The sequence below is a fragment of the Nonomuraea sp. NPDC049725 genome (genome assembly GCF_040674795.1).
Lineage (GTDB): Bacteria > Actinomycetota > Actinomycetes > Streptosporangiales > Streptosporangiaceae > Nonomuraea > Nonomuraea ceibae.
The window spans coordinates 1-55,338 of the sequence record NZ_JBFANJ010000028.1 but is presented as its reverse complement, the minus strand read 5'-3'; the positions used below and the strand labels follow the sequence as shown (position 1 = coordinate 55,338).

At 74.5% G+C, this 55,338-nt stretch carries 54 protein-coding genes and 1 pseudogene (1 of these 55 only partly in view); 44 read left to right on the top strand and 11 right to left on the bottom strand.

All coding sequences use genetic code 11. From position 1 onward, the window contains the following. The 5 genes in view from AB0J53_RS42920 to AB0J53_RS42900 are tightly spaced (at most 38 nt apart) and all read left to right on the top strand, a layout consistent with a single transcriptional unit that may run on beyond the window. Positions 1-1,990, top strand: partial view of a type 2 lanthipeptide synthetase LanM family protein gene (locus AB0J53_RS42920; protein ID WP_364183534.1) — the 3' portion only. The gene continues 848 nt to the left of window position 1, outside the view; only the last 1,990 of its 2,838 coding nucleotides appear in the window; its start codon lies off the left edge, out of view; the stop codon is at positions 1,988-1,990. Between the two features lie 5 nt (positions 1,991-1,995). Continuing rightward, complete coding sequence (locus AB0J53_RS42915; protein WP_364183582.1) at positions 1,996-3,858, top strand: ATP-binding cassette domain-containing protein; 1,863 nt, start codon at positions 1,996-1,998, stop codon at positions 3,856-3,858. Continuing rightward, positions 3,855-5,195 carry an FAD-binding oxidoreductase gene (locus AB0J53_RS42910; RefSeq protein ID WP_364183531.1) on the top strand — a complete coding sequence of 447 codons (1,341 nt, stop codon included), beginning with the start codon at positions 3,855-3,857 and terminating at the stop codon, positions 5,193-5,195. Before AB0J53_RS42915 ends, AB0J53_RS42910 begins: the two co-directional genes overlap by 4 nt. 38 nt (positions 5,196-5,233) lie before the next feature. Next, complete coding sequence (locus tag AB0J53_RS42905) at positions 5,234-5,839, top strand: TetR/AcrR family transcriptional regulator (protein WP_364183528.1); 606 nt, start codon at positions 5,234-5,236, stop codon at positions 5,837-5,839. Further along, positions 5,836-6,501 carry a VC0807 family protein gene (locus AB0J53_RS42900; protein ID WP_364183525.1) on the top strand — a complete coding sequence of 222 codons (666 nt, stop codon included), beginning with the start codon at positions 5,836-5,838 and terminating at the stop codon, positions 6,499-6,501. Before AB0J53_RS42905 ends, AB0J53_RS42900 begins: the two co-directional genes overlap by 4 nt. Here the strand turns inward: AB0J53_RS42900 and AB0J53_RS42895 are convergent. Then, complete coding sequence (locus AB0J53_RS42895) at positions 6,485-7,483, bottom strand: zinc-dependent alcohol dehydrogenase family protein (protein ID WP_364183522.1); 999 nt, start codon at positions 7,481-7,483, stop codon at positions 6,485-6,487. The two genes, AB0J53_RS42900 and AB0J53_RS42895, sit on opposite strands and share 17 nt — an antisense overlap. Before the next feature lie 96 nt (positions 7,484-7,579). Here AB0J53_RS42895 and AB0J53_RS42890 point away from each other — a divergent pair, with 96 nt between their 5' ends. The 3 genes from AB0J53_RS42890 to AB0J53_RS42880 all read left to right on the top strand — a co-directional run bounded on the left by AB0J53_RS42890 (position 7,580) and on the right by AB0J53_RS42880 (position 9,424). Beyond that, positions 7,580-7,906 (top strand): helix-turn-helix transcriptional regulator, encoded by a 327-nt coding sequence (locus AB0J53_RS42890; RefSeq protein ID WP_219508653.1) that lies wholly within the window; start codon positions 7,580-7,582, stop codon positions 7,904-7,906. A gap of 33 nt (positions 7,907-7,939) precedes the next feature. Further along, positions 7,940-8,665, top strand: a complete 726-nt coding sequence (locus AB0J53_RS42885; RefSeq protein ID WP_364183519.1) for a phytanoyl-CoA dioxygenase family protein — start codon at positions 7,940-7,942, stop codon at positions 8,663-8,665. A 150-nt stretch (positions 8,666-8,815) separates the two neighbouring features. Next, a complete protein-coding gene (locus tag AB0J53_RS42880) occupies positions 8,816-9,424 on the top strand; it encodes a carboxymuconolactone decarboxylase family protein (RefSeq protein WP_364183579.1) in 609 nt (202 codons plus the stop codon). Here the strand turns inward: AB0J53_RS42880 and AB0J53_RS42875 are convergent, their stop codons facing one another. Further along, a complete protein-coding gene (locus tag AB0J53_RS42875; protein ID WP_364183516.1) occupies positions 9,425-9,823 on the bottom strand; it encodes a nuclear transport factor 2 family protein in 399 nt (132 codons plus the stop codon). A gap of 186 nt (positions 9,824-10,009) precedes the next feature. Between AB0J53_RS42875 and AB0J53_RS42870 the strand changes: the two genes are divergently transcribed. After that, entirely contained in the window at positions 10,010-10,555 is a 546-nt protein-coding gene (locus AB0J53_RS42870) for a peroxidase-related enzyme (protein ID WP_364183513.1), read from the top strand. Then, on the top strand, positions 10,548-12,077 hold the full coding sequence (locus tag AB0J53_RS42865; RefSeq protein ID WP_364183510.1) for an NAD(P)-binding domain-containing protein: 1,530 nt from the start codon (positions 10,548-10,550) through the stop codon (positions 12,075-12,077). Before AB0J53_RS42870 ends, AB0J53_RS42865 begins: the two co-directional genes overlap by 8 nt. A 10-nt stretch (positions 12,078-12,087) precedes the next feature. Here AB0J53_RS42865 and AB0J53_RS42860 read toward each other — a convergent pair whose 3' ends face one another. Continuing rightward, entirely contained in the window at positions 12,088-13,224 is a 1,137-nt protein-coding gene (locus AB0J53_RS42860) for a glutamate--cysteine ligase (protein WP_364183508.1), read from the bottom strand. 123 nt (positions 13,225-13,347) lie between these two features. After that, the gene (locus AB0J53_RS42855; RefSeq protein ID WP_364183506.1) at positions 13,348-13,881 is read right to left on the bottom strand and encodes a helix-turn-helix domain-containing protein; all 534 of its coding nucleotides are present in this window, start codon (positions 13,879-13,881) and stop codon (positions 13,348-13,350) included. Between the two features lie 38 nt (positions 13,882-13,919). Between AB0J53_RS42855 and AB0J53_RS42850 the strand changes: the two genes are divergently transcribed. From AB0J53_RS42850 to AB0J53_RS42840, 3 genes are all read left to right on the top strand, one after another. Then, on the top strand, positions 13,920-15,191 hold the full coding sequence (locus AB0J53_RS42850; RefSeq protein WP_364183504.1) for an alpha/beta hydrolase: 1,272 nt from the start codon (positions 13,920-13,922) through the stop codon (positions 15,189-15,191). Positions 15,192-15,288: 97 nt separating this feature from the next. Then, positions 15,289-15,777, top strand: coding sequence for a MarR family winged helix-turn-helix transcriptional regulator (locus tag AB0J53_RS42845; RefSeq protein WP_364183501.1), 489 nt, complete (start codon positions 15,289-15,291; stop codon positions 15,775-15,777). 72 nt (positions 15,778-15,849) lie between these two features. Then, positions 15,850-17,283: an MFS transporter gene (locus tag AB0J53_RS42840; protein WP_364183498.1), complete on the top strand. Its 1,434-nt coding sequence runs from the start codon at positions 15,850-15,852 to the stop codon at positions 17,281-17,283. Here AB0J53_RS42840 and AB0J53_RS42835 read toward each other — a convergent pair. After that, a complete protein-coding gene (locus tag AB0J53_RS42835) occupies positions 17,280-18,590 on the bottom strand; it encodes an FAD-binding oxidoreductase (protein ID WP_364183495.1) in 1,311 nt (436 codons plus the stop codon). The two genes, AB0J53_RS42840 and AB0J53_RS42835, sit on opposite strands and share 4 nt — an antisense overlap. An 81-nt stretch (positions 18,591-18,671) precedes the next feature. Between AB0J53_RS42835 and AB0J53_RS42830 the strand changes: the two genes are divergently transcribed. Then, positions 18,672-19,628 (top strand): YafY family protein, encoded by a 957-nt coding sequence (locus AB0J53_RS42830; protein WP_364183492.1) that lies wholly within the window; start codon positions 18,672-18,674, stop codon positions 19,626-19,628. A 33-nt stretch (positions 19,629-19,661) separates the two neighbouring features. Here AB0J53_RS42830 and AB0J53_RS42825 read toward each other — a convergent pair whose 3' ends face one another. Further along, positions 19,662-20,594, bottom strand: coding sequence for an MBL fold metallo-hydrolase (locus tag AB0J53_RS42825; RefSeq protein WP_364183489.1), 933 nt, complete (start codon positions 20,592-20,594; stop codon positions 19,662-19,664). Positions 20,595-20,693: 99 nt separating this feature from the next. Between AB0J53_RS42825 and AB0J53_RS42820 the strand changes: the two genes are divergently transcribed. Continuing rightward, on the top strand, positions 20,694-21,644 hold the full coding sequence (locus AB0J53_RS42820) for a helix-turn-helix domain-containing protein (protein WP_364183486.1): 951 nt from the start codon (positions 20,694-20,696) through the stop codon (positions 21,642-21,644). A 21-nt stretch (positions 21,645-21,665) separates the two neighbouring features. On the opposite strand, the gene AB0J53_RS42815 is transcribed toward AB0J53_RS42820, so the two are convergent. Next, on the bottom strand, positions 21,666-22,619 hold the full coding sequence (locus tag AB0J53_RS42815) for a helix-turn-helix domain-containing protein (protein ID WP_364183483.1): 954 nt from the start codon (positions 22,617-22,619) through the stop codon (positions 21,666-21,668). 57 nt (positions 22,620-22,676) lie between these two features. On the opposite strand from AB0J53_RS42815, the gene AB0J53_RS42810 reads away from it, so the two are divergent. Continuing rightward, entirely contained in the window at positions 22,677-23,654 is a 978-nt protein-coding gene (locus AB0J53_RS42810; RefSeq protein WP_364183481.1) for an NADP-dependent oxidoreductase, read from the top strand. Between the two features lie 13 nt (positions 23,655-23,667). Here AB0J53_RS42810 and AB0J53_RS42805 read toward each other — a convergent pair whose 3' ends face one another. Continuing rightward, positions 23,668-24,231 (bottom strand): SPFH domain-containing protein, encoded by a 564-nt coding sequence (locus AB0J53_RS42805; protein ID WP_364183478.1) that lies wholly within the window; start codon positions 24,229-24,231, stop codon positions 23,668-23,670. 384 nt (positions 24,232-24,615) lie between these two features. On the opposite strand from AB0J53_RS42805, the gene AB0J53_RS42800 reads away from it, so the two are divergent. The 3 genes from AB0J53_RS42800 to AB0J53_RS42790 are packed head-to-tail and all read left to right on the top strand — an operon-like array spanning position 24,616 to position 27,196. Further along, positions 24,616-25,416, top strand: a complete 801-nt coding sequence (locus AB0J53_RS42800) for a hypothetical protein (protein ID WP_364183475.1) — start codon at positions 24,616-24,618, stop codon at positions 25,414-25,416. Beyond that, positions 25,413-26,537: a histidine kinase gene (locus tag AB0J53_RS42795; protein ID WP_364183472.1), complete on the top strand. Its 1,125-nt coding sequence runs from the start codon at positions 25,413-25,415 to the stop codon at positions 26,535-26,537. Before AB0J53_RS42800 ends, AB0J53_RS42795 begins: the two co-directional genes overlap by 4 nt. Then, complete coding sequence (locus AB0J53_RS42790) at positions 26,534-27,196, top strand: response regulator transcription factor (protein WP_364183469.1); 663 nt, start codon at positions 26,534-26,536, stop codon at positions 27,194-27,196. Before AB0J53_RS42795 ends, AB0J53_RS42790 begins: the two co-directional genes overlap by 4 nt. Here the strand turns inward: AB0J53_RS42790 and AB0J53_RS42785 are convergent. After that, complete coding sequence (locus tag AB0J53_RS42785) at positions 27,187-27,645, bottom strand: DUF3592 domain-containing protein (RefSeq protein ID WP_364183467.1); 459 nt, start codon at positions 27,643-27,645, stop codon at positions 27,187-27,189. The genes AB0J53_RS42790 and AB0J53_RS42785 overlap by 10 nt on opposite strands. Positions 27,646-27,740: 95 nt before the next feature. On the opposite strand from AB0J53_RS42785, the gene AB0J53_RS42780 reads away from it, so the two are divergent. Next, positions 27,741-30,764 (top strand): BTAD domain-containing putative transcriptional regulator, encoded by a 3,024-nt coding sequence (locus AB0J53_RS42780; RefSeq protein WP_364183465.1) that lies wholly within the window; start codon positions 27,741-27,743, stop codon positions 30,762-30,764. A 74-nt stretch (positions 30,765-30,838) separates the two neighbouring features. Beyond that, positions 30,839-31,774 carry an NAD(P)-dependent oxidoreductase gene (locus AB0J53_RS42775; RefSeq protein WP_364183462.1) on the top strand — a complete coding sequence of 312 codons (936 nt, stop codon included), beginning with the start codon at positions 30,839-30,841 and terminating at the stop codon, positions 31,772-31,774. A 19-nt stretch (positions 31,775-31,793) separates the two neighbouring features. Here AB0J53_RS42775 and AB0J53_RS42770 read toward each other — a convergent pair whose 3' ends face one another. Further along, positions 31,794-34,412 (bottom strand): LuxR family transcriptional regulator, encoded by a 2,619-nt coding sequence (locus AB0J53_RS42770; protein ID WP_364183459.1) that lies wholly within the window; start codon positions 34,410-34,412, stop codon positions 31,794-31,796. A 144-nt stretch (positions 34,413-34,556) separates the two neighbouring features. Between AB0J53_RS42770 and AB0J53_RS42765 the strand changes: the two genes are divergently transcribed. The 10 genes from AB0J53_RS42765 (at position 34,557) to AB0J53_RS42720 (ending at position 43,163) form a co-directional block, all read left to right on the top strand. After that, positions 34,557-35,039, top strand: a complete 483-nt coding sequence (locus AB0J53_RS42765) for a GNAT family N-acetyltransferase (protein WP_364183456.1) — start codon at positions 34,557-34,559, stop codon at positions 35,037-35,039. A 70-nt stretch (positions 35,040-35,109) separates the two neighbouring features. Continuing rightward, positions 35,110-35,328 (top strand): hypothetical protein, encoded by a 219-nt coding sequence (locus AB0J53_RS42760; protein ID WP_364183453.1) that lies wholly within the window; start codon positions 35,110-35,112, stop codon positions 35,326-35,328. After that, positions 35,328-35,666, top strand: a complete 339-nt coding sequence (locus tag AB0J53_RS42755) for a metalloregulator ArsR/SmtB family transcription factor (RefSeq protein WP_364183450.1) — start codon at positions 35,328-35,330, stop codon at positions 35,664-35,666. The genes AB0J53_RS42760 and AB0J53_RS42755 overlap by 1 nt, the downstream gene beginning before the upstream one ends. Before the next feature lie 152 nt (positions 35,667-35,818). Continuing rightward, complete coding sequence (locus AB0J53_RS42750) at positions 35,819-37,069, top strand: 6-phospho-beta-glucosidase (RefSeq protein ID WP_364183447.1); 1,251 nt, start codon at positions 35,819-35,821, stop codon at positions 37,067-37,069. Next, complete coding sequence (locus tag AB0J53_RS42745) at positions 37,063-38,019, top strand: BadF/BadG/BcrA/BcrD ATPase family protein (RefSeq protein WP_364183444.1); 957 nt, start codon at positions 37,063-37,065, stop codon at positions 38,017-38,019. Before AB0J53_RS42750 ends, AB0J53_RS42745 begins: the two co-directional genes overlap by 7 nt. 90 nt (positions 38,020-38,109) lie before the next feature. Beyond that, positions 38,110-39,537: an N-acetylglucosamine/diacetylchitobiose ABC transporter substrate-binding protein gene (gene ngcE / locus AB0J53_RS42740; protein WP_364183441.1), complete on the top strand. Its 1,428-nt coding sequence runs from the start codon at positions 38,110-38,112 to the stop codon at positions 39,535-39,537. Between the two features lie 3 nt (positions 39,538-39,540). Further along, complete coding sequence (locus tag AB0J53_RS42735; RefSeq protein WP_364183438.1) at positions 39,541-40,422, top strand: sugar ABC transporter permease; 882 nt, start codon at positions 39,541-39,543, stop codon at positions 40,420-40,422. Between the two features lies 1 nt (position 40,423). Then, positions 40,424-41,260 carry a carbohydrate ABC transporter permease gene (locus tag AB0J53_RS42730; protein ID WP_219518094.1) on the top strand — a complete coding sequence of 279 codons (837 nt, stop codon included), beginning with the start codon at positions 40,424-40,426 and terminating at the stop codon, positions 41,258-41,260. A 2-nt stretch (positions 41,261-41,262) separates the two neighbouring features. Continuing rightward, positions 41,263-42,399, top strand: a complete 1,137-nt coding sequence (locus AB0J53_RS42725; RefSeq protein ID WP_219518093.1) for an ROK family protein — start codon at positions 41,263-41,265, stop codon at positions 42,397-42,399. Positions 42,400-42,410: 11 nt separating this feature from the next. Beyond that, positions 42,411-43,163 (top strand): PIG-L family deacetylase, encoded by a 753-nt coding sequence (locus tag AB0J53_RS42720; RefSeq protein ID WP_219518091.1) that lies wholly within the window; start codon positions 42,411-42,413, stop codon positions 43,161-43,163. A 57-nt stretch (positions 43,164-43,220) separates the two neighbouring features. Here AB0J53_RS42720 and AB0J53_RS42715 read toward each other — a convergent pair whose 3' ends face one another. Next, positions 43,221-43,655 (bottom strand): hypothetical protein, encoded by a 435-nt coding sequence (locus AB0J53_RS42715; RefSeq protein ID WP_364183433.1) that lies wholly within the window; start codon positions 43,653-43,655, stop codon positions 43,221-43,223. Between the two features lie 83 nt (positions 43,656-43,738). On the opposite strand from AB0J53_RS42715, the gene AB0J53_RS42710 reads away from it, so the two are divergent. The 13 genes and pseudogenes from AB0J53_RS42710 to AB0J53_RS42650 all read left to right on the top strand — a co-directional run. Beyond that, positions 43,739-44,248: a helix-turn-helix domain-containing protein gene (locus AB0J53_RS42710; protein ID WP_219518087.1), complete on the top strand. Its 510-nt coding sequence runs from the start codon at positions 43,739-43,741 to the stop codon at positions 44,246-44,248. Positions 44,249-44,284: 36 nt separating this feature from the next. Beyond that, on the top strand, positions 44,285-44,410 hold the full coding sequence (locus tag AB0J53_RS42705; protein ID WP_281427500.1) for a hypothetical protein: 126 nt from the start codon (positions 44,285-44,287) through the stop codon (positions 44,408-44,410). Positions 44,411-44,479: 69 nt separating this feature from the next. Then, positions 44,480-46,177 (top strand): tetratricopeptide repeat protein, encoded by a 1,698-nt coding sequence (locus tag AB0J53_RS42700; RefSeq protein ID WP_364183430.1) that lies wholly within the window; start codon positions 44,480-44,482, stop codon positions 46,175-46,177. 245 nt (positions 46,178-46,422) lie between these two features. Beyond that, a complete protein-coding gene (locus AB0J53_RS42695; RefSeq protein WP_364183427.1) occupies positions 46,423-47,670 on the top strand; it encodes an aminotransferase class I/II-fold pyridoxal phosphate-dependent enzyme in 1,248 nt (415 codons plus the stop codon). Then, positions 47,667-48,803 carry an MFS transporter gene (locus tag AB0J53_RS42690; RefSeq protein ID WP_364183424.1) on the top strand — a complete coding sequence of 379 codons (1,137 nt, stop codon included), beginning with the start codon at positions 47,667-47,669 and terminating at the stop codon, positions 48,801-48,803. Before AB0J53_RS42695 ends, AB0J53_RS42690 begins: the two co-directional genes overlap by 4 nt. 10 nt (positions 48,804-48,813) lie before the next feature. Further along, positions 48,814-49,773: a sulfotransferase gene (locus AB0J53_RS42685; RefSeq protein ID WP_219518083.1), complete on the top strand. Its 960-nt coding sequence runs from the start codon at positions 48,814-48,816 to the stop codon at positions 49,771-49,773. Further along, positions 49,757-50,578, top strand: a complete 822-nt coding sequence (locus AB0J53_RS42680; protein WP_364183420.1) for an SDR family oxidoreductase — start codon at positions 49,757-49,759, stop codon at positions 50,576-50,578. The genes AB0J53_RS42685 and AB0J53_RS42680 overlap by 17 nt, the downstream gene beginning before the upstream one ends. Positions 50,579-50,591: 13 nt before the next feature. Continuing rightward, positions 50,592-51,428 (top strand): class I SAM-dependent methyltransferase, encoded by an 837-nt coding sequence (locus AB0J53_RS42675; RefSeq protein WP_219518079.1) that lies wholly within the window; start codon positions 50,592-50,594, stop codon positions 51,426-51,428. After that, positions 51,425-52,294 carry a family 3 encapsulin nanocompartment shell protein gene (locus AB0J53_RS42670; protein ID WP_219518076.1) on the top strand — a complete coding sequence of 290 codons (870 nt, stop codon included), beginning with the start codon at positions 51,425-51,427 and terminating at the stop codon, positions 52,292-52,294. The genes AB0J53_RS42675 and AB0J53_RS42670 overlap by 4 nt, the downstream gene beginning before the upstream one ends. Then, positions 52,295-53,533: an FAD-dependent oxidoreductase gene (locus AB0J53_RS42665; protein ID WP_364183417.1), complete on the top strand. Its 1,239-nt coding sequence runs from the start codon at positions 52,295-52,297 to the stop codon at positions 53,531-53,533. Continuing rightward, a complete protein-coding gene (locus AB0J53_RS42660; protein ID WP_357593836.1) occupies positions 53,530-54,219 on the top strand; it encodes an aspartate/glutamate racemase family protein in 690 nt (229 codons plus the stop codon). Before AB0J53_RS42665 ends, AB0J53_RS42660 begins: the two co-directional genes overlap by 4 nt. 143 nt (positions 54,220-54,362) lie before the next feature. Next, positions 54,363-54,923: a nitroreductase family protein gene (locus tag AB0J53_RS42655; RefSeq protein WP_364183413.1), complete on the top strand. Its 561-nt coding sequence runs from the start codon at positions 54,363-54,365 to the stop codon at positions 54,921-54,923. A 127-nt stretch (positions 54,924-55,050) separates the two neighbouring features. Next, positions 55,051-55,338, top strand: a pseudogene (locus tag AB0J53_RS42650) (GNAT family N-acetyltransferase); the annotation flags it as partial.

The following is a 55,338-nucleotide window of genomic DNA, read 5'->3' as shown; positions in this document are numbered from 1 at the left end:
GGCCGTCGAGCTGGTCAACGCCTCCGTCATGCGCACCGGGCTGCTCCCCGGGCGCGGCGTCGCGCTGGGCTGGCGGGGCGTCGACATGTCGGCGGCCGGGGCGCTGCCCGGCCAGCAGCCGGAGGTCGAGCTGCCGGTCGTGCTCGACGCCGGCACCGACAGCCCGAGAATGGGCACCGAACGGGTGGAGCTGCCCCCGGCGGCCAACCACCCCAGCCCCGAGCCGGTCCTCGGCCACTACTGGGACGCCATCATCGCCGGGTTCGACGAGCTCGACGAACGCCTCGCCGAGCTGGACCGGTCGGCCAAGCTGGAGCCGCTGCTGGCGGGCTTCGCCGACTGCCCGGTCCGCGCCGTGCTGCGCTCCACCGAGTCCTACGCCGAGCTGGCCCGCATGCTCTGGCATCCCGTCGCGCTGCACGACGAGGCGCCCGCCCGGGCCAGGGCCGCCGCGCTGCTGGCCAGGATGTCCGAGAACGTGCCCGGCGCCCCCGGCGACGCCGCCGTCATCGCCGCCGAGGTGGACGAGCTGTGCCAGGGCGACATCCCGCTGTTCGACACCACGCCCCGGGTGGGCGTGCTGCGCGGCCCCGGAGGCAGCCGGTGCGGGCCCGAGCTCGACCTGGTGGCCGACGCCGTGGCCCGCTGGCGGGCGCGTGACCACGCGCTGGACCGCCGGGTGGCGCAGGCGGCCCTGGTCAGCGCGTACCTGAACGAGGGCTGGATGCCGGAGGACAAGCGGCTGTCGCCCGGCCTGCTCCTCACCGACCGGCTGGAGCCCAGGCGGCGCGCGGCGGCGGCCGGCATCATGCGGGGCGTGCTGGACGCCGCCGTGCGCGGGCCCGACGGCACCGTCACCTGGATCACGCCCGTGCTCAACCCCACCGGCTGGGCGGTGCAGCCGCTGTCGGCCGACCTGTACGGCGGCGCGCACGGCGTGGCCGTCCTGCTGGCCGCCTACGTGGGCGAGGCCGCCGCCGGCCGGGCCGAGCCCGTCGACGAGCTGCCCGGCCTGCTGGCGGCTGTCCTGCGCACCGTACGCCTGACCGAGGACCGCGACGCCGCCCAGCGGCGCGCGGACATGCGGCTGCGGCCGGAACCGCCCGGCGCGTACCTCGGCATCACCTCGCAGGTGTGGGGCTGGCTGCTGCTGCGCGCGCTCGGCGCGGCCGGGGAGGAGGCGCCGGACCGCGCCCGCGCGCTGGCCGAGCTGCTGCCGGAGGCGATCGACGCCGACGACGGCTACGACCTGCTGTCCGGCATGTCCGGGGCGATCGTCCCCCTGCTGCGGCTGGCCGAGCAGACCGGGGAGCCGCGCTGGACCGCGCTGGCCGCGTCCATCGGCGAACGCCTCGCCGCCCTGGCCGAGCACCGGACCGGCGGGGCGTGCTGGCCGGGTGCGCGCTTCCCGCAGGGCCTCGGCGGGCTGGCCCACGGCGCCACCGGCATCGGCTGGGCGCTGTCCCGGCTGGCGGACACCCCCGCCGCCCCCGCCGGGACGCGCGAGCTCGCCGACGCCGCGTTCGCCTACGAGGACACCCTGTACGACCCGGACCAGCGCGGCTGGGTGGACCTGCGCGGCGACGGGTTCACCGCCGCCGCCTGGTGCCACGGCGCGGGCGGCGTCGGCATCGTCGCCGCCGACCGGCTCGCCCGCGAGGGCGGCGCCCGCTGGCGCGACCGGCTGACCCGCGCCGCCGCCTCCTGCTGGGCCGACGGCACCGGCTGGAACCACACGCTCTGCCACGGCGACCTCGGCTCCTGGGAAGTGATCGAACACGCGCGGGCCGCCGGGGTCGCGCCGGTGGACCGGGCCGTCCTGGACGCCCACATCCTGGGCAGCCTGGAGGTCAACGGCCCGGTCAGCGGCCTGGCCAGGGACGCCTTCGCGCCGGGCCTGCTGCCCGGACTCGGCGGCGTCGCCTACCAGCTCCTGCGCATGCACCCGGACTGCGCGCTGCCGTCCGTCCTGCTGCCGGACCCGGCGTGAGCGGCATGACGGCGGACGCGCAGGACGAGCTCGTCACCCCCTACTGGCACCTCGACAGCCCGGACGGGCCCCGGCACACCCTGCGCCGCCTGCCGGCGCTCGTCGCGCCCGTGCTGCGGCTCGTCTGGGAGTGCGGGCGCCGTCCCGCGCTCGCCGTCCTGGCCCTCCAGCTCGCGATCGGCGCGGCGACGGCGGGCGGCCTGCTGGCGACCACCGCCGTGCTGGACGAGCTGCTGGCCGCAGGGGCGGCCCCGGAACGCATCCTGGCCGCGCTGCCCGACCTCGTCCTCGTCGCCGTGATCGTGGCGCTGCGCGGAGCCGCCGTGGCGGGCGTCGAGCTGGCCAGGGCGCGGCTCGAACCGGCGCTGCGCCGGGCCGCGCAGGAGCGGCTGTTCGCCGCGGCGCTCGGCGTGCAACTGGCCGACCTCGACGACGTGGACTTCTTCGACGGCCTGCACCGGGCCCGCGACCGCGGGCTGTTCCACCTCGACCGCTCCGCGGGCAACCTCGTCGACCTGCTCGGCGCCGCCTGCGGGGTGACGGCCGCCGCCGCCGGGCTCGCCGTGCTGCACCCGCTGCTGGTGCCGCTGCTCGTGGCCGGGGTGATCCCGGAGGCGTGGGCGGTGCTCAGGGCCGCCAGGCGCGGCTACGCGGGCATGCGCGCGATGGTCACGCTGAACCGCCGCGTGGACCTGCTCACCTCCCTGGCCACCGAACGCGAGCCGGCGGGCGAGCTGCGCGCCTGCCAGGCCGAGCCGTCCGTGCTCGCCGAGTACCGGCAGGTGGCGGGCGTGCTGAAGGCGGAGGAGACGCGGGTCGGGCTGGCCATGGCGCGGGCCACCGCCGCCGGCCGCGCCGCCGCCGGGCTGGCCCTGGCCGGCGTGCTGGCCGCGCTCGGGCTGATGCTGCACGCCGGCTGGATCGCCACCGCCGCCGCCGGCACCGCCGTGATCGCCGTCAGGGTGGCCGCCGGGGCGCTGCGCCAGCTCACCCAGGCCGCCAACCAGCTGTTCGAGCAGTCCCTGTACGTGGCCGACTACCACGACTTCCTGGCCGACGCCGAAGCCAGGAGGCGGCCCGAGGGCGGTGTGCCCGCGCCCCGCTCACCCGCGCGCATCACCCTGCGCGACGTCGGCTTCACCTACCCGGGCGGCGCCGGGCCCGCGCTGAGCGGCATCGACCTGACCGTCCACGCCGGCCGGACGATCGCGCTCGTCGGCGAGAACGGCTCGGGCAAGACCACGCTGGCCAGGCTGCTGGCCGGGCTGTACCGGCCCACCACCGGGACCATGTGCTGGGACGGGCTCGACTGCGCCGGGCTGGACCCGCGCTCGCTGGCCGACCGGGTCGTGCTGGTGCCGCAGCACCCGGTCCGCTGGCCGCACGACGCCAGGACCAACGTCCGCATGGGCCGCCACGACCGCCCCGACCCGGGCGACCACGCCCTGCGCGAGGCCGCCTCGCTCGCTGCCGCCGACGACGTGATCGCCGGGCTGCCCTCGGGCTGGCGGACGCTGCTGTCCAAGCAGTTCCGGGGCGGTCACGAGCTGTCGGCCGGGCAGTGGCAGCGCCTGGCCGTCGCCCGGGGGCTGTTCCGCGACGGGCCGCTGCTGATCTGGGACGAGCCGACCGCGCCGCTGGACGCCAAGGCGGAGTACGCCGTCTACGAGACGCTCCGGCGGATCGCCGGCGAGCGCACGGTCGTGCTGATCACGCACCGGCTGACCAGCGTGCGGCACGCCGACCGCGTCTACCTGCTGCACCAGGGCCGCATCGCCGAGCAGGGCACCCACGAGGAGCTGCTGGCGCTGCGAGGCCGCTACGCCGAGCTGTACGCGCTCCAGACCGGCAAGCCGGCCCGCCGATGACCGCGCCGCGGCTCATCCACCCCGGCGAGCCCGGTTACCAGGCCCGCCGCAAGCCGTTCCTGGGCACGCTCGACGAGGCGCTGCCCGCCGCCGTGGCCTGCTGCGGCTCCGAGGCCGACGTGATCGGCGCGCTGGAGCTCGCGCGTGCCCGCGGCCTGCCGTTCGCGCTGCGCGGCGGCGGCCACAGCTTCGCCGAGCACTCCTCGACGACCGGCCTCCTGGTCGACCTCGGCGGGATGCGGACGATCGAGGTCGGCGACGGCACCGTGCGGGTCGGGCCCGGCGTGCGGATCGGCGAGCTGGCCCGGCGGCTGGCCGAGCACGGGCGCATGGTGCCGTGCGGCTGGTGCCCGGCTGTGGGCGTGACGGGCGCGGTCCTCGGCGGCGGCTACGGCGTCTTCTCCCGCCTGTACGGGCTCGGCGCCGACCACCTGCTGGCCGCGCGCGTCGTCCTGGCGGACGGGCGGGCCGTCGAGGCGGGCGACGACCTGCTGTGGGGGCTGCGCGGGGCGGGCGGCGGCACGTTCGGCGCCGTCACGCGGCTGACGCTGCGCACCCGCCCGATCGTCCCTGTCACCGCCGTCCAGGCGATCTGCGGTTTCGGCGACGCCGCCGCCCTCGTGGACGCCTGGCAGCACTGGGCGCCCGGCGCGCCGGACGAGGTCAACCTGGAGATCGCCGTCATCGCCGGCGACGAGCCCGAGGAGGAGCCGTACGCGGTGCTGTTCGGCGTCGTCGCCGGGCCGGAGGAGCAGGCCGCCGAGCTGGTGGCCGCCTTGGCCCCGGTGGACCGGCTCACGCTCACCCGGCTGGAGGGCGCCGCGGCCGCCTGCCACCACTCCTACGCCGACGGCGGAGCCGGAGCCGCCACGGAGCTGCCGCCCGGCGAGCGGCCCGGCCTGCGCCTGAGCAAGTCGGGCTTCCTGCCCGGCGTGCTGCCCCGGGAGGCCGTCGAGGGCCTGCTGGAACGGCTGGCCGCCGACCGGGTGTACGGCGAGATCCGAGACCTGGAGTTCGTGCCGTGGGCGGGCGCGATCGGCCGCGTCGACCCCGCCGCGACGGCCTTCGCCCACCGCACGCCGCGATTCCTGCTCAAGCAGGCCGTGCAGGTCGGCTTCCGGGCGAGCGACAGCCGCCGCCGGGACGCGCACGCCTGGCTGCGCCGCACCTGGGAGCGCATCTCCCCGTGGACGTCCGGCGTCTACCCCAACTACCCGGACCCGGACCTGGCCGACTGGGCGCGCGCCTACCACGGGGCCAACCTGCCCCGGCTGCGCGAGCTGAAGGCCGTCCACGACCCGCACGGCGTGTTCGGCTCGGCCCAGCCGCTGGGCTGACCCTGGCGCCGGTTACTCGAATGGCGTATGTTTTACCCATGCAAGTAAGAACGTTCACGGGGGAGGCCCGGCGCGCGCAGATCATCGCCGCGACCGTGGAGACCCTGAGCGAGGCCGGCTACGGCCAGACGTCGTTCGCCCGGATCGCCAAGCGGGCCGGGCTCAGCAGCACGCGGCTGATCTCCTACCATTTCGCCGGCAAGGACGAGCTGATGGCCGAGGTCGTCAGCCACGTCATCGGCAAGCTCGGCCGCCACCTGGGGGAGCGGATGGCCGGGCTGCCCGGCGCCGCCGCCCGGCTGCGCGCGTACATCACCGGGCTGGTGGAGTTCAACGCGACGCACGCCGGTGAGATGCAGGCGCTGATGACGATCTTCCTCGACTGGCGCGGTGGCGAGGGCGAGAGCCGGTCCTACGGCCCCGACGAGGAGAACGGCGTCCTCGGGCACCTGGAGGCGATCCTGCGTGACGGGCAGAGCCGGGGGGAGTTCCGGCAGTTCGACACGTTCGTCATGGCGGCGACCATCCAGCGCTCGCTCGACGGGCTGCCGTTCCTGCTGCGCACCAAGCCCGACCTCGACCTCGACGTATACGCGCGCGAGCTCGTGACGCTGTTCGACCTGGCCACCCGGAGCGGCGGGTGAGCCGGGCCCTGTCGTTCGCGCTGAACGTCGTGGTGCCGCTGGGGGTCTACTACGGGCTGCGCGCGCTCGGGGTCAGCGTCTATCTCGCGCTGCTGGTCGACGCGCTGGTCCCCGCCGTGGTCACCGCCTGGCAGTTCGCCCGGGGGCGCAGGCTGGACGGGCTCGGCCTGTTCATGGCGGGCATGATGGGCATCGCCCTGCTGGCCGCGCTGGCCGGCGGGGACGAGCGGCTGCTGCTGGCCAAGGAGGGGTTCGTCACCGCCGCCGCCGGGCTGTGGTTCCTGGCCTCGGTGTGGTGGGGGAGGCCGATGGCCTACGAGTTCACCCGGCCGCTGGTGGAGCGCAGGCTCCCGCGCGGGCCGGTGCGCGAGCCGTGGGACGTCTACTGGGAGCGGCTGCCCGCCTTCCGCCGGATCTGGCGGGTGTCCACCGTGATCTGGTCCGTCGCGCTGCTGCTCGACGCCGCGGCCCGGGTCGCGATCGCGTACACGCTGCCCGTCGACCTCGTCAGGGCGGCCGGGCTGGGGCTGTACGTGGCCATGACGCTGCTCGCCGTGCTCGCCACCAACGTCCACTACTTCGCGACCGGGCTGTTCAACGGCTGGAGCGCCCTTTACGCGCCCATCAGGGAGCGGAGCCTGCCCGTCACCGGCCCGTCGTGACGACGATCTTGCCGACCTGGGCGCCCGACTCCAGATAGCGGTGCGCCTCGGCGACGTCGGCCAGGTCGAAGACGCGGTCCACGACGGGCGCGAACGCGCCGGCGCGCAGGCCGGAGGCGACGAACGCCTCGGCGCGGCGCAGCCGGTCCGGATCGGTGGTCGTCTCGTGCACGGTGTAGGTGCGCATGTTCAGGGCGGGCATGCCGAGCGCGAACCCCGGATAGGGCGTCACCTCGCCGCTCAGCGCCCCGTACATGATCAGCGAGCCGCCCGGCGCGACCGTCCGGCCCAGCTCCAGCACGCCGGGACCGGCGACGGCGTCGAAGACGAACTCGGCGCCGCGCCCGCCGGTCAGCGCGAGCACCCGCGCGGCCACGTCCTCCTCCTCGGTGACGATCACCTCGGCCGCCCCGGCCGCGCGCAGCCGCGCCGCCTTGGCCCGCGTGCGGGTGGTCGCGACGGGCACCGCGCCGACGCGGCCGGCGACCTGGATCGCGGCCAGGCCGACGCTGCTGGAGGCCGCCGTCAGCACGACCGTGTCGCCCGCTCGCATCCCGCCGACCTCCACGAGCGCCCCGTACGCCGTCAGGTACGGCATCCACACCGCCGCGCCGCCGACCGCGTCGAGCCCGGCGGGGCGGGACAGCACCGCCGCGGCCGGGACCACCGCGCGCTCGGCGTAGACGCCGTAGTCGTTCATGGAGAACGCGGGCACCACGCTGATCTCCTGGCCGGGGACGAACCCCGTCACGCCGGCGCCGACGCCCTCGACCACGCCCGCGGCCTCGGCGCCGAGCCGGGCGGGGAACTCCTTGACCGGCTCGATGTAGTGGCCGCTGCGGAACAGCGTCTCGGCGCGGTTGAGCCCGATCGCGTCGACCCGGACCAGCAGCTCGCCGGGGCCGGGGTCGCCGGGCTCCACGTCCTCCAGCCGCAGCACCTCGGGTCCGCCGAGCTCGTGGAAGCGCACCGTCCTGGTCATCGCGCATCGTTCCTTCCGTGGTGAGGGGTTCACTCAAGCGGAAAGTACGATCGCTGTCAAACTTCGATGGTCGCCGTACTTTGCTAGGGTGGGGTGATGACGGTGGCACGGCGAACCGGGCGGGAGCGCGTCCCGCCACACCCGGACATCCGGACGATCACCCTCCAGCAGGTGCTGGAGGCCCTCGTCGACCCCGTGCGCCGCCACATCGTCAGCGAGCTCTACCGGGCCTGCGAGGACGTCAGCTGCGGCACCATCGAGCTGCCCGTCAGCAAGTCCACCGCCACCCACCACTTCAACGTGCTGCGCGAGGCCGGCCTCATCCGCCAGCACTACGTGGGCACCTCCCGGATGAACGCGCTGCGCCGCGACGAGATCGACGAGGCCTTCCCCGGTCTGCTCCAGGCGCTGGTCGGCCGCTGAAAAGCAGTGGACAGCCCCGTTACGGTGGCTGCCATGACTGTTGTGGACGTGGAGCGTTTCGTCGCCGACGGATTCGTCAAGCTGGAGGCCGCCGTGCCCCGTGAGGCCGGCGACGCGGCCAGGGCGGCGGTGTGGCACCAGATCGGCCTGTCGCCCGACGACCCCGCCGGATGGCGGCAGCCCGTGGTGTGGGCCGCCGACGTCACCGGCCAGGGGCCGTTCGGCGCGTTCGTCCGCAGCGCCCGCCTGGCCGAGGCGCTCGACGCCCTGGCCGGGCCGGGCGGCTGGAAGCCGCGCGGAGCCATCGGCAACATGCCGGTCCGCTTCCCCGGCAAGTCCGAGGTCGACGACCGGGGCTGGCACATCGACGCCTCCGTCGCCCGGCCCGACGGCTCCTGGGCGGTGTCCGGGCGGCCCGAGACGATGCTGCTGCTCACGCTGCTGTCGGAGGTGGGCGAGGACGACGCGCCGACCCGCATCCGGGTGGGCTCCCACCGTGACGCCGCCCGCGTGCTGGGCGAGCGGGTGCTCGACCCGTTCGAGGCCGGGCCGCTGCTGGACGAGGCGTCCCGCGACCGCCCGGTGGCCCGCGCGACCGGCCTGCCCGGCGACGTCTACCTCGTGCACCCGCTGACCGTGCACGCCGCCGACGAGCACCGCGGCACCCGGCCGAGGTTCATGGCCCAGGGGCCGGTCTTCCTCACCGAACCGGTCGCCCCCGGCGACGGCAACGCCCTGGCGCGCGCCGTGCGGGACTGAGTCCCGCCGCCGTCCAGCGTCCGGGCTGACAGGAACGTGTCACGGCGGACATCATGCTGGCCCGCACAATTCCGGATACGCGGCGGCCCGGACCGCACACTTGCAGTATGCAGGCGAATTCGGCGGACGAAGGGACGGCAAATGGCACAGGTGAATTGGCCCCCGCGACGGCGGGAATTCGTCAACCACGCGGGCGGAAAACGCCCGCACATTACACTGGTTTCGGATGAGCCGGGAATTCGCGGGCTGTTCCGCTACCGGCCCGAGGCGGCGGCGCCGCTCACGCAGTTGTCGGAGGTGCTCCTCTCCGGCGACGACACCCTGGACCGCGCCGAACGTGAGCTGATCGCGGCGTACGTGTCGTCACTGAACCGGTGCCGGTTCTGCTTCCACACCCACGCGGCGTTCGCCGCGGTCCGGCTGCCCGAGGGCATGAAGCTGGTCGACGCGGTGCGGGCCGACCCGGACACGGCGCCGATCTCCGCCAGGCTGCGGGCGCTGCTCGCGATCGCGGCGGCGGTGCAGCGCGGCGGGCAGCAGGTCGGCGCCGACCTGGTCGAGGCCGCCAGGGCCGAGGGGGCCTCGGACCTGGCGATCCACGACACGGTGCTGATCGCCGCGGCGTTCTGCATGTACAACCGCTACGTCGACGGGCTGGCCACGCTGGCCTGCGACGATCCGGAGCACTACGCGGCCAGGGCCCGCCTGACCAGCGGCTACGTGGCCGTCTGGCGCAAGGAGCTGGCCGAGAGCGCGTGATCAGGAGGCGAAGAACGCGTCCACGGCGCCAGGGTCGTCCGGGTAGCTCCACCGCTCGCTGATCCTGCCGCCGGTGACGCGGTAGACCTGCAGGCCGGTGTCCTCCAGGACCCGGCCCTCGCGCTCGGCGTAGACGCTCAGCATCGCCGCGACGTGGTCGTCGCCCACCAGGTACGTGCGCGGCTCCATCCGCAACGTGTCGCCGGTGCTCTGGGCGAGACGCTTGAGATAGCCCAGCACCTCGTCCTTGCCCCGGTAGTCGCGGGCCAGCGAGCCCTGGCCGGGCACGTGGAAGACCACGTCGTCGGCGAGAAGTTCGTCGCGCAGGTAATCCCAGTTGCCCTTCGCCATCGCGTCGTAGCTGTTAGCGGCGACGGTGATGTTCGGGTGATCGGCCATGACGCACTCTCCGGTCGTTAAACGGGGTTCACGTGGCGTGCGTGACATTACGCCGGGCGGTAACGCCCGACAACCCTTGTCCCGCCGCCGGGAAACAAATGGGGCCGGCGACCGGAAAAGAGGCGTTGACAGGCGCGCATTACACAACGATCATGCAGGTGCCCGGTCGTCCGAAGGAGTTGTGTCTTGCCCCACGTCACCATCGATTCCGGCGTGCCGGGCATCCGCGGCCTGTTCGCGTTCCGGCCCGAGACGGCCCGGCCGCTGAACGCGCTGGCGGAGGTCCTGCTGCGCGGCGAGAGCACGCTGACCCGCGGCGAGCGCGAGCTGATCGCCGCCTACGTGTCAGGGCTCAACGCGTGCTCCTACTGCACCGCCTCCCACTCCGCGTTCGCCGCCGCGCAACTGCCCGAGGGCGCGGACCTCGTCGCCGCGGTCCACGCCGACGCCGCGAGCGCGCCGGTCACGCCGAAGCTCCGCGCGCTGCTGGCCATCGCCGCCGCCGTGCAGCGCGGCGGCAGGAACGTCACCGGCGAGCTCGTCGCCGCCGCCGAGGCCGAGGGCGCCACCGAGGTGGAGATCCACGACACCGTGCTGATCGCCGCCGCGTTCTGCATGTTCAACCGCTACGTCGACGGCCTGGCCACCGACACGCCGGACGACGACTCCTTCTACGCCGCCTCCGCCGAGCGCATCGTCGAGCGGGGCTACACGAGCGTCGCCGATGGATGATGAACGGCACCGCTACGTGATCATCGGAGCCGGTCCCGCCGGGCTCCAGCTCAGCTACTTCCTCCAGCGCGCCGGCGCCGACTACCTCACCCTCGAACGCGAGCACGCGCCCGGCGGCTTCTTCCGCCGCTACCCCCGCCACCGGCGGCTCATCTCGCTCAACAAGGTCAACACCGGCGAGAAGGAACGCGAGATCCAGCTCCGCTGGGACTGGAACTCGCTGCTCTGCGACGACGGCCCCGACCTGCGCTTCGACGCCTACTCGCGCGAATACTTCCCGCACGCCGACGACCTGGTCCGCTACCTCGGCGACTTCCACGCCCTCCACGGGCTGAACGTCCGCTTCGACACGCCGGTGACCCGCGTCGGCAAGCGCGACGGGCTGTTCGAGGTGCACGCCGGAGACCGCGTGGTGCGCGCCGAGTGCGTGATCGTCGCCTCCGGCTGGAGCGGCCCGTACGTGCCCGACATCCCGGGCATCGAGCTCGCGACTGGCTACGAGGACGTGCCGACGGCGGGCGAGGAGTTCACCGGCCGCCGCGTCCTGATCATCGGCAAGGGCAACGCCGCGTTCGAGACCGCGATGGCGCTGCTGCCGCACGCGTCCGTCATCCACCTGGCCAGCCCCAGCCCGGTCCGGCTCGCCTGGACCACCAAGCACCCCGGCCACGTGCGCGGCCAGTACGGGGCGCTGCTGGACAGCTACTGGTTCAAGACGCTGCACGCCGTGCTGGAATGCACCGTCGACAAGCTCGAACGGCACGGCGAGGGCGTGCGCGCCTCCATCACCTACACGCTGGCCGACGGCGAGCGGGCCGAGCTCGACTACGACGCGGTGCTGCGCTGCACCGGCTTCGTCATGGACACCGGCCTGTTCGCCGAGGAGTGCCGGCCGGAGATGGCGCCCGGCGGGCGGCTGCCGGCCATCCGGCCCGACTTCCGCTCGGCCAACGTCGACGGCCTGTACTTCGCGGGCACGCTGATGCAGGCGCGCGACTTCAAGCGGGCCTCGTCGGCGTTCGTCGACGGCTTCCGCTACAACCTGCGCGTGCTGGCCGCGCTGCTCGGCGAGCGCTACGACGGCGTCCCCCTGCCCGAGGGCGCGGTGCCCGCCGAGGCCGAGGCGCTGACGCGGTCGATGCTGGCGCGGGTCAACCACAGCTCCGCGCTGTGGACGCAGTTCGAGTACCTGTGCGACGCCTACGTCGTCGACGGCGGCGTACGGCACTACCGGGACCTGCCGGAGGACTACGCGGTCGAGCGGTTCGGCGGCGGGCTGACGTTCACGGTCACGCTGCGGTGGGGCCGGCGCGACTACGCCGACGTGTTCGCCATCCGCCGCCACCCGGAGCCGGAGCGGGCCGAGGAGTGCGCGTTCCTGCACCCGGTCGTCCGGGCCTGGCGCGGCGGCGAGCTGCTGGCCGAGCGGCACCTGCTGGAGGACCTGCAGGCCCGCTGGGACGACCCGGTCCGGCACGCCGAGCCGCTGCGCGCGTTCCTGGCCCGCTGGCTGCCCGGCTGAGCCCGGCCGGTCAGCGGGTGAAGCGGGCGACCAGGTCGTCCACCACGTCCGTCAGCAGGCCGCGCCGTGCGAAGGCGGCGCGCTGGCGGGCCGCGCCGCTGCCCGACGCGCGCAGCCGCCGCCACAGCTCCTGGACCGCCTCCAGGTCGCCGCTGGCGGCCAGCGCGGGCCGGACCAGCTCCAGCAGTTCGGCCACCAGCTCGGTGGCGGGACGCGGCACGCCGGTGAACGGGTCGACCGAGTGGCCCTCCAGCCCGTCGCGGGCGCTGCGCCAGTAGGCCACGCGCAGCAGCGGCTCGGCCGGCCGGGGACCGGGGTCGCCGTCGCGCGCCCGCTTCGCGCACACCGTCACCAGCGCCCGGACGAGCAGCGCCAGCAGCGTCGCCTCGGCCGTCGAGGCGGGCACGTCGCCGACGCGCACCTCCACGGTCGGCAGGCGGGCCGACGGGCGGGCGTCCCAGAACAGGGTGCCGGGGTCGACCACCGCCTCGGACGCGGTCAGCGCCGCCACCAGCCGGTCGTGCTCGGCGGCGCTCGCGCAGTAGGGCGGCGGCCCGGCCACCGGCCACTTGCCCCAGGCCAGCACCCGCCAGGCGGCGTAGCCGGTGTCGCGGCCCTCCCAGAACGGCGAGTTGGCCATCAGCGCGATCAGCGCGGGCAGCCAGGGCCGCAGGTGGTTGCAGACGAGCACGGCCAGCTCGCGGTCGGGCAGGTGCACGTGCACGTGCCCGGCGCAGATGCTCTGCTCGTCGTGCAGCGCCCGGTAGGCGGCGATGCCCTGGTCGTAGCGGGCGCCCTCGGTGATGGGCGGCGGCACCGCGCCGGGCAGGACGGGCGTCCCCGACGCGATCACGGCCAGCCCTTCGGCGCGGGCCGCGGCGGCCACCGCCCGGCGCATGCCCGCGAGCTGGCCGCCCAGCTCCGCCACGCCCGCGCACGGAGCCGTCTTGGCCTCCACCTGGAAGCGGGTGATCTCCGCGCCGACGCGGTCGCCGAGCTCGGCGGCGGCCCGCTCGACGACGGCCCGCGCCCGCGGGGCGACCGCCCGCGTGGCCGGGTCGACGAGCAGATACTCCTCCTCGACCCCCATGAGCGGGGTGACGGCGTCGAAGGGGAGGTCGAGCGTGGTCTCTGCGGTCGCGGTCATCTCATCTCCGGCTCACGGGCGGACTTCCTCCCGATCATGCTGCCGTAACCGTCACCCGGCCGCGAGGACCTTCGCCAGGTTCAGGGGTAGCGTGCGTGGCCCGGCCCAGGGAGGCCGGCGTCGCTATCCGGCGTCCTCGCTCGGGAACAGGATCGGGCTGAGCAGGTAGCGGGACCGGCCGGGGCCCGGCTCGTTGGCCAGCTTGGGCGCGATCGCCGCGCGCAGCCCGGTGATCAGCTCGTCGAGCTCCTCGGGGCTGAGCCAGACGGCGTGCTGCCGGTAGCCGACCAGGTCCGCGAGCGGGTCGGCGTGCTCACGGTCGAGGTAGGCGTTGAACTCGGCGAGCAGGATCGCCATCGCCGTGGCGAAGCCGCGCCGGTGGTCGTCGGGCGTCAGCGTCCGCATCAGCTCGGCGTCGATCACCGCCCGGTCCTGCCGCAGCCGGTAGCGGCGCTCGACCGCGCCGCGCACCCGCTGCTCGCCGGCCACCTCCAGGACCCCGCCGGCCGCCAGGAGGTCGACGTGCCGGTACACGGTGGCCTTGGAGACGTCGGGGATCAGGCCGCACAGCTCGGTCGTGGTCAGCGTCCGCCCGCCGCGCATGGCGTGCACGACGCGCAGCCGTACGGGGTGGCCCAGGAGCTCCAGCGTGTTCACACCCGTACGATCTCATGTCGTGCTACCGTTCTCAAACTATGAGAATGTTAACAGGGGCGGAGACGACCGCCCGGACGGTCGCCGAGCTCGCACACGCGGGACGGTTCGCGGAGCTCGAGCGGCTGTTCGCGGCGCCGCTGCGCAAGCTGATCGACGCCGGGGCGGTGCGCGCGGCCTGGACGGGCGCGATCGCCGAGCGGGGGCCGGTCACCGGCATCGGCGAGCCCGCGACCGAGCAGGCCGGGCCGGGTCCGGCCCGCGTGAGCGTCCCGGTCACCGGCGAGGGCGGCGGGCTCGCCGTCGTGGTCGCCGTCGACGCCGACGGCCTGCTGCACGACCTGCGGCTCACCGCGCTCACCCCGCCCTGGGAGCCGCCGCCGTACGCCGACCCGGCGGCGTTCGCCGAACGCGACGTCGTGATCGGCGACGGGCCCCTGGCCGTCCCCGGCACGCTGACCCTCCCGCGCGGGCCCGGCCCGGCGAGCCTGCCGAGCGGGCCCCGCCCGCGTCCGGGCGTCGTCCTGCTCAGCGGGGGAGGGCCGTTCGACCGCGACGCCACCAGCGGGGCCAACAAGCCGCTCAAGGACCTGGCCTGGGGGCTCGCCACGCGCGGGATCGCGGTCGCCAGGTTCGACAAGGCCACCCACGTCCACGCCGCCGCCGAGCTCACGATGACCGGCGAGTACGTGCCGTACGCGACCGCCGCCGTCCGCCTGCTGCGGGACGAGCCGGGCGTCGACCCGGACCGCGTGTTCGTCCTCGGCCACAGCATGGGCGGCAAGGTCGCCCCGCGCGTCGCCGAGGCGGAGCCGGCCGTCGCCGGCCTGGTGATCATGGCCGGTGACACGCAGCCCATGCACGAGGCCGCCGTCCGCGTCGTCCGGCACCTCGCGTCGCTGGACCCGGGGCCGGACATGGACGCCGCCGTCGAGATGATCACCCGGCAGGCCGAGGCGGTCGCCGACCCGGCCCTGTCGCCCTCGGCCCCGGCGCGGTCGCTGCTGTTCGGCCTGCCCGCGCCGTACTGGCTGGAGCTGCGCGGCTACGACCCCGTCGCGACGGCGGCGGCGCTGGAGCGGCCCATGCTCATCCTCCAGGGCGGCCGCGACTACCAGGTGACCGTCGAGCACGACCTGGCGGGCTGGCGCGCCGGGCTCGGCCACCGGCCCGACGTCACGATCCGCGTCTTCGACGCCGACGACCACCTGTTCTTCCCCGGCACGGGCCCGTCGACCCCGGCCGGGTACGAGCCCGCGCAGCACGTGGACCCGGCCGTGGTCGCCGACGTCGCGGCCTGGATCGGAGGCTGATCGGGGGAGGCGCCGGCCGGGTGACGCGGGCGTGAGCCGACTCCGGGCAGGGTCGTTGCGGATAATCCGGATGGGGACGATTGGCTAGGCTGGTGGCATGACCGCAATGGCGCCCGGCCGCACTGAGCCCGACCTGTCGTTCCTGCTCGACCACACCAGCCACGTGCTGCGGACGAGGATGGCCGCCGCGCTGGCCGAGATCGGCCTGACGGCGCGGATGCACTGCGTGCTCGTCCACGCCCTGGAGGAGGAGCGCACGCAGATCCAGCTCGCCGAGCTCGGCGACATGGACAAGACGACGATGGTGGTCACCGTCGACGCCCTGGAGAAGGCCGGGCTGGCCGAGCGCCGCCCGTCGAGCACCGACCGGCGGGCGCGCATCATCGCGGTCACCGAGAAGGGCGCCGAGATCGCCCGGCGCAGCCAGGAGATCGTCGACGGCGTGCACCGGGAGGCGCTGCACGCCCTGCCGGAGGCGGAGCGCGAGACGCTCCTTGCGGCGATGCGGCGGCTGGCCGAGGGCCACCTGTCCACCCCGGTCGAGGTCGCGCCGGGCGCGCGCCGGGCCCGCCAGTCCCAGAAATAGGTCCGACGGGGATCGTCTACAACAAAACCATCTGTTAGGGTCTCACCTGTCCGCATCTGAACAGGAGAGGCCATGTCCCCCACCCCATCGCGCCCGCTCGCGCTGATCGCGCTGTCGGCCGCCGGCCTGATGACCATCCTCGACGGCAGCATCGTCACCGTCGCGATGCCCGCCATCCAGCGCGACCTCGGCTTCACCGCGGCCGGGCTGAGCTGGACCGTCAACGCCTACCTGATCCCCTTCGGCGGCCTGCTGCTCCTGGCCGGGCGGCTCGGCGACCTGATCGGCCGCAAGACCGTCTTCCTCGCCGGAAACGTGATCTTCGCCGCCGCGTCGCTGCTCGCCGGCCTGGCCACCACGCCCGCCGTGCTGATCGCCGCCCGCTTCCTCCAGGGCGCCGGCAGCGCGCTGGCCTCCGCGGTCGTGCTCGGCATCCTGGTGACGCTGTTCACCGAGCCACGCGAACGGGCCAAGGCCATCGGCGTGTTCAGCTTCACCGGCGCGGCCGGGGCCTCCATCGGCCAGGTGCTCGGCGGCGTCCTCACCGGCGCGCTCTCCTGGCACTGGATCTTCTTCATCAACCTGCCGATCGGCCTGGCCACCGTCGCCCTGGCCGTCCGCGTCCTGCCCGCCGACCGCGGCGCCGGCCTCGCGGCGGGCGCCGACACGCTCGGCGCCGCCCTCGTCACCGGCGGCCTCATGCTCGGCATCTACACCGTCGTCAAGATCGAGGAGTACGGCTGGGCCGCCGGGCACACGCTGGGCCTGGGCGCGCTCTCGCTCGCGCTGCTGGCCGGGTTCTTCGCCCGCCAGGCCACCGCCCGCAGCCCGCTCATGCCGCTGCGCGTCCTGCGCTCCCGCAACGTCGCCGGCGCGAACCTCGCCCAGATGCTGAGCCTGTCGGCGATGTTCGCCTTCCAGATCCTCGTCGCGCTCTACATGCAGAAGGTGCTCGGCTACGGCGCGCTGGAGACCGGCCTGGCGATGCTCCCGGCCGCGGTCGCCATCGGCGGCGTCTCGCTGTTCGTCTCCGCCCGGCTCAACGACCGGTTCGGGGCCCGTGCCGTGCTCGTCGCCGGGCTGGTGCTGCTGCTCGCCGCGATGGCCTGGCTCACCCGGGTGCCGGTGCAGGCGTCATACGTCCCCGACCTGCTGCCCGTCATGCTGCTGATCGCCGGAGGCGGCCTGGTGCTGCCCGCCCTCGCCACGCTCGGCATGTCCGCGGCCAGGGCCGACGACGCGGGGCTCGCCTCCGGCCTGTTCAACACCACCCAGCAGATCGGCATGGCGCTGGGCGTGGCCGTCCTGTCCACCATGGCCGCCTCCCGGACCGGCGAGCTGCTCGGCCAGGGCGCGACCCAGGCGGCGGCCCTGACCGGCGGCTACCGGCTGGCGTTCGGCATCGCGGCCGGGCTCCTGCTGGCGGCGCTCCTCGTCGCGCTGACCGTGCTGCGCACGCCCGCCCGGACCGCCGCCGCGTCACCCGCCCCCGTCGTCACGCACTAGGACGCGGGCGCGACGTTGTAGTTGAACCGGAACACGTTGCCCGGGTCGTACACCGCCTTGATCGCGGCCAGCCGGGCGTGGTGGGCGGCCGGGTACGCGGTGCGCACCAGCTCCGGACCGGCGGCCTCCCCGTGGCCCATGAAGCTGAGGAAGCGGCCCAGCGTCCACGGCTCCAGCTCGCGGAACACCTCCGCGGGCGCCGGCCGCCCGTCCATCGTCAGGACCGCCAGCATGAACGCCGCGTCCCGGTGCCCGACCGCGTTCGGGCGCGCCGGGGGAGCGGCCAGCGCGCCGCCCAGGTGACGCAGCTCCACGATGACCTCCGGACCGGCGTGCGCCAGGATGATCCCCGCCGCCTTCTCGTCCAGCTCGCGCAGCATGGCGTTGTCCGCGCCCCACGGCATCGGCGTCGGCGGGTCGTCGTGGATCGAGGCGCACTCCGCGTACGGCATCTCCCGCAGCGTCTCCAGCACCCGCGGGCCGACCCGCCGCAGCGGCTCGACCAGGCGCTCGCCCTCCTCCGCCGGGCCGGTGTACGCGATCCGCACGTGGCACAGCCGCCCGTCCGGACCCGGGATCAGCGCCAGCGAGGAGTTCATCTCCGCCGGGACGCCCGCGGTCCACTCCCGGTACGCCTCCAGCACCCCGGGGGCGAGCCGGGCGTCGAAGAACAGGCCGCCCCCGTACAGCCGGGACACCTCCACCAGGCCGAACTCCAGCGCCGTCACCACGCCCACGTTGTCGCGCCCGCCCACCAGCGCCCAGTACAGGTCCGGCTCGGAGTCCGGCGTGACCCGGCGGGCCCGGCCGTCGGCGGTCACCACGTCCAGCGCCAGCACCCGGTCGGCGGCCCAGCCGTGGGAGCGCCCCAGCAGCGCGAGCCCGCCGCCCAGCATGTACGCGACGACGCCCACGTGCGGCGCCGACCCGTTCAGCGGGGCCAGCCCGTACGGCGCGGCCTCGGCGATCACCTGGCCGAGCCGGGCCCCGGCCGCCACCCGGGCGGTCCGGGTCCCCGGGTCCACCTGCACGCCGGTCATGCGCCGGGTCGAGATCAGCACGCCGCCCGTCGCGGGGACCGAGAACCCGTGCCCGGCGCTCTGCACCGCCACCGGCAGGCCGTGCGCCACCGCCGCCTCGACCGCGGCCGCCACGTCCCCGGCCTCCCGGGCGCCGACGATCACGTCGGGGCGGTGCCGCACCGCCAGGTTGAAACCGGTCAGCTCCTCCTCGAACCCGTTCTGGCCAGGCAGGAACACCGGCCCGGTCACCCGGCCGGCCAGCGTGGAGGCAAGGGTGCGCGTCATGTCGTACTCCGTTCGTCTCGTCAGGCTCAGCACGGCCAGCCTGGCGACATAACATGACATCTGCCGTCATATTCTGAACGGGTGAAATTCGACCGGCTGCTGTCGATCATGCTGGTGCTCCAGCACCGGCGCCTGGTCCCCGCCAAGGAGCTGGCCGAGCTGTTGGAGGTGTCGCAGCGCACCATCTACCGCGATCTCGAGGCGCTGTCCGCCGCCGGCGTCCCCGTCTACGCCGAGCGCGGCAAGCACGGCGGCGTCGGGCTGCTGGCCGGGTTCCGCACCGACGTCACCGGGCTGACCACCGACGAGGCCAGGGCGCTGTTCGTGCTGAGCGCCCGGGGCGCCCACGCGGCGCTCGGCCTGGACCAGGCGTTCGGCTCCGCGATGCGCAAGGTGATGGCCGCGCTCCCCGCGCCGCACCGGCCCGCGGCCGAGCTGACCAGCCGCCGCATCCTCGTCGACCCCGACCGCTGGCTCGCCGGTCCCCGCCCCGACTTCCAGCTCGACACCCTGCTCGACGCGGTCCTCGCCGACCGGCGGCTGCGCCTGCGCTACCGGCACAGCGGCCAGCGCGCCGTCCGCGGCTACACCGTCGACCCGTACGGGCTGGTCGCCAAGGCCGGCGTCTGGTACCTGGTCGCCGACCACCGGCGCGGCCCGTACCTCTACCGCACGGAACGCATCTCCCGCGTGACCGTCACCCCCGAGCCCGTACGCCGCCGCCCCGGCGTGGAGCTGGCGCAGGTGTGGGACGAGCTGCGCCGCCAGGTGGAGCAGCGCGGCGACGGCATCCGGATCGAGACGCGCGTCCGGCGGTCACGCCTCGACATGGTGACCCGCATCGCCGGCGGCTACTTCAGCGGCCCGCCCGAGGACGACGGGCCCGACTGGGTGCGCGTGCCGTTCACCTACCCGGAGCTGGGCGCGGTCTGCCACCTGCTGCAGTTCCACGCGGACATCGAGGTCACCGCGCCGCCCGAGGCCCGCGACCACCTGTCCCGCGCGGCGTCCGCGATCTCCGCCCTGTACCGTGACTGACATGGCGGCCGACGCGGCGACCGACGGCGCCGGTCAGGGATGGCGGGCGTTGACGAACGGGCTGGTCAGGTGGGCCGTCGCCAGCGTGGCGCGGCGGCGCCTGGCGTCCGCGAGCAGGGCGCGGCGCGTCTCGGCGGCCACCGCCTGGTCCGCCTCCAGCGCGTAGCCGACGTCCGGGGCGACCAGTTGCACGGCGTGCACCAGCACGTCGCCCGTGATCACCATGCGCCGGCCGTGGCCGTCGACCAGCACCGACTGGTGGCCCACGGTGTGCCCCGGCGTCGGGATCGCGGTGAGCCGGCTGCCACGCGCGCCGGCCAGCCGCACCTCGCCGTCGATCTCGCGGAGCTGCCCCGTGCGCTGCAACGGCACGATCAGGTAGTCGCGCATCGGGCTGGTCGCCGCGAGCCGCGCCACCTCGGTCCGCTGGACCACGTACCGGGCGTTCGGGAACGTCGGCACCCCGTCCGTGCTCACCGACCAGCCCATGTGGTCCTCGTGGACGTGGGTCAGCACGACCAGGTCCACGTCCGCCACGTCGATGCGGGCGGCGGCGAGCAGCTCGGGCAGCACGCCCGGGGCGGCCCACGCCGAGCCGGGGCTGCCGGCCGGGCCGACCCCGGCGTCGACCAGCGCGATCCGCCCGCCCGGACGCCGCACCGCGTAGCAGCGGAAGTCGAGCTTCCAGGCGAGGCCGGGGCCGAACGCGCCCGGGTCGGCCCGGCGGGCCCGCCGCCAGTCCTCCTCCGTCGCGTCCGGGAACATCTCGGTACGCGTCGCCGGGAAGGTGTCGGCGGAGTCGCGGAGCGCCACCACGTCGAAGGCGCCCACGGACCTGGACGTGATGGCCCCGCCCGGCGACGCCCCGGCGTGGGCCGCCGCGGGAAGGGCGGCCGAGGGCAGGAGCGCGCCCGCCCCGGCGGCGACCGCGCCCCACAGGAACGTCCGACGATGCACTCCGGTCATGATGTGTGTCTCCTCTGCGTTCGGCTCCGGGATCATCCTGATCGGGGCGGCGAAGGCGGCAGGAGTAGCAGGAATGCCAACATGCGCTACATTCCTGCCATGCGCAGCGTCGCTCTGCTTCTCCATGACGGGATGAGCGTGCTGGACTACTCGGTCGCCTGCTGGGTGTGGGGAGCCGACCGCTCCCAGGCCGGGGTGCCGCGCTTCGACCTGCGGCTCTGCTCGGTCGACGGGGCTCCGGTCACGATGGAGCCCGCCGCGCGGGTCCAGCCCGCGCACGCGCTCGGCGGCCTCGCCGACGCCGACCTGATCGTCATCCCGGGCGCCGGCGTTCCCCAGGGGCCGCTGGACGGGCGGCTCGCCGGCGCGCTGCGCGCCGCCGCCGGCCGGGGCGCCGACCTCGCCGCCCTGTGCAGCGGCGCGTTCGTGCTGGCCGCCGCCGGGCTGCTCGACGGGCGGCGCGCTACCACCCACTGGATGCTGGCCGGCCGGCTCGCCGAGGCGCACCCCGAGGTCACGGTCGATCCGGACGCGCTGTTCGTGGAGGACCGCGGCGTCTGGACCTCCGCGGGCGCCACCGCCGGCATCGACCTGTGCTTGCACCTCGTACGGCTCGCGCACGGCGTGAACGTGGCCAACACCATCGCCCGCCACCTGGTCGCCGCCGGTCATCGCGACGGCGCCCAGGCCCAGTACGTCGCCAGGCCGGTGCCCGCCACCGGCTCGGCCGCCCCGGACATCGCCGGCACCCAGGCGTGGGCGCTGGAGCGGCTCGACCAGGCGCTGACCGTGGCCGACCTGGCCGCGCACGCCCGGACCAGCCCGCGCACGTTCGCCCGGCACTTCGCCGACTACACCGGCACCACCCCGGCCCAGTGGCTGCTGCACGCCCGCATCGCCCGCGCCCAGCAGTTGCTGGAGTCCACGACGCTGCCCATCGACCAGGTCGCGGCCCGCTGCGGCTTCGGCGTCACCGCGCTGCTGCGCCGCCACTTCGCCCGGCTGATCGGCACCTCGCCGGGCCGCTACCGCCGCCTGTACGGCCACTGAACCCCCGCGCGGGGGCTGTCCTCAGGGCGACATCAGCTGGTCGGCGAGCGCCGTCCGCGCGTACAGCACCTGGCGGCCCGCCCTCGTGCGGGACAGCAGGCCGTTGCGCCGCAGCACGGCGAGATGCTGGGAGACGGCGCTGGGCGTGACGCCGTGCCGCCGGGCGAGCTCCGACGTCGACATGGGGTCGTCCAGGGTCGCCAGCAGGCTCGCCCGCGTGGGCCCGATCAGCTCGGCGAGCGCCTCCGGCGGGGGCGCCGGGTACGCCTCCCACAGGGTGCCGATGCCCCGGCACCGGTAGATCACGGTGGGCGGCTCGCCGGGCCCGACGGGGGCGATGGTCTGCGGCGCGAACAGCGTGGGCACCAGCCACAGGCCGCGCCCGGCCACGTCGGCCTCGTAGTCCAGCGAGGCGCCGCCGTACACGCGCAACGCGCCGTCGGCGAAGCTCACCCGGTGGTCGAGGCCGCGCAGCACGGCGGCGGCGCCGTCGGCGGCGGCCTGCCGCGCCCGGTGCAGCAGGTCGGCCTCCAGCACGGCGCGCATCCGGGGCCAGTGCGGGGCGACGGCCGCGTCCCAGTAGCGTCCCAGCACGCCGGCGATGGCGGCCGGATCGGTCGTTCCGGGCAGCGGGTGGGTGCCGTAGACGGCGCGGAAGTCGGCCAGGGCGCGCTCGGGCGGGGTGCCGCGCAGGCGGTCGAGCTCGCCGGCGATGTCGGGAGAGCGTACGGCGGGGCGCGGGGTGAGGAAGTCGGGCAGCCAGTCACGGCCGGGGCTGAGCAGGCCGTCGAGCACGGCGACGTCGGCGGGCGCCGCCCCGGCGAGCGCCGCGCGTGCCCGCCGGATCCAGGGCAGGTGGATCGCGTGCCGCTCCGGCCGCCGCAGGGCCCACAGGCTGGTGACGGTCTCCAGCAGCGGCGAGCAGGCGAAACGCACGTCCGCGAGGTCGTCGACGGACAGCCGGTAGGTAATCATTAAGCCAGAGCCTAAATCAGTGTCGGCGTGGGGCGGCTCCCGGTTGACTCCTCGGCCATGGCTGTCATCGTGCATCAGGTGGCCCGGCCCCACGAGTGGCCGGACACCGGAGACTTCGCATATGTCAAGATCCCCGACCCGGTGCCGGGCCCGGGACAGGCGCTGGTGGAGAACCTCTACCTCTCGGTCGACCCGTACATGCGGGAGCGGATGGACACCGACGACCTCGGCATCCCCCTGGAGGGCCGCTCCATCGGCCGGGTCGCCGACTCGCGCGACCCCCGGCTCGCACCCGGTGACCTGGTCTTCCACCGCCAGGGGTGGCGCAGCCACGCCGTGGTCGCGCCGGAGGACGTCCGGATCCTGCCCCGGGCGCCCGGCGTGCCGGTGACCGCGTACCTGGGCGTGCTGGGCGGGACGGGCCTGTCGGCGTACGTGGCGCTCACCCGGGTGGCCCGGCTGCGCGAGGGGGAGACCGTGTTCGTGTCGGCGGCGGCCGGGGGAGTGGGCAGCGCGGCCGGCCAGTTCGCCAGGCTGCTCGGCGCCGGGCGGGTCGTCGGCAGCGCCGGCTCGGCGGCCAAGGCCGCCTACCTGACCTCCGAGCTGGGCTTCGACGCCGCGATCGACCACCGGGCGGGCGACCTCGGCGGCCGGCTCGCCGCCGCCGCGCCGGACGGGATCGACGTGTACGTCGACAACGTGGGCGGCGACCACCTGGAGGCGGCCATCGGCGCGCTGCTCCCGCACGGGCGCGTCGCCTGGTGCGGCGCGGTCGGCCAGTACAACACGCCGGTCGCGCCCGCCGCGCCGCGCAACCTGTTCGACGTCGTGGGCAAGCAGCTCCGCCTGGAGGGCTTCCTCGTCCGCGACTACGGGCACCTGCAGCCCGAGCTGGAGGAGTTCGCGATCCCGCACCTGCGAGCCGGGCGGCTCGTCGCGGCGGAGACGGTCACCGAGGGCCTCGACGGCATGGCCGACGCCTTCATCGCCATGCTCCGCGGCGGCAACGTGGGCAAGATGATCGTCAAGCTGTAGCGGGACCGCGCCGCTACCGTGCGCCCGCCCGGCTCTCCAGCCAGTGCACCAGCCCGCCGCTGAGCGGGATCTGGACGTCGGTGACGTCGAGCAGCACCACCTCCACCCCCCACCGCCCGCTCGTCTCACTCACCCGGTCGGCCAGCGCGGCGTGGTCGTAAGCCGCCAGCGCCGGCAGCTCGGCCAGGTCCCGCTGGGCGATGTGACGCCGCAGCTCGCCCTCGACCGCCATCGCCGTGGCCGCCGCCGGGCTCTCGACCGCCGTCGCGAACCGTACCGGGTCGGTCACCGCCGTCAGCGCGGCCGCCGTGACCTGCACCGTCACCCCGTCCCTGGTCACCGCGCCGGCACAGAACAGCTCGAGCGGCTCCAGCCGCAACGGCACCCGCACCTCCCGGTCCAGCGCCGGCCACATGACCACCGGCCCCGGCCCGCGCACCCCCTTCGTCCGCCCGAACCTGCGCACCACCAGCCGCTCGTCCTCGCCCACCACCCGGAAGCACCGCCCGGCGATCACGAGAAGGGACAGGCCCAGCAGGATCCACAGCCCGGGCTCAGCGATGTCGAGTGCGTCCATATGGGCCCTCTCCCTCCATGGTCGTGCCGCGGCCATGCGGGTGAGCAGGCGCTCCGGGGGACCTTCCGCCCCTCACGCATGGCCCTACAGTCTGCCCGTCCCCGGCCGGGAACTCCATCGGGCCTGGCACCCATCTCCGGCCGGGCCACCATGTAGACGGGAACCGCAGGTCGCGCGGTCAGCGGCGGCAGGCGGCCAGGGTGGTGAGGATGACCTCGGCGAGCCGCTCGCGCGGGTACGGGCCGCCTTGACGCCGTCCTCCGGGCCGGCGAAGCCTGACTCGCCGCACCGCATCGGGGCTGGTTGTCAATACCTCTGGGGTCTTGGGGTCGGGGGACCTGGTGGAGACGCGGGGGACCGGGGAAGGGCGGGATCGTCGACGGCATGCGAATCTCCAGGCTCCAACTCGCGGCGGCGGTCGTGTCGCTGCTCACTCTCATCACGGCCCTGGTGACGGCGGGGCTGCCCGCGCCGTCGTACACGGCCGGGTTCGCGCCCCATCTCGTGACGGCGGGGGCCGCGCTGGCGGGGGCGGTGTTCGCGCTGGTCCCCCGGCCGGCGCCGCTCGGGTGGGCGGCGGCGGTGCTGCTGCTCTGGTCGGCGGGCGGGGTGGTGCTGGACGGGTTCCGGGCGTTCTTCGCGGTCACCGGCATCCCGGCGGGCGACTTCGCGACGGTCGACTGGCCGGGGATGGCGGGCCGGGCGCTCGCGCTGGCCGCGACCGGGCTGGTGGGCGCGCTGATCCTGCGGCGGACCCGGGTGCCGGGCGGGCCCTGGCTCGGCTACACGGCGTTCGCGCTGGGCTTCGTCTACCCGACCGCCAAGCTCTACTGGTCGTTCGGCGGCGAGTTCCTGCGCCCGGCGGTGTACGCGGAAGGGTTCCCGTACGGTGAGCTGGTCATGCTGGTGGTGGGCGCGGCCGGGTCGCTGGCGCTGGTGCAGGGGTGGGGGCGGCGGCTGCCGCGCCGGCTGGTGCTGGCCGGCGGCTGGACGGGAGCCGCCATGCTGGCCACGATGGGAAGTATGTCGGTTTTCGGCACGCTTGCGCAGCTTCTCGGGGTGACCGACGGCCCGGTGCCGCTCGGCGACGCCTCGGCCGTCATCATGGTGTCCGTGGTCTATGGAAGCTGGCTGCTGTTCGGGCTCGCCGTGGGTGGGGCCACGCTGGCCTTCCAGCGCGGATGAGCCCCGCCCGCAGGTTCGACGTCACCGTCGCGTTCGTGCTCGGACTGCCGGTCTTCCTGCTGTCCGCCGTCGTGGCCGTGCTGTCCGTGCCCGGCCCGAGGGCGATCGTCCTGGTGGCGGCCTGCCTGGTGGCGCACGTGGCGTTCGCGTTCCGTCGGGACCTGTGGGCGTTCGCGGTGATCGCCGGGGTGATGGCCGTCCAGGCGGCGGTGACGGGCCTGTTCATGGTGCTGCCGACGGTCGTGCTCTTCCCGCTCGCGCTGTATTCGCGCACCGCGTACGGCAGCCCGTACCCGCCGCTGGTCGTGGGCGTGGCGGGGGCGGGGCTGGCGGCGGCCAGGTTCGCCACCGACGCCAGCGTGGCCGCCGCCCGGCTCGGCCCGGACCCGTGGATGCTGCTCGGCCTGCTGCTGGCCGTCGTCGTCGCGGCCTGGGGCCTGGGCCTGCACCGCAGGAGCCAGCTCCGCTACGTGGCACTGCTGGAGGAGCAGGCCACGATGTCGGCCGAGCGGGCCACGCTGGCGGAGCGGGCCAGGATCGCCCGCGAGATGCACGACGTCGTCGCGCACGCCCTCGCCGTGATCGTCGCCCAGGCCAGGGGCGGCCGGCTGGCGCCCGCCCGCGCCCCGGAGGTGCTGGCCACCGTCGAGGAGACCGGGCGGCAGGCGCTCACCGAGATGCGCGGCCTCGTCGGCGTCCTGCGCGCCGAACCGGCCGGGCTCACGCCGCAGCCCGGCCTCGCCGACCTTCCCGGCCTGCTCGACCGTACGCGCGCGGCCGGGCTCGACGTCACCATGACCGCCTCCGGCGAGGCCAGGCCGATCGGCCCGGGGGCGGAACTCGCGCTCTACCGCGTGGTCCAGGAGGCGCTGACCAACACGCTCAAGCACGGCGGCGGCGCGGCCCGCTCGTCGGTGGACGTGTCGTGGACCCGGGGCGCGCTGGAGGTGACGGTGACCGACGACGGCCCGCCCCCGGCCCCGGGCAAGCCCCCGGGACACGGGCTGGCCGGGATGCGCGAGAGGATGGCGGCCGTCGGCGGCACCGTGTCCGCCCGGGCCGAGGAGGAGCGGGGGTTCGTGGTGAGGGTCCGGCTGCCGTACCGGGAGGGCGCGCGATGACGATCAGGGTGTTCGTGGTCGACGACCAGGACCTGGTGCGCACCGGCACGGCCATGGTGATCGACGCGCAGGACGACATGGCGGTCGTCGGCGAGGCGCGCGACGGGCTCGACGCCCTCGCGGGCCTGGCGCGCGTCAGCGCCGACGTGGTGCTGATGGACGTGCGGATGCCGCGCCTCGACGGCGTCGAGACCACCCGCCGCCTGCTGGCCGGGGGCGGCCCGAAGGTCATCGTGCTGACCACGTTCGACCTGGACGAGTACGCGTTCGCCGCGCTGCGGGCGGGCGCGTCGGGGTTCCTGCTGAAGGACGCGCCGGCGGACGAGCTGGTGGCCGCGGTGCGGACCGTCCACGCGGGCGACGCGGTCATCGCCCCGTCGACCACCCGGCGGCTGCTCGACCACGTCGCCCCCACGCTGCCTCGGCCCGCGGGCCCGGGCGTCCAGCTCACCGAGCGGGAGCGGGAGGTCCTGCGGCGCATCGCGGCGGGCGAGACGAACGCCGAGATCGCCGGCCGCCTCTACATGGCGGAGGGCACGGTCAAGACCCACGTCGGCCGCATCCTGGCCAAACTGGGGCTCCGCGACCGCGTCCAGGCGGTCATCTGGGCCTACGAGCACGGCTACGCCAGGACCGGCGGTCCCGGCCCTCACGCGTGACCCCGCCGCCCCCTGACGAACAGCACCGCGCCCACGGGGGTGAACAGCAGCCCCAGCCCGCCGACGATCAGCGGGCCGAGGAACCCCGACGAGAACGAGGCGATCCGCGCGTCCGCCGGGTCGCCCGGGTCGTAGGCGACGGGCACGCTCTCGCCCGTCGCGTAGGACGGCGGGTTGCTGCCGGTGGAGTCCCGGAACGTGTACGTCCGGCCGCCGACGCTGAACTCCACGGTCGGGTACCACGCCGACTCCCGGCGCCGGTGCCCGTCGGAGTTGCGAGGCTTGGTGGTGATCCGCTCCGTCATGTCGACCACGGTCCCGTCGGCCCGCCCGGCCGAGGACAGGAAGCTCGCCGAGGAGACGGCCAGCGCGACGCCGACGCCGAGCAGCACCAGCCCGACCACGCCGAAGATCGCGCCGAGCAGGGTGAGAGGCCGTCCGATGTGCATGGGACGAGTGTGGCGCAAAGGGACAACTGATTTCGACTGCGCGAACCGTTGATCAACAATACGGTGGGGGCATCGCGAGTGCGGGAGCGTGGTGCGTGACGGAACTGGCCTGTGGCGTCCTGGGTCCGGTCTTCCTCCGGGTGGCCCGGCGGACCGTCGAGCTGAGCGGCAAGCAGAGCGCCCTGCTCGCCGTCCTCGTGCTCGACGCGAACGCCACCGTGTCCCGGGACCGCCTGGTCGCCGCCCTGTGGGACAGCCCGCCCACCTCGGCCGTCTCCAACCTGCAGACCTATGTCGCCCGGCTGCGCAAGGCGCTCCCGGCCGGGATCCGCATCCTCACGAAGGGCACCGGCTACCTGCTGGAGGCCGACGCCGACCTGATCGACCTGCTCGTCTTCGAGCGGGAGACCCGGCTCGCCCGCTCGGCCGCGGCCGAGGGCGCGCAGGAGGCCGCCGCCGGACACTACGAGCGGGCGCTGGCGCTGTGGCGCGGCCAGCCCGCCGAGGGCGTCCGCCTGCCGGCCGGCGTGCTCGCCCGCCTCGACGAGCTGGAGGAGCGGCGCACGCGGACCCGCCTCGACCACGCCGAGACCAAGCTCGGCCTCGGGCACGCCCAGGACGTCATGAACGACCTGCGCCGCCTGCTGGCCGAGCACCCCCTCCAGGAACGGGCCTGGTACCTGCTCATGCTGGCGCTGGCCCGCACGGGACAGCGCGACATGGCGCTCGACGTCTTCCGGCAGGCCCGCGACGTGCTCGTGGGCGAGCTCGGCGTGGAGCCGGGCAAGGACCTGCAGCAGCTCCAGGCCAGGGTGCTGGGCGGCGACCTGCCGTCCGGCGCGGCCCCCGGGCCGCGTGACGGGGGCGTGTGCCAGCTCCCGCCGGACGCCGCCGACTTCGTCGGCCGGGCCGACGAGCTGGTGGCCGCGCTGGAGACGCTGCGCCCGGCCCGCCCGCAGGTGGGCCCCGAGCCGCCCGTCCCCGTGTGCGTGATCTCCGGTCAGGGCGGCGCCGGCAAGACGACGCTCGCCGTCCACGCCGCCCACCACCTGCGGCGCGACTTCCGGGACGGCCAGCTGTACGTGAACCTGCACGGCGCGGGCCAGTCGCCGGTCACGCCGGAGACGGCACTGGGCCGGTTCCTGCGCGCGCTCGGCGTCGACAGCGCCGCGATCCCGGCGAGCCTGGAGGAACGGGCGGAGATGTACCGGGGGAAGCTGGCCGACCGGCGCTTCCTCGTGGTGCTCGACGACGCCGCGGACGAGGGCCAGCTCCGCCCGCTGCTGCCCGGCACCCCGGGCTGCGCGGTGCTGGTCACCAGCAGACGGCGCCTGACCGGCCTGCCCGCCGCGCGCCGGATCGAGCTGCCGCTGATGCCGCCCGGCGAGGCGCGCGAGCTGCTGCGGTCCGTCATCGGCGCCGAACGGGCGGCCGAGGCGGCGGGCGACACCGACCGGCTCGTCCAGCTCTGCGGCGGCCTGCCCCTCGCCGTGCGGATCGCCGGGGCCAAGCTCGCCGCCCGCCCGCACTGGAACGTGGACCAGCTCGTCGCCCGGCTGCGCGACACCCGCGACCGCCTGCGGCACCTGTCCCACGGCTCCCAGGCGGTGCGGGCCACGCTCGCCGTGGGCTACCAGGGCCTGACGCTGCCGGCGCAGCGGCTGTTTCGCCTGCTCGGCCTGCTGGAGGCGCCGGACTTCGCCGCGTGGACGGCCGCCGCCCTGCTCGACGCGCCCCCGGCCGAGGCCGAGGACCTGGTCGAGGAGCTGGTCGACGTCCGCCTGCTGGACGTCGCGGGCCGCGACCGGAGCGGGCAGACCCGGTTCCGCTTCCACGACCTGACGCGCGCGTACGCCCGCGAATGCGCCGAGGCCGCCGAGACGGAGGCCGAGCGGACCACGGCGGTGCGGCGGGCGGTGAGCGGCTGGCTCGCGCTGACCCGCCAGGCCCACATCAAGCTGTGCGGCGGCGACTACCAGCTCCCGCGCGGCGGCGACCTGCTCTGGTCGCCCGGCCCGCAGGTCACCGACGGGCACGTCCTGCCCGACCCGCTCGCCTGGATCGAGGCCGAACGCGCGGCCCTCGTCGCCGCCGTCCGCCAGAGCGCCACTCTGGTGGCGTGCTGGGAGCTCGCCGCCGCGGCCATGCACCCGCTGGAGACCCGCGGCCTCTACGACGAATGGCACGCGATGCACGAGACCGCCCTGGCCAGCACCCGCGCCACCGGCGACGTCCGGGGCCAGGCGGTCGCCCTCTACGGCCTGGCCCGCCTGCACTTCGCCCGCAACGAGCTGGCCCGCTGCGAGCAGGTCATCGAGGAGTCGCTGGCGCTGTTCGACAGGGCCGACGACCCGTACGGCCACGCCCTGGCCCAGGTCACCCTGGCCGAGCTGCACCGCCTGCGGGGCCGCGCCGCCGACGCGCTCGCCTGCTACGAGCAGGCGGGCGACGGCCTGGCCCGCGCCGGCGACCGGTTCACCGAGATCACCCGCGTCCGCGGCATCGGCCGCCTGCACTTCAGCCAGGGCCGGTACGACCTCGCCACCCGCCACATCCGGCGCGCGATCATGCTCGCGGACCGCACCGGCGACGTCCGCTCCCGCGAGTTCACCCGGATCGTCCTCGGCGAGATCGAGCTCGAACGCGGCGACCTCGCCGCCGCCGAAGACTGCTTCAGCCGGGCGCGGGCCTGCCTCGACGAACTCGGCTTCCCCCTCGGGATCGCCTACGCCGTGCTCGGGCTCGGCATGGTCAGGCTCGCCCAGCACGACCTGGCCGACGCCGAACGCCGGCTGCGGCACGCCCTGGAGATCTACCACGGCGTCCAGGACCGGGTCAGCCAGGCCCGCGTCTTGTTCACCTGGGCCGACCTGCGGCGCAGGCAGGGCCGCTCCGGCGAGGCGATCGCCACGCTCACCGAGGTCATCGCCATCGCGGGTGACATCCCCGCGCCCCGCCGCCAGGGCCTGGCCCTGCGCGCCCTCGGCGACCTGCACCACGAGCTCGGCGACCTGCCCCAGGCCGTCGACGCCTGGCGGCGCGCCCTCACCGTCCTCGGCGCCGCCTCGCCCGAGGCGGCCGAGCTCACGAGCAAGCTGGAGCTGCACGGCCGGCCGTGAGCCGCCGATGTCACGTTCGCGGTCGCTGGATCCGTCTTGATGCCTGAACGCGGACGACGAACGAGGAGGCTGTCATGAAGGTTCTGGTCGCGGGCGCCACGGGAGCGATCGGCCGCCCCCTGGTGGCGGCGCTGGTGGAGGCGGGCCACGAGGTGCTGGCCCTCACCCGGAACGCCGGGGTGCGGGTTCCCGGCGCCACCACGGTGGTGGCCGACGTGCTGGACCGCGACGGCCTGCTGCGCGCGGTCGGCGGGCTGCGCGCCGACGCGCTGATCCACGAGCTGACCGCGCTGGCCAAGACCCCGGCCCGGCACGCCGACATGGCCATGACCAACACGCTGCGCACCACCGGCACCGCGCACCTGCTGGAGGCCGCCCGCGCGGTCGGCGCCCGCCGGTTCGTCACCCAGTCGATGGTGCCCGGCTACGGCTTCCTCGACCACGGCGTCAGGCCGCTGACGGAGGAGGACCCGTTCGGCCAGGCGCGCGGCGCGAGGACCGACCCGGTCGTGGCGGCCATGCGCGCCACCGAGCAGCAGGCGTTCGAGGCGGACGGGATCGACGGCGTCGCCCTGCGCTACGGCGCCTTCTACGGGCTGACCGCGTCGCGGAGCTTCGTCGAGACGCTGCGGTCCGGCAAGCTGCCGGTGCCGCGCGACGGCGGGCGGACCATGGCGTGGATCCACCTCGCCGACGCCGCCTCGGCCACCGTGGCGGCGCTGGAGAAGGGCGTGGCCGGGCAGGCGTACAACATCGTCGACGACACGCCCGTCACCTGGGGCGAGATGTTCCGCGAGCACGCGCGCGCGGCGGGCGTCAGGCCGCCGCGCGCGCTGCCGGACTGGGCCATCCGCCTGGCCGCGCCGTACTTCGCCGCCCTGATGGTCGACACGTCGATGCGCGTGTCGAACGCCAAGGCCAAGGCCGAGCTCGGCTGGACGCCCGCCCTGCCGGGCTACCGCGACGGCGTGCGGCGCGACCTCACCTCCCGCATGGCCACGGCCGGCTGACCGGGGCGGGGCAAGGCGGTCAGCGGCCGAGGGCGTCGGCGAGCTGCCTGCGCGAGGTGACGCCCAGCTTGGGGAAGGCGCGGTAGAGGTGGTGGCCGACCGTGCGGGGGCTGAGGAAGAGCTGCGCCGCGATCTCCCGGTTGCTCACCCCGGCGGCGGCGAGCCGGACGACCTCCCGCTCCTGCGGGGTGAGGCGGCCGAGCGGGCTGCCGGTGGCGGCGGTCTCGTCGATCACCTCGCCGGTGCCGCGGAGCTCCGCGCGGGCGCGGGCGGCCCACGGCGCGGCGCCGGCCCGGTCGAAGCCCTCCAGCGCGGCGCGCAGGTGGCGGCGGGCGTCGGTGCGGCGGCGGCGCCGGCGCAGCCACTCGCCGTACAGCAGGTGCGTGCGCGAGCATTCCAGGCCCGGCTCGTGGTGGCCGAGCGCCGCGGTGAAGTGGTCCTCGGCCTGCTCGCCGGTGCTGGTGAGGGCCCGGCAGCGGGCGGCGAGGGCGAGCGCGGCCGGGCTGCCGGTCCGCCGCGCCCACCGCTCGTAGCCGGCCGCGGCGTCCGGGCGGGGCGTGCCGGTGCGGGCGGCGGCCTCGACCAGGCCGGGCAGCAGGAAGGCGGTCAGCATCGGCGGCCCCGGCGGGACGCGGTCCAGGTGGGCGAGCGCCGGGGCGGGGTCGCCGGCGCCGAGGTGCAGGAGGGCCAGCGCGTGGCGGGCGTGCGCGGCGGCGGAGCCGATGTCGTGGGCGGTGGCGTGCGCGAGGGCGTCCCCGGCCAGCTCGCGGCAGCGGGCCTCGTCGCCTTCCAGGGCGGCGACGGTGGCGAGGGTGGCGCGCAGGTGGCAGGCCCGGTGGTCCAGCCCCGCGTACTCGGCGTGGCGCAGCCCCTCCGCCGCCGACTGCCCGGCCAGGTCCAGGGCGCCGAGCGCGAGCCGGCTCTCCGCGAGCAGGTGCAGGCACGTCGCCTGCCAGCCGAGCAGCCCGTGGGAGCGGCAGTGGTCCAGCAGGAGCGCGGCGAGCTCGCCCGCCAGGCGGTGGTCGTCGAGGGCGTACGCGGCGCGGGCGGCCAGGAAGCGCTCGCTGAACAGCGTCCCCGCGTCCCGGGCCGCGTCCTCCCAGCGGGGCGTCGTGGCCTGGCCGGTGAGGAGCAAGGCGACGCCGGTCAGCGTGCCGTGGGGGCCGGGAGAGGCGGCGAGCGCCCGCTCGCACACGCGCGCGACCAGGCCGGGGTCACCCGCGGACAGGGCCGCGTGCACGGCCTCGACGGCGATGGCGGGCTCGCCGAAGTCCGCCCCGAGCAGCACCCGGACGGCTTCGGCGGCCGAGCCCGCGTTCAGCTCGAGCGCGGCCCGCACCCGGGCCGCCTCGGGCGAACCGGTCCCGTCACCGTGCTCCAGGAGCGCGGCGACGCGGTGGAACAGCCCGGCGTCGGCGGCGACCTGGGCCGCCGTGACGAGGCGGCGCTGCCGGGCGGCGGGGTCGGCGCTGAGCTGGGCGGCGCGCTCGTACGCGGCGGAGGCCGAGGCCATGCCCTGCCGGCCGGTGGCGCGCTCGGCGGCGCGTTCCAGCTCGGCGGCGGCCCGCTCGTCGGGGCCGGTGGCGGCGGACGCCCGGTGCCAGGCGCGGCGGTCGGCGTGCTCGTCGCCGTCCAGGACCGCCACCAGGGCGTCGTGGGCGGCGATCCGCTCGGCGAACGTGGCCCCCCGGTAGGCGGCCGCCCGCACCAGCGGATGCCGGAAGGCCAGCGTGGAGCCGGTCAGGTGGATCAGCCCGGCCTTCTCGGCCGGTTCCAGGTCGGGCGCGGCGGCCCCGGCCGCGGCCAGGACGACGGCCGGATCGCCGGTGTCGTCGGCGGCGGCGACGAGCAGCGCCCGCCGGGTGAGCGGCGGCAGCAGGCCGAGCTGCGCGCCGAACGCGGCCTGCACGCGACCCGCCGCGCCGACGCCGCCCGGCGCCGCCGGGAGCGGGCCGAGCAGCCCCGCGCGCTGCTCGGCGGTCATCGCCCGCGACAGCTCCACGAGGGCCAGCGGGTTGCCCTGCGCCTGCGCCGTGACCCGTTCGCGCACGTACGCGGGCAGCTCGCCGCCCGTCCGCGCCGCGAGCAGCGCCGCCGTGGCCGCCTCGTCCAGCCTGCCCAGCCGCAGCTCAGCCAGCCCGAGCGGACGCGGCTCGCGCAGGGCGAAGAGCATCACCACGCCCTCGGCGTCCAGCCGCCGCGCGGCGAAGGTCAGCGCGTCCAGGGACGCCTGGTCCACCCACTGCGCGTCGTCGACCAGGCACAGCAGCGCCTGCTCCCCGGCGTGCTCCGACAGCAGCGTCAGCACGGCGAGCCCGATCAGGAAACGGTCGCGGCCGGTGGCCGCGGTCATGCCGAACGCGGCCCGCAACGCGTCCGCCTGCGGCCCGGGGAGCAGGTCCAGGTGGTCCAGGGCGGGCCGCAGCAGCTGGTGCAGGGCGGCGAACGGCAGCTCGTTCTCCGACTCGATCCCGGTCGTCCGCAGCACCCTGCCCGCGCCGGACGCCAGGTGGTCGAGCAGCGCGGTCTTGCCGATGCCCGCCTCGCCGGTCAGCACCAGCGCGGCGCTCGCACCGGCTCCGGCCTCGGTGAGGAGGCGGCGCAACTGTTCTTCTTCGGCGGCCCGACCGTACAACACCCGGCAAATGTACTGGCATGCCGGTAAGGGCGATCGGTCGCATTAGGTCGTCATGACCGATTCGGCGGCGGGGGCCGGGTGCCTACTGTCGGTGCCGTACCCCTACACCGGCCTGATTCCGGCCTGATTTCGCAGGAGAGCATGATGACGTTCACCCTGGAGACCGCCCGGCTGCGGCTTCGCCCGTTCACCGAGGAGGAGGCCCGGCACGTGGTGGCCGGGTCGCGCGAGGGCCGTAACTGGAGTCCCGGCTACCCCCGGGACGACGACCGGGACATCGCCGGGCTCGTCCTCAAGGGCGCCGGGGGCGATCCGCTGTTCGGGCCGCTGCAGATCGTGCTGCTCGGGTCGGGCGCGGTCATCGGCGGCCTCGGCTTCTTCGGCCCGCCCGACGAGGCGGGGACCGTCGGGTTCGGGTACGGCGTCGCGCCCGAGGCCGAGGGGCGCGGTTACGCGACCGAGGCGGTGCGGGCGCTGCTGCGGGAGGGCTTCGACGACGGCCGGGTCCGCCGCGCGCTGGCCGACACCGCGCACGCCAACGTCGCCTCCCAGCGGGTGCTGGAGAAGGCCGGCCTGCGCCGCGTCTCCTCCGACGACAGCCTCCACTACTACAGCACCGAGGACTGACGCTGCGGTGTCGTGCAATTGCGAAACTGCGCAACTGCATCGATACTGGAGCGCATGAATGCGGGATGCGATGAGTGAGGCCTTCGCGGCGGAGATCCGCAGACGGGCCGACGAGGCGGCCGAGGCCCTGCGCGCCGCCGAACGGGCCGGTGACGCCGAGGCCGCGCTGGCCGCCGCCGGCGACCTGGACGAGGTGCGCCGGCTGGCGCGCGCCCACGGCGTGACGACGGGCCACGACGAGACGGGCCACGAGACGGGCGGAGAGAGGGCGGGGGAGGAGGGGGCGTGATGTCCGTCCCGCTGTACGAGGCCAAGGCGGAGCTGTTCCGGCTGCTGGGGCACCCGGTCCGGATCCGCGTGCTGGAGCTGCTCCAGGACGGGCCGAAGCCCGTGCGTGACCTGCTGGCCGCGATCGAGGTGGAGCCCGCCGGGCTGTCGCAGCACCTGGCCGTGCTGCGGCGTTCGGAGCTGGTCACCGCGCGCCGCGACGGCTCGACCGTGGTCTACGCGCTGTCCGGCGGCGACGTGGCCGAGCTGCTGCGCGCCGCCCGCCACCTGCTGCACGCCAAGCTGGCGGGCCGCCACGCCCTGCTCGACGAGCTCAAGGCCGAGACCGGCAGCCGGTGAACCAGGTGCTCGCCGGGGCGTGGGCCATCGACCGGCCGGAGAGACGTGTCCTTCCACCGGATGACGGCGGCGGGGCCCGTCCGCATAGGGCTTTTCCCGAAAGCGTCAGCTAAGGTCCCGGGTTAGGAAAGTTTCCTAACTAGGGAGTTCGCATGAAACTCGCCGTGATCGGGGGCGGCTCGACCTACACCCCCGAGCTGATCGACGGCTTCGCGCGGCTGCGCGACGAGCTGCCGCTGACCGAGATCGCGCTGGTGGACCCGGACGCTTCCAGGCTCGGGCTGGTGGCGGGCATGGCTCGCCGGATGCTGGCGCACGCCGGGCACCCGGCGCGGGTGGTCGCGACGGCCGAGGTGGCCGAGGGCGTCGCCGGGGCCGACGCGGTGCTGTTCCAGCTCCGGGTGGGCGGCCAGGCCGCGCGGAACGTCGACGAGACGCTGCCGTTGCAGTGCGGCTGCGTCGGCCAGGAGACCACCGGCGCGGGCGGCCTGGCCAAGGCGCTGCGCACCGTCCCGGTCGTCCTCGACCTCGCCGAGCAGGTACGCGCGCACGCCCCCGACGCCTGGATCGTCGACTTCACCAACCCCGTCGGGATCGTCACCCGGGCCCTGCTCGACGCCGGGCACCGGGCGATCGGGCTGTGCAACGTGGCGATCGGCTTCCAGCGCCGCTTCGCCAAGCACCTGGGCGTCGAACCCGACCGGGTCGAGCTCGGGCACGTCGGGCTCAACCACCTGACCTGGGAGCGCTCGGTCCTCGTGGACGGCGTCGACGTGCTGCCCGAGCTGCTGGCCGAGCACGGGCAGGAGATCGCCGACGACATCGGGCTGCCCGTGGAGCTGCTGCGCCGCCTCCGCACCGTGCCGTCGTACTACCTGCGTTACTTCTACGCCCACGACCTGGTCGTGGAGGAGCAGCGGGCCAAGCCGTCGCGGGCGGCCGAGGTCGCGGCGATGGAGGAGGAACTGCTCAAGCTGTACGCCGACCCGTCGGTGAACACCAAGCCGGAGCTGCTCGGCAAGCGCGGCGGCGCGTTCTACTCCGAGGCGGCGGTCGCGCTGATCGCCTCCCTGCTGGGCGACCGGGGCGACACCCAGGTCGTCAACGTGCGCAACGGCGGCACCCTGCCCTTCCTCGGCCCGGACGCCGTGATCGAGGTCCCGGCCAGGATCACCGCCTCGGGCGCCGAACCGCTGCCCGTCGCCTCGCTGGAGCCGCTGTACGCCGGACTCGTCGCGCACGTGTCCGCGTACGAGCAGCTGGCCCTGGACGCGGCGCTGCACGGCGGCGCGGACCGGGTGCGTGACGCGCTGCTCGCCCACCCACTGATCGGCCAGGAGCACCTGTCGGCCGAGCTGACCGGGCTGCTGCTGGAGGCGAACGGCGGGTACCTGTCGTGGTGATCATCGCGGTCGACGGCGGCAACAGCAAGACGGACGTCGTGGTGCTCGACCCGGGCGGGACGGTGCTGGCCAGAGGGTCGGCCGGGGCGTTCCTGCCGCAGAGCCAGGGCGTGGCGGCGGCCGTGGACGTCGTGGAGGAGGCGATCCGGCAGGCGCTGGGCCCGGACGCGGCCCCGCCGTACGCGGACCTGCTGACCGCCTACCTGGCGGGGGCGGACCTGCCGGTCGAGGAGGAGGCGCTGGCGGCCGAGTTCCGCGCGCGCGGGACGGCGGGCGAGGTCGTCGTCGCCAACGACAGCTTCGCGCTGCTGCGCTCGGGCGCGTCCGGGCCGAGCGGCGTCGCGGTGGTGTGCGGCGCCGGCATCAACGCGGTGGGCGTGTCGCCGGCGGGCGAGGTCGCGCGCTTCCCGTCGCTGGGCAAGCTCAGCGGCGACTGGGGAGGCGGCGGCGGCCTGTCCGAGGAGGCGCTGTGGCACGCCGTCCGGGGCGAGGACGGCCGGGGCGCGCCGACCGCGCTGACCCCGGCGATCGCGGCGCACTTCGGCACGCGGACGGTCGAGGAGGCGGTGATCGGCCTGCACGTCGGGCGGATCCCCGCCGAACGGCTCACGCGGTTCGCGCCGGTCGTGTTCGAGGCGGCCGAGGCGGGGGACGGGATCGCTCTCGGCCTGGTGACCCGGCTGGCCGACGAGGTCGTGGTCATGGCGGAGGTGTGCCTGCGCCGCCTCGGGCTGCTGCGGACGCCGACCGAGGTGGTGCTCGGCGGGGGAGTGCTGCGCGCGCGGATCCCGCTGCTGTCGAGGATGCTCGACGAGCGGTTCGGGGAGCGGGCGCCGCTGGCCAAGCAGGTGATCCCGCGGCAGCCGCCGATCGTCGGCGCGGCGCTGAACGCGCTGGACCGCGTGGGCGCTGGTGAGGCCGCCGAGGCGCGGCTGCGGGCCTCCTTCTGACGGATGGTTGACGTGCCCGAGGGCGTGAACCTATAGTCAGCCGCTAACCGTCTGGAAAGTATCCGGACGGTTAGCGGTAAGGAGCCACCCATGTCCACGACCCCCAGCCGACGTGAGGTTCTTCGACGGATCGGACTCACCGCCCTCGCGGCGGGCCCCGGCGCCGGGCTGCTCAGCGCGTGCGCCACCAGCCGATCCGCCGGTCCCGTCGCGGCGTCCTCGGCCGCGCCCACGTCGGCGGCCAACCCCCTCGGGGTGGACGCGGCCAGGCCGCTCGAAGTGGTGATCTTCAGCGGCGGCAACGGCGACGGGTACGCCACAGAGCTGCACGAGGCCCTCTACAGCAAGGCGTACCCCAAGGCCAAGATCAACCACGTGCCGACGCAGAAGGTCGGCACCCAGCTCCGCCCCCGGTTCATCAGCGGCGACGCGCCCGACGTGGTCAACAACTCCGGCCCCGAGGCGCTCGACCTGCAGTCGCTGGTCGCCGAAGGGCACCTGGCCGACCTGACGCCGCTGTTCGAGGCGCCCTCGCTCGCCGACCCGGCCAAGAAGGTCCGCGACACGCTCGTCGGCGGGGTGTACGAGAACTCCCTGATCGACGGCGTGCCCCGGGTGCTGCAGTACACGGTCGCCCACCGCGCGCTCTGGTACAACGCCAAGCTGTTCGACCAGCGCGGCTGGCAGGTGCCCCGGACCTGGGCCGAGTTCAACGCCCTGGGCGAGGAGGCGAAGAAGGCCGGGATCGCGCTGTTCGCCTACCCGGGCCAGGTCGGCCCCTTCTACCAGCTGTGGAACCTCGTCTACAGCGCCGCCAAGATCGGCGGCAACAAGGTGATCATCGACATCGACAACCTGGCCGACGGCGCCTGGCAGGCCGAGCCCGTCCGGCAGGCGGTCGCCGCCTGGGCCCAGGTCCAGCGCGACTTCGGCGACAAGGCGTACTTCGGCCTCGACCACACCCAGACGCAGGTCAAGCACCTGAAGGACGAGGTGCTGTTCTACCCGTGCGGCTCCTGGCTGGAGAACGAGATGGCCAAGGACCGGCCCGAGTCGTTCGAGTACGCGATCGCGCCGGTGCCCAGCATCACCGCCGCCGACGCCATGCCGTACGAGGCGATCATGGTCGGCGTGAGCGAGGCGTTCTTCGTGGCCGCCAAGGGCGCGAACCCGCAGGGCGGCCTGGAGTACCTGCGCATGATGCTGTCGCGGGAGGGGGCGCGCGGCTACACCGAGATGACGAAGAACCTCACCGTCGTCAACGGCGTCGTCGACGGCCTGGAGCTGACCTCGGCGGTGCGCAGCGCGGCCAAGGCCCAGGAGGCGGCCGGCACGGACATCATCACCGACATCCGCTTCGAGGGCTGGTACAAGGAGCTGTTCGACCACGGCCAGGTCCAGACGAACTCGGTGATGTCCGGGCGCATCACGCCCGAGGAGTTCTGCGCGAACATGCAGAAGAAGGCCGACGCGCTCAAGGCCGACTCGGCGATCGCCAAGCAGTCCAGGAGCGTCTGAGCCGTGCGGCGGCACGGCTTCGTCGCGGGCTTCCTCCTCCTGCCCGTGGCGCTCTACCTGGTCTTCGTGATCAGCCCGTACGCGCAGGCGTTCCAGATCGCGCTGACCGACTGGCGCGGGGTGTCGGCGAACCTGAACTTCGTCGGGCTGGACAACTTCGAGCGCATGTTCGGCGACGACACCTTCTGGCAGGCCATCCGCAACCACGCGGTGCTCCTGGTCACGCTGCCGGTGCTGACGATCGCGCTGGGCCTGGCCTTCGCCTACCTGCTCAGCGACTCGGCGGGCACGCCCGGGTCGCGGGTCTACCGGGTGATCTTCTTCCTGCCGCAGGTGCTGGCGGTGGCCGTGGTCGGCGTGCTGTTCAAGGCCGTCTACCGGCCGGACGCCAGCGGCGTGATCAACGGCGGGCTGGCCAGGCTCGGGATCGAGCCGGTCGGCTGGCTGACGGACCAGAACCTGGCGCTGTGGTCGATCATCGCGGTGATGGTGTGGCAGGCGGTCGGGTTCTACGTGGTGCTGTTCTCGGCCGGCATGGCGGCCATTCCCCGCGAGGTGTTCGAGGCGGCCGCGCTGGACGGCGCGGGGCGGCTGCGCACGTTCTTCTCCATCACGCTGCCGCTGGTGTGGGACACCGTCCAGGTCGCCTGGGTCTACCTGGGGATCGCCGCGTTCGACGCCTTCGCGCTGGTCAACGTGCTGTCGATGGAGCAGGGCGGGCCGGACGGGGCGACGAGCGTGCTGGCCACCGAGATCTACAAGAACGCCTTCGGCTACTCGCGGTTCGGGTACGCCTCGGCGCTGGGTGTGGCGCTGTTCTTCCTGACGCTCACGTTCGCCGCGCTGACGATGCGGGTCACTCGCCGCGAAAAGGTCGTGTACTGAAATGTTGCGAAAAATCCGCATCCACCAGGTCGGCATCCAGCTCGTCCTGGCGCTCTGGGCGCTGCTCATCGTCGCCCCGCTGCTGTGGACCCTGCTGGCCTCGTTCAAGAGCAACGCCGAGATCTTCGGCGACGCCCTGCAACTGCCGGGCGAGCTGCGCTGGGACAACTGGGCGCGGGCCTGGGAACGTGCCAACGTCGGCCGCTACCTGCTCAACACCGTCATCGTGGTCTTCTTCGGCGTGGCCGGCACCATGCTGCTCAGCTCCATGGCCGCCTACGTGCTGGCGCGCTACCGCTTCCCCGGCAACCGGCTGGTGTACTACCTGTTCGTCTCCGGCATGGCCTTCCCCGTCTTCCTGGCGCTGGTCCCGCTGTTCTTCGTGGTCGACGGGCTCGGGCTGCTCAACACGCACCTCGGCCTGGTCCTGGTGTACGTCGCGTACTCGCTGCCGTTCACCGTGTTCTTCCTGACGTCGTTCTTCCGGGCGCTGCCGGACGCGGTCGCGGAGGCGGCCATGATCGACGGCGCCTCCCACACGCGCACGTTCTTCCAGGTGATGCTGCCCATGGCCAAGCCCGCCCTGGTCAGCCTGACCATCTTCAACGTGCTCGGCCAGTGGAACCAGTATCTGATCCCGCTGGTGCTGCTGCCGGGGGACAAGGACCTGTGGGTCATCACCCAGGGCATCGCCGACATCTCGACCATCGCCGGCTACGAAGCCGACTGGCCGGGGCTGTTCGCGGCGCTGAGCATGACCGTGCTCCCCGTGGTGCTGATCTATATCGTCTTCCAGCGACACATCCAGTCCGGGCTGACATCAGGAGCGCTGAAGTAGGCATGTCCACGGGAAACCCCACCGTCTTCCGCACACTCAACGAACGCACCGCCCTCACCCTGCTCCTGGAGCACGGCGCGCTGACCCGCGCCGAACTGGAGACGCACACCGGCCTGTCGAAGGCGTCGGCCGCCGAGGTGCTGCGCAGGCTGGAGAACAGCGGGCTGGCCAGGAAGGCCGGCCACAAGCCGGGCAACGCCGGGCCCGCCGCGCAGATGTGGGCGCTGGACGGCTCGGCCGCCCGGGTGGCGGGCGTCGACCTCACGACGCGGTCGATCGAGGTGTCCGTCGCCGACCTGACCGGCCGCGTCCTGGGCGGCCACCGCACCGAGGCGACCGGCGACGCGCGGCTGCTGCTGGAGGAGACGCTGGCCGCGGCCGGCTTCCGCCTGGACGAGCTCGACCAGGTCGTGGTGGGGGTCCCGGGCATCGTCGAGGCCGAGGGACGGCGGCTGCGCCAGGCCGTCCAGCTCGCCGGCTGGACCGGGCTCGACGACCTGCCCGGCCACGTGCGCCTGGAGAACGACGTCAACCTCGTCGCCATCCGCGAGCAGCAGGAGCACCAGGACGACAGCTTCGTGCTGTTCTGGGTGGGCGCCGGCGTCGGCGCCGGGGCGGTGCTGGACGGCACCGTCTGGCGCGGCGTCACCGGGCGCGGCGGCGAGGTCGGCTCCGTCATCGTGCCCGACCCGGTCAGCAAGGGCCGCGTCTACGGCCACGACGGCGGCCCGCTGGGCGCGCTGCTCGGCGCCGAACCGCTGGCCGCGCTCGCCGCCGCGCACGGCGTGACGGCCGAGCCGACCCTCGACGGCGCCGGCCGGGCGCTGCGCGAGGCCGATCCGCGGTTCCTGTCCGACGTGGCCGCCCGGGTCGCGCTCGGCGTGAGCGCCGCCATCGGCGTGCTCGACCCCGGCCTGGTGGTGCTGGCCGGCCCGCTGTGCATCGCGGGCGGCGAACCGCTCCGGGCCCTGGTCGCCGGCCGCCTGGCCGAGACCCCCCTGGTGCCCGTCACCGTCGCGCTGAGCGCCGTCGACGGCAACGCCGTCCTCGACGGCGCGCTGTGCTACGCCCTGGACCTGACCCGCGAGCGGGTCTTCCAAGCCGGTACGGCAGGCCGTACCGGCGAATCCCATCCCTAAGGAAAACGCTGATGTTGAGAACCCTCGTGATCGCCGCTCACCCCGACGAGCCCGAGATCTACGCGGGCGGCACCGCCGCGCTGCTGGCACGGGCCGGGCACGCGGTGAAGTTCCTGACGCTCACCAACGGTGACGCCGGGCACCACGAGATGGAACGCGGCCCGCTGGCCCGCCGCCGCGCGGAGGAGGCGTTCCGGGCGGCCGACGCGCTCGGCGTGATCGACTACGAGATCTTCCACGACGTGCACGACGGCATGCTGGAGCCGAGCCTGGAGATGCGGCTGCGCGTGCTGGCGCAGGTGCGCGGCTGGCGGCCGGACCTGGTGATCGCCCTGCACGCCGACGGGAGCGGCCATCCGGACAACCGGGCGGCCGGGCTGCTGGCCGAGCAGGCCGTCGAGTTCGCGATGACGCGCAACCTGGAGGTGGGCAAGCCGCCCCTGACGCGGATGCCGGTGTGCCTGCTGATGACCGACTACGCCTCGGCCCCGGTGCACCGGGCGGACGTGGTGGTGGACGTGGCCCCGGTGCTGACGGCCAAGCTGGACGCGTGCCTGGCCCACGCCTCGCAGTTCCTGGAGTTCGCGCCGTGGCAGCGGGGCTTCCTCGACAAGGCGCCGGAGCGGGGTGACGCCGAGGCGGGCCGGGCCTTCGTCCGCGAGCACTGGGCGGAGTTCGTCGGCCCGGAGACCTTCCAGCTCGCCGGCTACGGCAGGCAGGCCGGCCAGGACGAGATCGCGCGCCTCCTCGCGGGCGAGCGCTGACCCCACCGGCTGCGACGGCGGCGGCCGGGCGGTCCGTGCCCGGCCGCCTCCGGCCGGCTAGCCGCGGGTGACCAGGGCCGCGATGTTCTCCAGGCGGACGATCTCCCCGCCCGCGCCCCAGTTGCCGTCGGGGATCTCGTTGATGTGCACCCAGGCGGAGGTGGCCCGGCCGAACCGCTCAGGCTCCGGGTCGGCGTCCGCCAGCACCCGTGTGACGCGCTGGACGATGTCGAGGCGCTTGTCGTCGGTGAGCGAGCCGGCCGGGACGCCCACGCGCACCACGTAGCGCGGCTTCTCCCCGGCGGGCAGCTCGCGCCCGCCGATGAACCAGGCGTCGACCTCGTTCACCACGAGCCACGAGATGGACCGGGCGACCTCGTTGTCGGGGGCGCCCTCGGCGATCATCACCTCGGACACCAGCCGCCCTCCGATCTTCTCGCGGCGCTCCTGGTCGAGCGAGCCCTTGGGGACGAACAGCTCCACGAACGGCATGGGTAAGTCCTTTCATTGAACTCTCTGTCGCCCGCAATGTAACGGCAGTGAGTTCAATCAAGCAACCCACTATGCTGGAGGGCATGCAACGGACCAGCTTCGCGGAGATGCACTGCTCGATCGGGCAGTCCCTGGAACGGGTCGGCGAATGGTGGACGCCGCTGATCCTGCGGGACATCCACCTCGGCCTGCACCGGTTCGACGACATCGCCGAGAACCTCGGCGTCTCGCGCAACCTGCTCACCCGGCGGCTGGAGGCCCTGATCGCCGACGGCATCGTGGAGCGCCGCGCCTACCAGGAGCGCCCGCCGCGCCACGCCTACCACCTCACCGAGGCCGGGCGCGAGCTCGTGCCCGTGCTGATGGCGCTCATGGCCTGGGGCGACAAGTGGGCGACCCCGGCGGGCGGCCCGCCGGTGCTGCTGGAGCACGACGCGTGCGGGGCCCGGTTCACGCCCCGGGTCTGCTGCTCGGAGTGCGGGCAGCCGGTGACGGCCACCGACGTGACGGCCCTGCCGGGCCCGGGCGCCGCCTCCGGCCCCGGCACCCGGGTGCTGGCCCGCCGCAGCGGCCTCGCGCCGGAAGAATCATGACCCCCAAGATCTTCATATTTCGGGATCTCCATGCTTATGCTCTGGGCAGTCCCGGAAGTGATCAACCTGGAGGCGCTCATGAAGAAGATGACCATCCGCCGGAAGAGTGACCTTCGCCTGCTGGCCGGCGCCCGCCGGATCTGGTTCGAGTGGTGCTGGTAGCAGCCACCCCGGCGGGCGTCCCCGGGCGCCCGCCCCTGCCCGGACCGGCCTAGGGAGATCAGCACACCGGTGAGCACGGAGCCGCACCGCTACGACTGCCATCGCGCTCACGGGCCGTACGCCGGGGTCGCGCGGTTCCTCGCCCGGATCGCGGGGGAGCGGCCCAAGCTCGCCGCGCGGCACGAGGTCGAGCTGCACGCCATCGCCCCGTGGCTCGGCCGCGCCGCCCGCCCGGCGGCGGAGGAGGAGCCGATCAGGTTCCACCCTGCCCGCCGCACCGCCTTCCTGGCGTACGGGGCGGCCGAGCTCGTGGCGGCCTGGGCCGGTGCCCTCCGGCAACCGGTCACCGTACGCTTCGACCACGTGGCCGCCGCCGACGAGACCACCGCCGAGCTCCTGGCCGCGCTGGCCCGCAGGGACGTCCCGGCGCTGCGCCTGGACCTGCGCGACGACGGCGACCCGCCACCCGTCACGGACCCGGCGCCGGACGCGTTGCGCACCGCCCTGGGCGACAGCCTGGCGCGCGGCTTCTACCACCACGCGGCGCGCGTCGCCCGGCGCGGCCGTGAGCTCGTGACCCCGGGGGACGACCTGCGGCACTGGTGGTCGTTCACCACCGGCCTGGCCACCGCGCTGGCCGCCCTCGACCGGGCCGCCGAAGCCCTGGAGCTCTACGACGAGGCGCGGGCGGCGACCGGCGACACCAGGATCCTCATGTCGGCCGCGTACTCCACGGCCATGCTCCACGCCCGGCACCTGCCCGGCGCCGCCCAGGACCCGCAGCGGGCGCTCCACTGGCTGGAGCGGGCGCTGAGCCTCGCCGCGACCCTGGACGACCCGCGCGAGCGGGTCGTCTCCACCGTCTTCTACGAGCAGGGCGTGGCGCTCCTGCACGCCAAGGCCGGCGAGCCCGCCCGCGCGCTGCGCCTGGTCGACGACGGCCTGGCCAGGCTGTCGGCCGTGCTCGCCCCCGGCGAGCTGCCGCAGCACACGGCCCGGCTGCTGCACAACCGGGCCCAGGTGCACCTCGCCCTGCGCGACCCGGCCCGCGCCCTGGCCGACCTCGACACCGTGATCGAGCAGGACCCCGGCAACTGCGAGTACTACGCCGACCGGGCCGCCCTGCACCGCGCCGCCGGCCGCGCCCGGGCCGCGATCAAGGACTACGACGCCGCGATCCGCCTCGGCCCGCACCTGCCGGAGGCGTACTACAACCGGGCCGTGCTCGAACAGGAACGCGGCCGCCTCGACCGGGCGCGCGACGACCTCCAGCGGGCGCTCGCCGTCGCCCCCGGCCACCTCGACGCCCGGATCGCCCTGGTCAACCTCCAGCTGGAGACCGGCCTGCTGGACGCGGCCGAGGAAGGCGCGCGCGCCGGGCTGGAGCTGGCCCCGCACGAGCCCGCGCTGCTGTGCACGCTCGGGCTGATCCGCTCGGAGCGCGGCAGCCACGACGAGGCCGACGCCCTGTTGACCCGCGCCCTGGACGGCGACCCGGACCTCGTCGAAGCCTGGACGAACCGGGCGGCCGTCCGCTTCGAACGCGGGGACGCCGCGGCCGCCGTGGCCGACCTGGACCGGGCCGTGGCGCTGTCGGCGGCGCCGGTGCCGCGCTACAACCGGGGCATGGCGCTCATGCGGCTCGGCCGCTGGGACGAGGCCGCCCGCGACTTCACCGACGCGCTCGCCCAGCCGGGGCTGGACCGAGGGCTGCGCGGCGACCTGCGCGCGGAGCTGGCCCGCTGCCGCCGCGAGGCGGCCCGCTGACCGGCCCTGGACACTCTTGACGAAACCGTTGACATGATCGGTTCCCTCGGAGAACATCCAGGGAGAATTCGTACCCAGCTTGATCAACAGCGCGGGCGCCACGGGGTTCCGAGCCCCGCCGCGCGGCTTCCCGGACGATCGCCGGGCACTCTCGCGCTCCTCGAAAAGCCGCATGCACGTCCACAGAAGGCCGACCGTTCACCCACCCCCGAGAACTCCATCAAGCCGATGTCGAGGAGCATACGGTGCAGAGCGAGAGGGACGGTTCCGCACGCCTGGCCATCAACGGCGGCGACCCGGTACGGCACGACCCCTGGCCGACGTACGACAAGGGGGCAGTCTTCGTTCACCGCGAGGACGAGGAAGCCGCGCTCCGCGCGATCCGCAGCCATCTGTACTTCCGCTACGACTACCGACCCCAGCAAGAGACCGAGTGCGGCCGATTAGAGGCCGAGCTGTCGCGCTACTTCGGCACCAGGCACGCCCTGGCCGTCTCCAGCGGCACCACCGCGATCGCGCTGTCCATCATGGCGGCCGGCATCCCGCCCGGCTCGCTCATCGCCTGCCCCGGCTTCACGTTCGTCGCCACCCCGAGCGCCATCGTGCTGGCCGGCTGCACGCCGTTCCTCGTCGAGGTGGACGAGGACCTGCACCTCGACCTCGACGACCTGCGCGCCCGCTGGAACCCGGAGATCAAGGCGATCCTCGTGGTGCACATGCGGGGCTTCGCCGCCGACATGGCGGCCGTGACCGCGTTCGCCGCCGAGAAGGGCGTGCCGGTGTTCGAGGACGCCGTGCCCGCCCTCGGCGCCGAGCTGGACGGGCGCAAGCTCGGCACGTTCGGCCTGGCCGGCGGGTTCAGCACCCAGTCCGACAAGTCGCTCAACTGCGGCGAGGGCGGCTTCCTCGTCACCGACGACAGCGAGCTGTTCGCCCGCGCCGTCGTGCTGTCCGGCGCGTACGAGGGCCGGCTGAAGCGGCACTTCCCCGGCGGCGACCCGCCCATCGACACCGACCTGGACCTGCCGCTGCTCAGCTTCCGCATGGACGAGATCCGCGCGGCGCTGCTGCGCTCGGAGCTGGACCGGCTGCCGCTGCGCCTGAAGTGCTTCCACGACAACTACACCTACGTGTCGGAGGCGCTCAAGGACGTGCCGCGGATCGCCGTGCGCCGGCCGGTCGCGCCCGGCGCGTTCCTGGGCGAGGCGTTCATCTTCCGGGTGCCCGGCGGCGACGCCGCCTGGTTCGCCGACGCGCTGTGCCACGAGGGCATCGGCGCGCGCAACCTCGGCTCCGACCGCGACACCAACGTGCGCGTCTTCTGGAACTGGCGCTTCCTGTTCCGCGGCCAGGACGTGGCCTCGATCCAGGCGCTGCTGCCCCGCACCACCCGCTACCTGCGGGAGGCCGTGGACGTGCCGCTGTCGTCGTCGCTGTCGGTGGAGGACTGCGACCACCTGATCGAGGCCGTGCGCAAGGTGGCGGGCTCGTGAGGCCACGCGCCCTCGCCGGCATCTTCGGCGGCCTGTTCGCCGGTTACGTGGGCCTGGCCGCCGCGATCCCGGTGCTGCCGAGCTTCGTCACCGACAGGTACGGCTCCACCGGCTTCACCGTCGGCGTCGTCGTCATGGCGACCGCGCTGACGGCGCTGCTGGTCAGGCCGGTGGCGGGACACCTGGCCGACAGGTACGGGCACCGCCGCGTCATGCAGGCCGGGGCGCTGATCGTGGCCGTGGGCGGCGCGCTCTACTACGCCCCGATCGGCGTCGCGGGCCTGGTCGCCGACCGCCTGCTGCTCGGCGTCGGCGAGGCCGCGCTGTTCACCGCCGGGGCCGTCTGGACGGTCTCGCTCGCGCCGCACAACCGGCGCGGCCAGCTCGTCGGCCTGTACGGCGTCAGCATGTGGGGCGGCATCGCGGCCGGGACGTTCCTCGGCGCCGCGCTGTCGAGCCACGGCTACGGGACGGTGTGGGCGTTCAGCATCGGCATGGGGGTGATCGCGCTCGCCCTGGTGAGCTCGGCGCCCGCCCCCGCCCGGTCCGACCGGGCGAGCGGCGGCGGCCTGCTGCTGCGGCCCGCGCTGCTGCCGGGCACCGCCCTGGCGCTGGCCGCCGCCGGGTACGCCGGCCTGGCCGCCTTCGTGGTGCTGCACCTCCAGGCGCGCGGCATCGGCTCCGGCGTGGCCGTGCTCAGCGGGTTCAGCCTGGTCTACGCGGGCACCCGGCTGGTCATCGGCCACCTGCCCGACCGGGTGGGCCCGCGCCGGATGGTGATCTGGTGCGGCGCGGGCGAGGCCGCCGGGCTGGTGATCATCGCGGTGGCGCCGAACCTGCCGCTGGCCGTGCTCGGCGGCGTGGTGATGGGCGTCGGCTTCTCCCTGCTGCACCCGTCGCTCGCCCTCATGGTCATGAACCGCACCGACCCGGCCAAACAGGGCGCCGCGCTCGGCGCGTACACGTCCTTCTGGGACCTCGGGCTGGCCGTGTGGGGGCCGCTCATCGGCGTGGTCGCGGGCGGGCTCGGCTACCCGGCCGTCTTCCTGGTGGGCGCGGCCTGCGCGGTGGCGGCCGTCGGCGTGGGCCTGTGCGTACGCCGGCCCGTCACGCTGCCCGCGGCCACGGGCTGAAGGAGAGAGCGTGGACACGATCAAGGTCCTCTGCGTCACCGGCTGGTGCCGCAACGGCAGCACCATCATCGGCAACGTCCTCAACGAGATCCCCGGCTTCTTCCACGTCGGCGAGCTGCACTTCCTCTGGAAGAACGGCGCCGGCCTGGGCGTGAACAACCTGTGCGGCTGCGGCAGCGCGCTCACCGAGTGCCCGATCTGGTCGCGGATCCTGCCGCTCGGCAACCCCGGCGGACTGCCACTGGCCGACTTCGCCGCCACCGTGATCCGCCGCCAGCGCGCCTGCGTGCGCACCCGGCACACCTGGCGGGTGCTCGGCCGAGGGCTCGACGGCGACGACATCAGGGCCCACGCCGACCTGATGACCCGCACCTACCACGCCGTCGCCGAACGCACCGGCTCGCGCGTCATCGTCGACACCACCAAGATCCCGGGCGAGGCGGCGCTGCTGCCGTACCTGGACGGCATCACCCCCTACTACGTGCACCTCGTGCGCGACCCGCGCGCGGTCGCGCACTCCTGGAGACAGCCCAAGCAGTACGTCTACGCCATGTCCTCCTGGATGAGCACCGCCTACTGGCACGGGTTCAACCTGGCCTCCCACGCCATCACCCGCCGCTTCCCGCAGCGCTCGCTCTTCCTGCGCTACGAGGACTTCACCACCGACCCGGAGGCGACGATCGACGCCCTCGTCCGGCACTGCGACGCCGGCCCCGCTCCCAACCCGGTACGCGACCGCACGGTCGAGCTGCACACCAACCACACCGTCACCGGCAACCCCGACCGCTTCCGCACCGGCGCCACCGTGATCCGCGACCGCGACGACACCTGGAAGGACACCCTCACCCGGCCTGCCAGGCTCGCCGCCGTCACGCTCGCCACCCCGCTCTTCAGCCGCTACGGCTACAGCTACGGCGGCACGCTGGCAGGCGGGGCCCGGCCGAAGGAGAACCATGGATCTCGGGCTTGACGGCAAGGTCGCGCTCGTCGCCGGCGGCTCCAGCGGCCTCGGCCTGGCCACCGCCGCGGAGCTCGCCCGCGAGGGCGCGCACGTCGCGATCGGCGCCCGCGACCGGCCCCGGCTGGAGTCGGCCGCCCGCGAGATCGAGCGGGTGGCGCGCGGGCGCGTCCACGCCACCGGCGTCGACATCACCGACAGGCAGGCCGCCCGCCGGTGGGTCGGCACGGTCGCCGCCGAGCTCGGCGCCCTCCACGTCGTGGTCGTCAGCGGCGGCAGCCCGCCCATCGGCCCCGCCTCCGGATTCGAGGTGGAGGACTACCAGGCGGCCGTGGACAAGGTGCTGATGCCCGCGGTCAACCTGACGCTGGCCGCGCTGCCGCACCTGAAGGCCGCCGGGTGGGGGCGGCTCGTCTACGTGGCCTCCGAGACGGCCACCACGCCGATCCCGCCGCTGGCGCTGTCGGGCGTGACCAGGGGCGCGCTGCTGCGCTTCGCCCAGGCGCTGGCCTCGGACGTCGGCCGCGACGGGATCACCGTCAACGTGATCGCGCCCGGCCACGCCCGCACCCCGCCCATCGAGCGGATGGCCGCGAGCCTCGGCGGCGATGTGGAGGAACAGCTCGCCCGCATGGGCCACCACAGCGCCCTGGGCCGGATGGCCCGCCCCGAGGAGGTCGCCGCCGTGGCCGCCTTCCTGGCGAGCGAGCGCGCCTCGTTCGTCACCGGCGCCGTGCACGCCGTCGACGGCGGCGCCGCCGTCACCGGACCCGACCTGCCGCACCTCACCCGAACGCGCAAGGACACCAACACCTGAAGGAGCCCCAGGGATGTCGACCACCTACACCGAGCAGGACGTCGGCGACTTCTTCGACCGGACCACGCAGACCTATCTGAGCTTCTGGGACAGCGAAGGCGTCCTGCACACCGGCTACTTCGCCGGCGAGGACGACGAGGACTACCGGGCGGCGGCCGAGCGCACCTCCGAGCTCATGGCGGCCGAGGCGGGCATCGACGGCTCGTCGCACGTACTGGACGTCGGCTGCGGCTGCGGCAACTTCCTCATCCACCTGGCCACCCGGCACGGCTGCCGGGGCGAGGGGCTGGACCTGAGCCTGGAACGGGTCAGGTTCGCCAGGCAGCTCGCCGACCCCGCCCTGGGCATCGAGTTCCGGCACGGCTCCGCCACCGCCATGCCGTACGAGGACGGCACGTTCAGCCACGTGGTCAGCCAGGACGCGCTCTTCCTGGTGCCCGACAAGCCGCGCAGCCATGCCGAGATCTTCCGCGTGCTGCGGCCCGGCGGCGTGTTCGCCTTCTCCGACTTCCTCCAGCCGAAGAAGGAGATCGGCGAACGGGCCCGCAGGCACGTCTACGACCGGGTCAGGTGGAGCAGCGGCTACTCGCTGGTGGAGTACCAGGCCGAGCTGGAGCGCAGCGGGTTCGAGATCCTGCTGGCCCGCAACCTGGAGAGCCACATCAGGCAGACCTACCGCGTGCTGGGCACGACCGCCCGCGAGCGCGCGCGGACCACCGAGGACCCCGCGGCCAGGGACTGGATGCTCGCCTTCGCCGAGTCGTGCGGCGAGATCCAGGTCGCCATCGACCAGGGCGAGTTCGGCTGGGGAGTGTTCGTCGCCCGCAAGCCTCACCGGAGGACGTCATGAAGCAGGAGATCAAGCGCACGATGGCCGAGGTCGTCGCCCAGCGCAAGCAGGAGATGTCACCCGGCCGCAGGTTCGCCGAGGCGTGCGCCGACAAGGGGCTGGAGGCGGCCGTCGAGTACGACGTGACCATCACCGACTCGCTGACCAGCTCGCGGCGCAAGCCCCGCTACCCGGCCCGCAACATGCTCAAGGTCGTCGACCTGTCGAGGGACCCGCGCCGCTACTACTGGCACGAGAGCCCGCCCGCCCCCGGCGACCCCGAGGTGTTCGAGGCCGACGTGCGCCGGGAGGCGGCCAGCCGCTTCCACCGCTCCGAGGTGCCCGAGCTGCTCCCCACGACCGCCTGGGTCCAGGTGCCGCCCGGCCTGTGGGAGGACCAGGAGACGTTCGAGTCGTTCGTCAACTACCGGCTGATCGTCCGCCTCGCCACGGCCGAGAACAACACGATCATCCGCGGCCCCGGCGGCCTGCTGAACCTGCCGGGAATCGCCCGCATGACGTCGAAGGGGCCGTTCGCCTCGACGATCCTGGCCGCGTGCAACGAGGTCGAGCAGATGGGCGGCACGGCCGACGGCCTCATCATCAACCCCGTCGACTACTACACGTTCATGGGCGAGGGCAGCCTGATGGACGACGTCGAGCGCAACGGCGTCTTCATCGTCAGGACCCGGCTGGTCGAGCCGGGCACGGCCGTCGTCGGCGACTTCGGGCACGGCGCGCTGCTGTTCGACGCCGGACGCTCGGTGATCCGCTTCGCCGAGCCGCCGCCCGGCACGTTCGCCGAGCCCGGCATCGCGCTCATGGCGGAGATCTACGAACGCGTGGTGATCAACCTGCCGACCAACTTCTTCGTCGTGAGCCTGTAGATGCCGGACGTGCTGGTCGTCGGCGGCGGTGTCGCCGGCCTGTTCTGCGCCTACTACCTGCGCAGGGCCGGCGCCACCGTGACCGTGGTCGAGCGCGGGCCGATCGGCGGCCCGCAGTCGTGCTCGCACGGCAACACCGGATTCGTCGGCACGCAGGGCGCCGCCCCCCTGGCCGAGCCCGGCGTGCCCGCCCTGGGGCTGCGCTGGCTGCTCGACCCGCGCAGCCCGTTCTTCATCAGGCCGCGCCCCGACCCGGCGCTGATCGCCTGGCTGTGGCGCTTCCGCCGCCGCTGCACCGAGCAGGCGGCCGGGGAGGCGTTCCGCGTCCTGCTCGACATGAAACAGCGCAGCCTCACCATCCTGCGGGAGCTGTGCGGCGACGACACGCTCACCGCCCGGGGCATGGTGATCGCCTTCCGGACGCCGCAGGGGTTCGACCGGGCCCGCCGCACGGTCTCCCGGGCGAACGCGTCCGGGGTGCCGCTGCGCGTGCTCGAACCCGGCGAGCTGAGCACGCTCGAACCCGGCGTCGAGTTCGACATCAGCGGCGCGCTCTACAACGAGGAGGGCGCCTACCTGCGCGTGCCCGAGTTCGTCACCGAGCTCGCCGCGACGCTGGCCGGCATGGGCGTCGAGCTGCTGGAGGACACCGACGTGCTGGACCTCGAGGTCGCGGGCCGCCGCGTCCGGCAGGTGCGCACCTCACGCGGCGACCTGCGGCCCGGCACCGTCGTCATCGCCGCCGGCGCGTGGTCCGCGGCCCTCGCCCGCAAGGCGGGGCTGAAGCTCATGCTGCAGCCCGCCAAGGGCTACTCCGTCACGCTCAAGAGCCCCGGCGGCGCCCCCCGCCGGCCGGTCCTGCTCAGCGAGGGCAAGGTCGCCATCACCCCGCTCGGCGACCGCCTGCGCCTGGGCGGCACCCTCGAACTGTCCGGCATGGACACCACGATCTCGCGCCGCCGGGTGGACGGCATCCTGCGGACCGTGCGCGACCACCTGCCCGCCCTCGACACCACCGCGACGCCGCAGACCTGGAGCGGCCTGCGTCCCTGCACCCCCGACAGCCTCCCGTACATCGGGCGGGCCGAGCCGTACGAGAACCTGGCGCTGGCCTGCGGGCACGGGCACATCGGGCTCGGCCTCGCGCCCGTCGGCGGCAAGCTGCTCGCCCAGCTCCTGGCCGGCGAGACCCCCGACCTCGACCCCGCCCCCTTCCGCTACGGCAGGAGGTTCCAGTGAAGCCGATCGGCGTGCTCTGCCTGGAGACCACGTTCACCAAGATCCCCGGACACATCCGCAACCCCGCCACGTTCGGCTTCCCGGTGATCTACGAGGTCGTCGAGGGCGCGACGCCGGAACGGGTGGTCACCCAGGCCGACCCCCGGCTGCTCGACCCGTTCGTCGAGGCGGCGCGCAACCTGGAGGCGCGCGGCGCCGCCGCCGTCACCGGCGCCTGCGGCTTCCTCGTGCTCTTCCAGGAACGGCTCGCCGGGGCGGTCGGCGTGCCGCTGTTCTCCTCCAGCCTGATCCAGCTCCCGATGATCCACCGCATGCTCATGCCGCACCAGAAGGTCGGCCTGCTCGTCGCCAAGGAACCCGCGCTGACCGGCCGCCACCTGGCCGCGATCGGCGGCGAGCACGTGCCGGTGTGCGTGACCGGGATGTCCGAGCAGCCCGAGTTCCGCGAGGTGATGCTGGAGGGGCGGCGCGACGCCCTCGACGCCGACCGCCTGGAACGCGAGGTGCTCGGCCAGGTGCGGCGGCTCGCCAAGGACAACCCCGACATGGGGGCGCTGCTCATCGAGTGCACCGACCTGGTGCCGTTCGCGCACGCGATCCAGGCCGAGACGGGGCTGCCGGTCTTCGACATCGTCACGCTCACCACCATGGTCCACGCCACCCTCGACCGCCGCCCCTACCGATGAGGCACGAACGGGCGAGACCGCCGCCTCTACCAGTGAGGCATGAGCGGGCAGGGCCGCCGCCTCTGCCAGTGCCGCATGGACGGGCAGGACCACCGCCCTGCCGGTGCGGCATAAACGGGCGGGCCGGAAAGTTGTGCACGTGCGTGAACGTTGACCACGATCTCCGGCTCGGCCTGCACCCGCTCCTCGCGGACCGGTTCAGCCCGTCCGCGTTCGACCCGGCGGGCGTCGTCGGCGACGAGACGCTCGCGCTGCTGCTGGAGGCCGCGCGGTGGGCGCCCTCGGCGGGCAACTCCCAGCCCTGGGCGTTCCTCCCGGTCCGTCCCGGAGAGCCGGACCACGCGCGGGTCACCCGGTTCCTCGCCCCCAGTTCGGCGCGGTGGGCCCCGGCCGCCGGGCTCCTGATCGTGAACCTGGCCCGCCGCCACGTGGACGACACCGACCTGGTCTACTCGGAGTTCGCCGACTACGACCTCGGCCAGGCCGTCGCCCACCTGACCGTGCAGGCCCAGGCGATGAGCCTCACCTGTCACCAGTTCCGCGCCTTCGACAAGGACGGCCTGACGGCCGAGCTGCGCCCGAACCCCGGCTGGACCGTCCTGACGATGACCGCCGTCGGCGTCCCGGCCGACCGGGGGCAGCCCGTACGGAGGCGGCGCAGCGTCGCCGAACTCCGATCGGCCCCCTGGAGCGACGGCCCCTGAAGCGACGGCCCATGACCGCCGCGCCGGGATGGCGGGCCGCCGCGCTGGGCCGCCGCACGGGGCCGCCGGGCCGGACCGGCCGAAAACCTGGTGCCCGCCGCCGGTCCGCTGGTGTGTGATCGGCGGCATGACGATCGAGCTGAGCGAGCCCGGGACCGGCGGGCTGGACGGGATCACGGCCGCGCTGCGCGCGTGGCAGCACGAGGGCGCGCCGATGCAGTTGCATCCGGGGGATCTGGGCTGGTTCTGGCGGTTCGGCGCGGAGGCGACGGCCGCGGCCGTCCGGACGTGGAGCCGCGGCGGGCGGATCCTCGCCGTCGGCCTGCTGGACCATCCCCGGCTGCTGAGGCTCGCCGTCGCGCCGGACGCCCGGCGCCACGGCGAGCTGGCCCGGCGGCTGGCCTCGGACCTCGGC

Excerpts from the sequence above, each read along its gene's own strand:
- AB0J53_RS42810 (WP_364183481.1), top strand. The coding sequence starts at position 22,677 with ATGGCTGTCATCGTGCATCAGGTGGCCCGGCCCCACGAGTGGCCGGAC.
- AB0J53_RS42730 (WP_219518094.1), top strand. The coding sequence starts at position 40,424 with ATGTTGCGAAAAATCCGCATCCACCAGGTCGGCATCCAGCTCGTCCTG.
- AB0J53_RS42895 (WP_364183522.1), bottom strand. The coding sequence starts at position 7,483 with ATGACCAGGACGGTGCGCTTCCACGAGCTCGGCGGACCCGAGGTGCTG.
- AB0J53_RS42820 (WP_364183486.1), top strand. The coding sequence starts at position 20,694 with ATGCGCAGCGTCGCTCTGCTTCTCCATGACGGGATGAGCGTGCTGGAC.
- AB0J53_RS42785 (WP_364183467.1), bottom strand. The coding sequence starts at position 27,645 with ATGCACATCGGACGGCCTCTCACCCTGCTCGGCGCGATCTTCGGCGTG.
- AB0J53_RS42840 (WP_364183498.1), top strand. The coding sequence starts at position 15,850 with ATGTCCCCCACCCCATCGCGCCCGCTCGCGCTGATCGCGCTGTCGGCC.
- AB0J53_RS42710 (WP_219518087.1), top strand. The coding sequence starts at position 43,739 with ATGCAACGGACCAGCTTCGCGGAGATGCACTGCTCGATCGGGCAGTCC.
- AB0J53_RS42885 (WP_364183519.1), top strand. The coding sequence starts at position 7,940 with ATGACTGTTGTGGACGTGGAGCGTTTCGTCGCCGACGGATTCGTCAAG.
- AB0J53_RS42715 (WP_364183433.1), bottom strand. The coding sequence starts at position 43,655 with ATGCCGTTCGTGGAGCTGTTCGTCCCCAAGGGCTCGCTCGACCAGGAG.
- AB0J53_RS42860 (WP_364183508.1), bottom strand. The coding sequence starts at position 13,224 with ATGACCGCGACCGCAGAGACCACGCTCGACCTCCCCTTCGACGCCGTC.
- AB0J53_RS42680 (WP_364183420.1), top strand. The coding sequence starts at position 49,757 with ATGGATCTCGGGCTTGACGGCAAGGTCGCGCTCGTCGCCGGCGGCTCC.
- AB0J53_RS42805 (WP_364183478.1), bottom strand. The coding sequence starts at position 24,231 with ATGGACGCACTCGACATCGCTGAGCCCGGGCTGTGGATCCTGCTGGGC.
- AB0J53_RS42705 (WP_281427500.1), top strand. The coding sequence starts at position 44,285 with ATGCTCTGGGCAGTCCCGGAAGTGATCAACCTGGAGGCGCTCATGAAG.
- AB0J53_RS42865 (WP_364183510.1), top strand. The coding sequence starts at position 10,548 with ATGGATGATGAACGGCACCGCTACGTGATCATCGGAGCCGGTCCCGCC.
- AB0J53_RS42750 (WP_364183447.1), top strand. The coding sequence starts at position 35,819 with ATGAAACTCGCCGTGATCGGGGGCGGCTCGACCTACACCCCCGAGCTG.
- AB0J53_RS42760 (WP_364183453.1), top strand. The coding sequence starts at position 35,110 with ATGAGTGAGGCCTTCGCGGCGGAGATCCGCAGACGGGCCGACGAGGCG.
- AB0J53_RS42905 (WP_364183528.1), top strand. The coding sequence starts at position 5,234 with ATGCAAGTAAGAACGTTCACGGGGGAGGCCCGGCGCGCGCAGATCATC.
- AB0J53_RS42915 (WP_364183582.1), top strand. The coding sequence starts at position 1,996 with ATGACGGCGGACGCGCAGGACGAGCTCGTCACCCCCTACTGGCACCTC.
- AB0J53_RS42845 (WP_364183501.1), top strand. The coding sequence starts at position 15,289 with ATGACCGCAATGGCGCCCGGCCGCACTGAGCCCGACCTGTCGTTCCTG.
- AB0J53_RS42825 (WP_364183489.1), bottom strand. The coding sequence starts at position 20,594 with ATGACCGGAGTGCATCGTCGGACGTTCCTGTGGGGCGCGGTCGCCGCC.
- AB0J53_RS42670 (WP_219518076.1), top strand. The coding sequence starts at position 51,425 with ATGAAGCAGGAGATCAAGCGCACGATGGCCGAGGTCGTCGCCCAGCGC.
- AB0J53_RS42875 (WP_364183516.1), bottom strand. The coding sequence starts at position 9,823 with ATGGCCGATCACCCGAACATCACCGTCGCCGCTAACAGCTACGACGCG.
- AB0J53_RS42675 (WP_219518079.1), top strand. The coding sequence starts at position 50,592 with ATGTCGACCACCTACACCGAGCAGGACGTCGGCGACTTCTTCGACCGG.
- AB0J53_RS42795 (WP_364183472.1), top strand. The coding sequence starts at position 25,413 with ATGAGCCCCGCCCGCAGGTTCGACGTCACCGTCGCGTTCGTGCTCGGA.
- AB0J53_RS42910 (WP_364183531.1), top strand. The coding sequence starts at position 3,855 with ATGACCGCGCCGCGGCTCATCCACCCCGGCGAGCCCGGTTACCAGGCC.
- AB0J53_RS42800 (WP_364183475.1), top strand. The coding sequence starts at position 24,616 with ATGCGAATCTCCAGGCTCCAACTCGCGGCGGCGGTCGTGTCGCTGCTC.
- AB0J53_RS42720 (WP_219518091.1), top strand. The coding sequence starts at position 42,411 with ATGTTGAGAACCCTCGTGATCGCCGCTCACCCCGACGAGCCCGAGATC.
- AB0J53_RS42765 (WP_364183456.1), top strand. The coding sequence starts at position 34,557 with ATGACGTTCACCCTGGAGACCGCCCGGCTGCGGCTTCGCCCGTTCACC.
- AB0J53_RS42665 (WP_364183417.1), top strand. The coding sequence starts at position 52,295 with ATGCCGGACGTGCTGGTCGTCGGCGGCGGTGTCGCCGGCCTGTTCTGC.
- ngcE (WP_364183441.1), top strand. The coding sequence starts at position 38,110 with ATGTCCACGACCCCCAGCCGACGTGAGGTTCTTCGACGGATCGGACTC.
- AB0J53_RS42835 (WP_364183495.1), bottom strand. The coding sequence starts at position 18,590 with ATGACGCGCACCCTTGCCTCCACGCTGGCCGGCCGGGTGACCGGGCCG.
- AB0J53_RS42815 (WP_364183483.1), bottom strand. The coding sequence starts at position 22,619 with ATGATTACCTACCGGCTGTCCGTCGACGACCTCGCGGACGTGCGTTTC.
- AB0J53_RS42890 (WP_219508653.1), top strand. The coding sequence starts at position 7,580 with ATGACGGTGGCACGGCGAACCGGGCGGGAGCGCGTCCCGCCACACCCG.
- AB0J53_RS42850 (WP_364183504.1), top strand. The coding sequence starts at position 13,920 with ATGAGAATGTTAACAGGGGCGGAGACGACCGCCCGGACGGTCGCCGAG.
- AB0J53_RS42725 (WP_219518093.1), top strand. The coding sequence starts at position 41,263 with ATGTCCACGGGAAACCCCACCGTCTTCCGCACACTCAACGAACGCACC.
- AB0J53_RS42755 (WP_364183450.1), top strand. The coding sequence starts at position 35,328 with ATGTCCGTCCCGCTGTACGAGGCCAAGGCGGAGCTGTTCCGGCTGCTG.
- AB0J53_RS42790 (WP_364183469.1), top strand. The coding sequence starts at position 26,534 with ATGACGATCAGGGTGTTCGTGGTCGACGACCAGGACCTGGTGCGCACC.
- AB0J53_RS42775 (WP_364183462.1), top strand. The coding sequence starts at position 30,839 with ATGAAGGTTCTGGTCGCGGGCGCCACGGGAGCGATCGGCCGCCCCCTG.